Origin of the sequence: Kitasatospora sp. NPDC004745 (genome assembly GCF_042873275.1) — a bacterium.
Lineage (GTDB): Bacteria > Actinomycetota > Actinomycetes > Streptomycetales > Streptomycetaceae > Kitasatospora.
Map to the genome: position 1 here is coordinate 1 of NZ_JBIALK010000026.1, position 55,915 is coordinate 55,915.

Genomic DNA, 55,915 nt, shown 5'->3' on the forward strand with positions numbered 1-55,915 from the left:
CCGCCGGCGGGCCAACTGGGCGGGGCGGGCGCGGGGCCCCCGGGCCCCCCCCCGGCCCCCGCCGGCGGGGGGGGGGGCCCCCCCCCCCGACCCCCCCCCACCCACCAAGCCGTACGGTCGTGCCGTCCGCGCCGTCCGTACGTCCCACCCCGACGGGAGTCGTAAGCCATGCGCAGCCGTCACGTGTTCCACGCCGTCGACTCGCACACCGAGGGCATGCCGACCCGGGTCGTCACCGGGGGCTTCGGCGTCATCCCCGGCGCCACCATGGCCGAGCGCCGGGTGCACTTCCAGCAGCACCTGGACCACTTCCGCACCCTGCTGATGTACGAGCCCCGCGGCCACGCCGCGATGAGCGGCGCGATCCTGCAGCCGCCGACCCGGCCGGACGCCGACTTCGGGGTGCTCTACATCGAGGTCTCCGGGCTGCTGCCGATGTGCGGGCACGGCACCATCGGCGTCGCCACCGTGCTCGTCGAGACCGGCATGGTGCCCGTCGTCGAACCGGTCACCACCGTGCGGCTGGACACGCCCGCCGGACTGGTGATCGCCGAGGTGCACGTCGAGGACGGCGCCGCCAAGGCGGTGACGATCCGCAACGTGCCGTCCTACTCGGTCGCCCTGGACCGCAAGATCGACGTCCCCGGGTACGGCACCGTCGGCTACGACCTCGCGTACGGCGGCAACTTCTACGCCATCCTGCCGCTCGCCGAGTTCGGGTTGCCGTTCGAGCGCGAGCGCAAGCAGGACATCCTGGACGCCGGGCTGGCCCTGATGGACGCCATCAACGCGAGCCCCGACCGGCCGCAGCACCCGGAGGACCCCTCCATCCACAGCTGCCACCACGTCCAGCTGCTCGCCCCCGGCTCCACCGCCGAGCACTCCCGGCACGCGATGGCCATCCACCCCGGCTGGTTCGACCGCTCGCCCTGCGGCACCGGCACCTCGGCGCGGATGGCGCAGCTGCACGCGCGCGGGGAACTTCCGCTGGGGCGCGACTTCCGCAACGACTCCTTCATCGGGACGACCTTCGTCGGGCGCCTGGTCGAGGAGACCGAGGTGGCCGGGCGGCCCGCCGTGGTGCCCACCGTCACCGGGCGGGCCTGGGTCACCGGCACCGCCCAGTACTTCCTCGACCCGAGCGACCCGTTCCCCGCGGGCTTCCTGCTCTGACCCCGCCCGCCGCTGCCCGCCGCCGCCCTCGACGCGGCGGCCCCGGCGCCGGCCGAACCACCTCCGAAGGGCTGCCAGTCGTGACCATCACCTCGTACAACCCCGCCGATCCGGCGGACCTCGTCGTCGCCGTCGAGGAGCCCGGGGCCCAGGCCGTCCGGGACGCCGTCGGGCGGGCCGGGGCCGCGCAGCCCGGCTGGCTCGCGGCCGGCGCCGGCGCGCGATCGGCGGCGCTGGGCCGGATCGCCGACGCGGTCGAGGCGCACGCGGACGAGCTGGCCGCACTGATCGTGCGCGAGGTCGGCAAGCCGCTCGCCGAGGCGCGCGGCGAGGTCGCCCGCACCGCGGCGATCTGGCGCTACTACGCGCAGGCGCCGTTCACGCCGTCCGGGGCGGTCCACGAGACCGCCGCCGGGCCCGGGCTGCTGCTCACCCGGCGCCGCCCGTACGGCGTGGCCGGACTGATCGCGCCGTGGAACTTCCCGCTGGCGATCCCCACCTGGAAGGCCGCACCGGCACTCGCCGTCGGCAACACCGCGGTGCTCAAGCCGGCCCCCGAGGCGACCGCCTGCGCGCTGCGGCTGGCCGAGCTGGTCGCGGCGGCCGGGCTCCCCGCGGACGTGTTCACCGTGCTGCCGGGCGGCGCCGAGGAGGGCGCGGCCCTGGTCGACGCGGCGGACGTGGTCTCCTTCACCGGCTCGACCGGAGTCGGCCGGGCCGTGGTGCGGGCCGCCACCGAACGCGGCGTGCCGGTGCAGGCCGAACTCGGCGGGCTGAACGCCGCGCTGGTGCTGCCGGACGCCGACATCGCCCTGGCCGCGAACCACATCGCCGCGGCCGTCGCCGGCTACGCGGGGCAGAAGTGCACCGCCACCAGCCGGGTGATCGCCGTCGGCGCCGCCTACGAGCCGCTGCGCGACGCCCTGGTCAAGGCGCTGGAGCTGGTCGACGACAGCGTCTGCGGGCCGGTCATCAACGCCGCCGCCCGGGACCGCCTCACCGGCGCCGTCGCCACCGCGACCGCCGCCGGGGCCACCCTGCTCACCGGCGGCCGGGCGCCCGAGCGGGACGGCTGGTACGTCGAGCCCGCCCTGCTGACCGACGTGCCGGCCGAACACCCGCTGGCGCGCGAGGAGTTCTTCGGCCCGATCGCGCTGCTGCACGCCGCGGCCGACCTCGACGAGGCGATCGCGCTCGCCAACGACACCCCGCACAGCCTCTCCACCTCGGTGCACACCGGCAGCCTGGACGTCGCGCTGGCCGCGGCCGACCGGCTGGACGCGGGCATGATCCGGGTCAACGCGCCCTCCAGCGGGGTCGACTTCCACCTGCCGTTCGGCGGCGCCAAGGGCGCGAGCCACGGCGACCGCGAACAGGGCCAGGCCGCGCTCGACTTCTACACCGTCAGCCGCACCGTCAGCGTGCTTCCGGGCGGGGGCGCGTGATGTTCGTCCGCACCGTCGACTACCACGCGGCCGGCGAGCCGTTCCGGATCGTGCTGGACGGCGCCCCGGTGATCCCGGGGGACGGCGTCGCCGAGCGCCGCGCCATCGCGCTCGGCGCGGGCGGCAGCGCCACCGCCCCCCGGCCGAGCGCCCTCGACGACGTCCGGCAGCTGCTCAGCCGGGAGCCGCGCGGCCACCCCGGCATGTACGGCGGCTTCCTGGTGCCGCCGGACGACGACGAGGCGCACCTCGGGGTGCTGTTCTGGCACAAGGACGGTTACTCGACGGCCTGCGGGCACGGCACCATCGCCCTCGGCGCCTGGGCGGTCGACTCCGGGCTTGTCCCCGCCCCCGCCGACGGCGTGGCGCGGGTGCGCATCGACGTGCCGTCCGGGCGGGTCACCGCGCTGGTGCACCGGGCCGCCGGGCGGACCACCGGGGTGACCTTCCGCAACGTCCCCACCCGGGTCAGCGCGCTGAAGCTGCCGCTGGCCACCTCGCGGGGCACCGTCGAGGTCGCGGTGGCGCACTCGGGGGCCTGCTACGCCTCCGTCCCGGCCGCCGCCCTCGGGCTGTCGGTGGAGCCCGGGCAGCTGCCCGAACTCACCGCCGCCGGCCGGGAGATCAGGGACCTGCTGGCCGGTTCGGAGGCGGTGGCGCACCCGACCGACCCGCGCCTGTCCGGCGTCTACGGCGTCATCCTCCACGACGAACTCCCCTCCGCGGACGGGGTGCTGAGCCAGCGCAACGTCACGGTCTTCGCCGACGGGCAGATCGACCGCTCGCCCTGCGGCTCCGGCACCTCCGCCCGGCTCGCGGTGCTCGCCGCCGAGGGGCGGCTCGCGCCGGGGGAACAGCTGCGGCACGAGTCCGTCATCGGGACCGTCTTCACCGGCCGCCACCTGCCCGGCGGCGACCCGTTCGGCGACGGCGTCGTCACCGAGGTCACCGGCACCGCGCACCGCACCGGCGAGCACGGCTTCGTCCTGGAGCCCGGCGACGACCTGGGCACGGGGTTCCTGCTGTGACCGCGGACGACCGCGACACGCTGCCCGGCACGGCGGCCGAGCCGCTCCGGTACGCCGTGCCGGGCGTCGGCGGCCTCACCCCCGCCGGGGCCGTGGCGGCCCTCGAACGGGTGCTGCTCGACGGGTTCGACCCGGAGGCGGCCCCGGCCCGCTCGGCCGTCCCCGTCCCGGCGGGCGAGCTGCTGATGATGCCCGCCGCGGCCGGGCCGTACGCCGGGGTCAAGATCGCCGGGGTCGCGCCGGCCAACCCCGGCCGGGGGCTGCCCCGGATCACCGGCAGCTACCTGCTGCTCGACGGGCCCACCCTGCAGCCGCTCGCGCTGCTGGACGGCGCCGCGCTCACCGCGCTGCGCACCCCCGCCGTCACCGCCGTCGCCCTGCGCCGGCTGGCCGCACCGGACGCCTCCCACCTGGTGCTCTTCGGCTCCGGGCCGCAGGCGTACGGGCACCTGGACGCGCTGCTCGCCGTCCGTCCGCTGACCCGGCTCACCGTCGTGGCGCGCAACGCCGAACGGGCGGCCGCGCTGGCCGCGTACGGGCGGGACCTCGGGCTGTCGGCCGCGGTCGGTGGCCCGGAGGCCGTCGCCGGGGCGGACCTGGTGGTCTGCTGCACCACCGCGCGCACCCCGCTGTTCGACGGCGCCCTGGTGCCCGCGCACGCCGCCGTCGCGGCCGTCGGCTCGCACGAGCCGCAGGCGCGGGAGGTGGACGAGGTGCTGGTCCGGCGGGCCGGACTGTACGTGGAGGCGCGGGCGGTGGCGGCCCGGGAGGCCGGCGACCTGCTGCTGGCCGGCGTCGCGTTCGACGGGGTGCGGAACCTGGCCGAACTGGTGCGCGGTGAGGTGCCGTCGGCGGACCGGCCGCGCTTCTTCAAGAGCGTCGGGATGGCCTGGGAGGACCTGGCCGTCGCGGCGGAGGTGTACCGCTGTGGTGGCGGTCACCGGTAGCCGCCGGTGCGGTGGCGGCTCCCCGGCCTGCCGTGTCGGGCGGCGGCCGGGGCATGGAGCCGGGGGCCGGTGCGGCGGGAAGGGATCCCCTGCCGGGCCGGCCCCCGGCGCCCGTGGGCGGTGCGCCGCGGGTGGTGTGGCGCAGATCGCGGGTCGCCGGCCGTTGTCAGGGTCGGCGGCCGCTGCCACGATGGGCTTCGGTCCGCGGCCGCTGCCGCGCGGGGCTCCGGCCGGTGTTAGCGCAGGTTGACAGCCGCTGACAGATCGTCCGAATCACGGACTGTTGCACACTCAACGTAACGTGACATTGTACGCTGGTGTTCTGCACCCACCCGGAGGAACACCATGGCCGACCTCAAATCCCGCACTCTGATCTCCGTGCAGGAGCGGCTCCGCGACCAGGTCGCCCACGCGCTCCGGGCGGCCCTGATCTCCGGCGAACTGCGCCCCGGCGTCGTCTACTCCGCGCCCGCCCTCGCCGCCGACTTCGGCGTCTCCGCCACCCCCGTCCGCGAGGCCATGCTGGACCTCGCCCGCGAGGGCCTGGTCGAGGCCGTCCGCAACAAGGGCTTCCGGGTCACCGAGCTCACGGAGCGCGACCTCGACGACTACACCGAGATCCGCGCCCTGATCGAGGTCCCGACCGTCGGCCGGGTCACCCGCACGGCCACCAGGGAACAGCTGGAGCGGCTGCGCCCGCAGGCCGAGGCGATCGTCGCGGCGGCGCGCAAGCACGACCTGATCGGCTACCTGGAGGCCGACCGCCAGTTCCACCTGGACCTGCTCGGGCTGGCCGGCAACGCCCGCCTCGTCGACGTGGTCGGCGACCTGCGCAAGCGCTCCCGGCTCTACGGGCTCAACCGGCTCGACGAGCGCGGCGAGCTGACCTCCTCGGCCGAGGAGCACCTGGAGCTGCTGGACCTGATGATCGCCGGCGACGCCGAGGCCGCCGAGGCCTGCATGACGCGCCACCTCAGCCACGTCCGCTCCCTCTGGGCCGGGCAGGGCGAGCCGGCCGAGGAGGAGCGCCCGGCCCTGCGCCTGCGGGCCCGCTAGGGCGGAGACCCACCCGTTCGGGTGAAGGCGTCGGCTCGGCCGGCGATCGGCGCTCCGGCTCTACGACGATGTTTCCCGACATCGGCAGTCAGGAGGAAATCCATGCCCGCCGCAGCCGTGGAAGAACCCGTCGAGCGGCCGACGCTGCTCGAGGTCGCGGATCTGATCTCGGACCAGTTCGTCGGCTACCGGGTCGAGATCATCGGGAGCGAGATCACCGTGACGCCGCCGCCGAACGCCGCACACGGAAAGTCGCTGAGCCGGCTCATGCGGACGCTGTTCGGGGCCGGTCTCGACGGTGTGGAGGTCGACGTCCTGCAGAACGTCGGCATCTGGCTGCCGGAGGGGCCATCGGACTACGCCGTGCCCGATCTGTCGGTCGTCGACGCCGACATCGACGACCACCTGATCGAGTACGACTGCTACGACCCGGCGGTCTTCCGTCTCGTCCTCGAAGTCGCTTCCTCGAACTTCGGCGACGACCTCACGAAGAAGCCCTTCGCCTACGCCACCGCGGGAGTGCCCGTCTACGTCATCGTGGACCGGACGAACCGGCGCGTCACGGTGCTCACCGACCCGCAGGACGGTGAGTACCGGCTGCACGCCGTCCACCACCCGGGGCAGTCGTTCACCCTGCCGGAGTCGATCGGGGCGTCGGTGACGCTGGTGGTGGACGAGGTGCTGGCGGCGAAGGCGTAGCTCAGGCCGGGGCCGGGACGGTGAGACGGCCGTCGTGGACCTCGGCGACCTGGTCGACGGCCGTCAGGTGGGTGCGGTCGTGGGTGACCAGCACGGTGGCCGTCGCGCGGCGGTGGGTCAGGTCGGTGATCAGGTCCAGGACGGCGGCGCCGCGTTCGTGGTCGAGCGCGCTCGTCGGCTCGTCCACTAGGAGCACCGTGGGGTCGTTCATCAGCGCCCGGGCGATGTTGACGCGCTGGCGCTGGCCGCCGGACAACTGGTGCGGGCGGCGGGCGGCCTGGTCGCGCAGGCCGACGGCGGCCAGCAGCTCCAGCGCCCGCGGCAGCGCGGCGCGCGGGGAGCCGCCGTCCAGGTGGGCCATCACCTGGAGCTGCTCGACGGCGGTGAGCGAGGGCAGCAGATTGGCCTGCTGGAACACGATGCCGATCCGGGTGCGCCGCAGGGCCGTCAGTTCGGCCCGGCCGAGCCCGGCGGTGTCGGTGCCGTCCACCACCACCCGGCCGGAGTCCGGGGCGATCAGGGTGGCGGCGACCGCCAGCAGGCTGGACTTGCCGGAGCCGGACGGTCCGACCACCGCCGTGATCGACCCCTTCGGGACGGTCAGCGAGACGTCGTCCAGCGCGGTGAGCCGGCCGTCGCCGTCCGGGTAGGTCAGGGTGACGTGGTCGAGCAGGAGACTCATCGGGCGCTCCCCAGAGCGGTCAGCGGGTCGACGGAGGTGATCCGGCGGATGGACAGGGCCGCGCCGACCGCGCCGAGCGCGATCATGACCACGGCCGGGACGAGGACGGTCGGGGCGTCCAGGACGAAGGGCACCGCGGAGCCGACCGCCGCGCCCAGGCCCGCCGCGAGGGCGGTGCCGACCGCGGTGCCGAGCACCAGCAGCAGGACGGCCTGGCCGAGCGCGTCCCGCAGCAGGTAGCGGGTCGAGGCGCCGAGCGCCTTCAGCACCGCGACGTCGCCGCTGCGCTGGATCGTCCACACGGTGAAGAACGCGCCGATCACCAGCGCCGAGATGGCGAACAGGAAGCCGCGCATCAGTTGCAGCGAGCCGTTCTCGGAGGTGTAGGAGCCGATCGCGGCCAGGGCGTCGTCCCGGCTGCGGGTCTCGGTGCCGAGGCGGGCGTCGGCGCCGCCGAGGTCGGCCCCCTTCGCCGTGCCGAGCGCGACGACCGTGGCGTGGCCGGCACCGCCGGGGGCGAACTGCTGCCAGTCCGAGAGGCTGGTCCAGATCACCGGGGTGTGGCTGAACGCGGCGTCGCCGTCCACGGCCGCCACCCGCAGGTGGTGGCCGGCCACGGTGAGGTCGGCGCCCGGGGCGAGGCCGCCCAGGCCCTCGGCGGCCTCGCGGGAGAGCACCGCCCGGCCGGGGGCCACCGCGGCGCCCTGCGGGGCCAGTCCGGAGCCGTCCGGGACGCCGAAGGCGGACAGCGCGGCGGTGCGGGTGCCCGCGGCCGCCTTGGTCGTGGTGATGCCCAGCGGCTGGGCGGAGGTGACCCCGGGCTCACGTCCCCAGGCCTGCCACTGCTCGGGTGTCACCTGGGAGTCCGTGAAGGACAGCTGCTGCCCGTCGGCGGGCCTGGAGAAGACCAGGTGGTCCGCGGGCAGGCCGGTGATCGCGGAGATGTTCTGCCGGCCCAGCCCGGCCGTCAGCCCGGACAGCAGGCCGACCAGCACGGTGATCAGTACGATGACGGTCCCCATCAGGGCGAACCGCCCTTTGGCGAACCCCAGATCCCTCCAGGCGACGAACACGGCGGTCCTTCCTGTCCACGGCTGCTTCTGTGACGTTCCCACCGTCCCGGAGGACGGCGGCCGCCGGCATCGCACCCCGGATTGCATCCTCCGCATCGAAGGGCAGAAGCGGAGTTCAACCTTTTGATTGATGCCGGGCCCGGCCGCGGAACCTAGGCTGGACTGATGGCGACCGAACGTTCCCGCACCACCCCCGTCGCCCGCGTCCTCCAGGTCTGCCTGCACCTGCTCGTGGCGGGCCTGCTCGCCCTCGCCGTCGCCCGCGCCCTGACCGGCCGGGACGGCGACCCGGCGGCGGTCGCCGCCTCCGCCGCCGCGATGGGCGCCGTCTACGCCGTCGGCCCCAGGACCGCGGCCGTGCACCGCTCCCGACGGGCCGCCGCGCTCTGGCTCGCCCTGCTCGGCGTCACCTGGGCGGGCGTGCTCCTCGCCACCCAGGACGGGGTCTGGCTGGCCTTCCCGCTGTACTTCCTCGAACTGCACCTGCTCGGGCGCCGCGCCGGGCTCGCCGCCGTCGGTCTGACCGCCGCCACCGCCATCGCCGCGTGGTCCTGGCACCAGCACGCCTTCAACGTGGCCGCCGCCATCGGACCCGCGCTCGGTGCGGCCGTCGCCACCGCCACCGTGCTCGGCTACCAGGCGCTGTACCGGGAGAGCGAGGAACGCCGCCGGCTCATCGACGAACTCACCGCCGCCCGGGCCGACCTCGCCGCCGCCCACCACACCGCCGGCGTGCTCGCCGAACGCGAGCGCCTCGCCCGGGAGATCCACGACACCCTCGCCCAGAGCCTCAGCTCGATCCAGCTGCTGCTGCGGGCCGCCCAGCGCGCCCTGCCCGACCGCACCGACGCGGCCGCCGGGTACGTCGAACAGGCCCGGCAGGCCGCCCAGGACAACCTCGACGAGGCCCGGCGCTTCGTCCGCGCGCTCACCCCGCCCGCCCTCGACGGCGACCCGCTGCCGGTCGCCCTGGAACGGCTCTGCGCCACCACGTCGGCGCACAGCGGCCTCCCGGTGAAACTGCACGTGTCCGGCGACCCGGTCCGGCTGCCGGTGCCGCAGGAGGTCGCCCTGCTGCGGATCGCGCAGTCCGCACTCGGCAACACCGTCCGGCACGCCGGGGCCTCGCACGCCGAGGTGACGCTCAGCTACATGGAGGACGAGGTGGCGCTCGACGTGTTCGACGACGGGGCCGGGTTCGACCCGGCGGCGGTCGCCGGCCGCACCGGCGGCGACGGCGGGTTCGGCCTGCCGTCGATGCGGGCGAGGGCCAGGGCCCTCGGCGGCACCTTCACGGTGGAGTCGGCACCCGGCGAGGGCACCGCCCTGGCCGTCCAGCTGCCGGTGACGGAGGGCGGGGCATGAGCGGGGCCGCGATCAGACTGCTGCTGGCGGACGACCACCCGGTGGTGCGGGCCGGACTGCGGGCCGTGCTGGAGGGCGAACCGGACTTCGAGATCGTCGCCGAGGCCGCGACCGCCGAACGGGCCGTCGAACTGGCGGCGCAGGGGACGGTCGACGTGGTGCTGATGGACCTCCAGTTCGGGCCGGGCTCCGCCATGAACGGCGCCCAGGCCACCGCCGCGATCACCGCCCGGGCGGGTGCGCCCCGCGTCCTCGTCGTCACCACCTACGACAGCGACGCCGACACCCTGCCCGCGCTGGAGGCCGGCGCCACCGGCTACCTGCTCAAGGACGCGCCGCCGGAGGAGCTCGCCCAGGCCGTCCGGGCGGCCGCCGCCGGCCGTTCGGCGCTGGCGCCCAGCGTCGCCGACCGGCTGCTCGAACGGATGCGGACGCCGGCGGCGGCGCTCAGCGCGCGGGAGACCGAGGTGCTGGGGCTGGTCGCGGACGGGCTGACCAACCAGCAGGTCAGCCAGCGGCTGCACCTGAGCCAGGCCACCGTGAAGTCCCATCTGGTGCACATCTACACCAAGTTGGGGGTGGACTCGCGGACGGCGGCGGTGCGGGAGGCGCGCGGTCGCGGGCTGATCCGCTAGATCGGGTCCGTCGGGTCCGTGCGGTCCGTCGGGTCCGTCGGGTCCGGGGGAGCGGCATAGGCTGGGGCCGGTCCGTACCCGCAGGAGTGTGGAGGAGCCCCGGATGGCCGAACCCCCGACGACCGTGCGTCTCGACGAACTCGCCGTGCCGGTGATCGGCGCGCCGATGGCGGGCGGGGCGTCCACGCCGCAGCTGGTGGCCGCGGTGAACCGGGCCGGCGGTCTCGGCTTCCTCGCCGCCGGGTACCGCGACGCCGCCGGGATGGCCGAACAGATCGCGCAGGTGAGGGCGTTGAGCGGGCGGCCGTTCGGGATGAACCTGTTCGTCCCGGCCGCCCCCGGGGACCGGGTCGCCGTCGCCGCCTACCGGGAGCGGCTGCGGCCCGAGGCCCGGCGCCGGGGCGTGACGCTCCCCGAGGAGATCGGGCCCGACCGGGACGACTGGGACGCCAAACTGTCCGTGCTGCTGGCCGATCCGGTGCCGGTCGTCTCGTACACGTTCGGGCTGCCGACGGCGGCCGAGGCGGCGGCGGTCCGCGCGGCCGGGTCGCTCCAGGTCGGCACCGTCACCACGCCCGCGGAGGCGCGGGCGGCCGAGGCGGTCGGGATGGACGCGCTGTGCGTGCAGGGCCCGGAGGCCGGCGGGCACCGCGGCACCCACCGGGTGGCGGACGAACCGGACGGGGCGCCGCTGCTCGACCTGCTGCCCGCGGTGCGGGCGGTGACGGCGCTGCCGCTGATCGCGGCCGGCGGGCTCGGCGACGGCCCGGCGGTGGCGGCGGCGCTGCGGGCCGGCGCGGTCGCGGTGCAGCTGGGGACGGCCCTGCTCCGCGCCGACGAGTCCGGTGCCCCGGCCGCGCACCGGTCGGCGCTCACCGCGATGCCGGAGACGGTCGTCACCCGCGCCTTCACCGGCCGGCCGGCCCGTGGCCTGCGCAACGACTTCATCGACCGCTACGGCCGGTACGCCCCGCCCGCCTACCCCGAGGTGCACCACCTCACCCGCCCGCTGCGCGCGGCCGCCACCAGCGACGCCGACACCACCGCCATGCACCTCTGGGCCGGCACCGCCCACCGCCTCACCCGCCCGGGCCCGGCGGCGGACATCGTCGCCCGCCTCTGGCACTCCGCGCGGGGGTAGTGCGCCCGGCGCGTGCGAGGCCCGGGCGTGTCGTCCCCCGCGGGGGTGGATCGGGCGGGAAAGCGCGTCTGGCACCGGTTGAGGAATGGTACTTGCAGATCTGCGAGGACGATCCGAAAACCGTATGCAACATCCTTGAGGTGTTTGACCTGAAAGGGAGTGCGTGCATGAAGGGGCGCAGTTGGACCGAGGTACGGGCCGAGGTTCTGGAACGGTTCCCCGAACTGGCGACGCCGGAGGCGGAGGCGGATCGGGCGCGGGTCCGACAGGAGACGCTGGCCCAGATCCGTGGGTACGAGCTGGCTGAGCTGCGGCGGGGTAACGGCCTGACGCAGAAGGAGGTGGCCGGGCTGATGGGCGTGAGCCAGGCGCGCGTCTCGCAGATCGAGCACGGGCAGGTGGACAGCCTGGACAACCTGCGGGCCTACGCCGCCGCGATCGGCGGCGAGGTGGAGGTCACCGTCCGGCAGGGGGAGCGGACGGTCAAGGTGGCCTGAGCGTCGCTCCCCCGTCGGGGTGGTCAGCGCAGGAGGTCGGACATCCAGGACTCGATGGCCGGGGCGGTCCTGGGGAGGGCGTGGGACATCAGGCGGGCGCCGTCCGGGGTGATGACGAGGTCGTCCTCGATGCGGATGCCGAGGCCGCGGAGCTCGACGGGGAGGGTCTCGTCGTCGGGCTGGAGGTAGAGGCCGGGTTCGACGGTGAGGACCATGCCGGGTTCGAGGACGCCGTCGAGGTAGCGGTCGGCGCGGGCCCTGGCGCAGTCGTGGTAGTCGAGGCCGAGCATGTGGCCGCTGCCGCAGAGGGTGTAGCGGCGGTGGAGGCCGTTGTCGTCCTCGAGGGCCTGTTCGGCGGGGATGCGCAGGACGCCCCAGTCGGCGAGGCCTTCGGCGATGACGCGCATGGCGGCGCGGTGGAAGTCGCGGAAGCGGGCGCCGGGGCGCAGTGCGGCGATGCCGGCGCTCTGGGCGGCTAGGACGAGGTCGTAGGCCTGGCGCTGGACGGGGTTGAAGGTGCCGCTGAGCGGGAGGGTGCGGGTGATGTCGGCGGCGTAGAGGGTGTCGGTCTCGACGCCGGCGTCGAGCAGGAGCAGGGAGTCCGGGTCGAGGGCGCCGTCGTTGCGGATCCAGTGCAGGACGCAGGCGTGGGCGCCGGAGGCGGCGATGGTGGTGTAGCTGGTGCCGTTGCCCTCGGCGCGGGCGCGCAGGTCGAAGACGCCTTCGATCCAGCGTTCGCCGCGGGGGTGGTGCAGGGCGGTGGGCAGGGCGCGGACGACGTCCTGGAAGCCGGTGACGGTGTGGTCGACGGCGAGTTGCAGCTGGTCGACCTCCCAGGTGTCCTTGACCAGGCGCAGTTCGGAGAGGACGGCGGCGAGTTCGCCGTCGGCGCGGGCGTGCGGGCCGGGCCGTCCGGTGGCCTCGTCGACGAGCGGGTCGGTGCCGGCCAGGACGCGGGTGGGCGGCTGGGGGCCGGTGAGGAGTTTGCCGAGGTCGTCGAGGTGTTCGGTGCGCAGCCCGGTGAGGGCGGCGGCCTCGGCGAGGTCGGGGCGGCGGCCGACCCAGAACTCGCCGTAGCGGCGGTCGCGGTAGAACTCGGAGCCGGCGGCGTGGCCGCCGCTGCGGGGGGAGCGGGGGCGCAGGTAGAGGACGGGTTCGTGGCCCGCGGGGCCGGTCGGTTCGAGGACGAGCACGTGGTCGGCCTGGTCCTCGCCGGTGAGGCAGGTGAGCCAGGCGTAGGCGCTGTGCGGCCGGAAGCGGTGGTCGAGGTCGTTGCAGCGGACCTTGAGGCGGCCGGCGGGGACGACCAGGCGTTCGCCGGGGAAGGCGGCGGAGAGCCGGGCGTGACGGCCCGGCAGGCGGTCGTGGCCGGGGGCGCGCCGGTCGGCGGGGAGGGGGGTGGGGGCCCACCGGGTGGCCATGAAGGCGTCGAGGGCGGGGGAGACGGGGAGGTCGTGGCTTCCGGTGTGGAGGCCGGTCTGGGGCGTGGTCACCGGTGAACTCCTATGCGGGGCTGGGGAGGTGCGGCACGGACACAGCTCGGTAACGAGCGGCGTCACCTCTTGTGCAGTGCAATTTCACATTACTATGTTACGGGTCACACCGCGGAGCGGCCAGGCCTTGACGGCCGCCCTCCCGGTCGGGCCCCGGACCACTGCCGGGGTGGACCACGGGCTTCACGGCAGGCCCCCCACAGCGGAGTTGCACATGACCAGGCGCACCCACGCCGCCCTCGCGGCGGCACTCGCGGCCACCCTCACCCTCGGCCTCGGGGCCTGCAAGAACGACAAGAGCGACACCGGCGGCGACGCCGCGCCCTCCAGCAGCAAGGGCCCGGGCGCGGAGTCCGGCTCGGTCATCGGCGGCACGCCGGTCAAGGGCGGCACCCTCACCGTCCTCACCAACCAGGACTTCGCCCACCTCGACCCGGCCCGCAACTGGGTGGTGCCGCACATGGACTTCGGCACCCGGCTGCTCTACCGCACGCTGACCACCTTCAAGTCCGAGCCGGGCGCGGCCGGCAGCGAGATCGTCCCGGACCTCGCCACCGACCTGGGCAAGTCCTCCGAGGGCGGCAAGGTGTGGACGTTCACCCTGAAGGACGGCCTCAAGTACGAGGACGGCAGCCCGATCAAGTCCGCCGACATCAAGTACAACGTCGAGCGGTCCTTCTCCCCGGACCTCACCGGCGGCCCCGACTACGCGGCCCAGTACCTGGCCGGCGGCGAGAACTACAAGGGCCCGCTGAGCGGCGAGCACCTGGCGAGCATCGAGACGCCGGACGACCGGACCATCGTCTTCCACCTCAAGCGCCCGGTCGCCGAGTTCTCGGACACCGTCACCCTGCCGACCTTCTCCCCGGTGCCGCAGTCCCAGGAGAAGGGCACCCAGTACGACTCGCACGTGTTCTCCTCCGGGCCGTACAAGATCGAGACCTACGACCGCGGCAAGCAGCTGGTGCTGGTCCGCAACACCAACTGGGACCAGTCCACCGACACCGTCCGCAAGGCGTACCCGGACCGGATCGTGGTCACCCAGGGCATCAAGGGCGGCCAGGCCGACGACCGGATCATCGCCAGCGACGGCGCCGACGCCAACGCCATCAACATGCCCTGGATGCAGCACGAGTCGGTCGCCAAGGTGCTGCCCAAGGCGGACGTCAAGTCCCGCATGGCGGCGGAGCAGACCGGCTGCACCGACATGCTCTACATGAACACCGCCAAGGCGCCCTTCGACGACCCCAAGGTGCGCGAGGCGATGATGTGGGCGGTCGACCGCGAGGCCCAGGTGACGGCCTTCGGCGGCCCGGCGGTGACCGACGTGGCGACCTCCTTCCTGCCGCCCTCGCTGACCGGCGGGGTCAAGGCCGACCCGCTGAAGATCCCGGCGGCCGGTGACCCGCAGAAGGCCAAGGACCTGCTGAAGGCGGCGGGCAAGACCGACCTCAAGGTCGGGCTCACCGTCTCGCTCGGCGACAAGACCCGCGCCGAGGCGATCCAGCAGTCGCTGGCCAAGGTCGGCGTCCAGGTCACCGTCAACACCGTGGACCCGTCCGCCTTCGCCGACACCATCGGCGACATCAAGAACGCCCCCGAGCTGACCATCAACGGCTGGTGCCCCGACTACCCGTCCGGTGCGACCTTCCTGCCGTTCCTCTTCGACGGCCGCACCATCAAGGAGAAGGGCAACCAGGGCAACTACAGCCAGTTCAAGGACCAGGCCACGATGGACCGGATGGACCAGATCGCGGCCATGACGGACGTCAACGAGGCCAACAAGGCCTGGCAGCAGCTGGACGAGGACCTGATGAAGAAGGCCCCGGCCGTCCCGCTGATGTGGCAGCGCCGCCCGCTGCTGGTCGGCACCAACGTGGCCGGCGCGTTCGGCAACTCCGGCTACGCCGGCATGATCGACCTCGCCGTGGTCGGCCTCAAGGACCCCGCCAAGGGCAAGGGCTGAGGGGCCGCACCGATGAGTACCACCACTGAGCCCGCCGCCGTGGACAGCACGGCGGCGGGCCCCGCGAAGGCCGCCGGACGCGGCCCGTGGCGGCTGGTCTGGGACCAGCTGTGGGCGAAGGGGTCGGCCCGCTTCGGCCTGATCACGGTCGGCGTGCTGCTGCTCGCCGCCGCCCTGGCCGGACCGCTGAGCTCGCTCGGCGGCTGGTCCCCCGAGGAGTTCGACAAGCGCGCCGTCGACCCGTACCTGGGCGGCATGCCCCGGGGCGACTTCGGCGGCATCGGGGCCCGGCACTGGCTGGGCGTCGAGCCGATCACCGGGCGCGACCTGTTCGCCCGGGTGCTGCACGGTGGCCAGGTCTCGCTGCTGATCGCCTTCACGGCCACCGCCGTGGTCGTGGCCACCGGCACGCTGGCCGGCATCGCCGCCGGCTACTTCGGCGGTCGGACCGACACCCTGTTGTCCCGGCTGATGGACCTCACGATGTCCTTCCCCTCGCTGATCTTCATGATCGCGATGATGTCGGTGGCCAGGGACGTCAACCGGATCCTGCTGATCACCCTGGTCATCGGCCTGTTCACCTGGCCCGGCATCGCCCGCGTGGTGCGCGGACAGACCCTGTCGCTCAAGCACCGGGAGTACGTCGAGGCCGCCAAGGTCGGCGGGGCCCGCTCCTGGCGGATCCTCACCCGGGAGATCCTGCCGAACGTCTCCGGTCCGATCATCGCCTACACCACGCTGCTCATCCCCGGCATGATCGCCACCGAGGCCGCGCTCAGCTACCTCGGCGTGGGCGTCCGCCCGCCGACGCCCTCCTGGGGCCAGATGATCGCCGAGAGCATCGTCCACTACGAGACCGACCCGACGTACTTCCTGATCCCGACGGTCTTCCTGTTCCTCGCCGTGCTCGCCTTCACCCTGCTCGGGGACGCGCTGCGCGACATCCTCGACCCCCGGGGAGGCCGGTCGTGATCCTCTACCTCGGGCGCCGCCTGCTCGGCGTGGCGGGCATCCTGCTCGCCATCTGCGCCATCACCTTCACCATCTTCTACCTGCTGCCGAACGATCCGGCCGCGGCGGCCTGCGGGAAGACCTGCAGCCCCGAGCGGCTCGCCGACGTCAAGGCCGCGATGGGCCTGGACAAGCCGGTCTGGGAGCAGTTCCTCGCCTACCTGGGCGGCATCTTCGCCGGCCGCGACTACGGCAGCGGCCCCAGCGCCGTGCACTGCGGCTTCCCGTGCCTCGGCTACTCCTACGAGTACGGGCTGCCGGTCTGGGACCTGCTCACCGACCGCCTGCCGGTCTCGATCTCGCTGGCCCTCGGCGCGGCCGTGCTCTGGCTGCTCCTCGGACTGGGCGCCGGCGTCACCTCGGCGCTGCGCAAGGGCGGGGTCACCGACCGGACCCTGATGGTGCTCTCCGTCGGCACCGCCTCGCTGCCGGTCTACTTCACCTCGATCATGCTGATCTGGGGCGTCGTGCGCACGGCCGGGCTGCTGCCCTACCCGGCGTACCACGCGTTCGGCGAGAACCCCTTCGCGTGGGCCTCCAACCTGCTGCTGCCGTGGATCGCGCTGGCCCTGCTGTACGCGGCCATGTACGCCCGGCAGAGCCGCAACTCGATGATCGAGACGATGGCCGAACCGTACATCCGCACCGCCCGGGCCAAGGGCCTGCCGGCGCGGACCGTCACCGTCAAGCACGGACTGCGCGCCGGGATGACGCCGATCCTCACCATCTTCGGCATGGACCTCGGCGGGCTGCTGGCCGGTGCCGTCATCACCGAGTCCATCTTCGGCCTGCCGGGCGTCGGCCGGCTGTTCTACGACGGCCTGGGCCGCTCCGACCAGCCCGTCATCCTCGGCGTCACCCTGCTCGCGGCCTTCTTCATCGTCGCGGCGAACCTGCTGGTCGACCTGCTCTACGCGTTCGTCGACCCGAGAGTGAGGTACTGATGACCGCACTGTTGGAGGTCGAGGACCTCGGGGTCTCCTTCGACACGCCCCGCGGCGTCGTCCGGGCGGTGGACGGCATCTCCTTCACCGTCGGGGCCGGGCGCACGCTCGGCCTGGTCGGCGAGTCCGGCAGCGGCAAGTCGGTCACCTCGCTGGCCGTCATGGGACTGCACCGCGGCGCCGCCGTCACCGGCTCGATCCGGCTGAACGGGCAGGAGCTGAACGGGCTGGGCGAGCGCGAACTCGGCGCCGTCCGGGGCCGCCGGATCGCGATGATCTTCCAGGACCCGCTGTCCAGCCTGCACCCCTTCTACACCGTCGGGGAGCAGATCGCCGAGCACTACCGGGTGCACTTCAGGGCCTCCCGCAAGGCCGGCCGCGAACGCGCGGTCGAGATGCTGGCGGAGGTCGGCATCCCGGAGCCGGCCCGCCGGGTCGACGAGTACCCGCACCAGTTCTCCGGTGGCATGCGCCAGCGCGTCATGATCGCCATGGCGCTCGCCTGCGAGCCCGAGCTGCTGATCGCCGACGAGCCCACCACGGCCCTCGACGTCACCGTGCAGGCGCAGATCCTCGACCTGATCGCCCGCATCCAGCAGGAGCGCGGCCTCGGCGTCGTCATGATCACCCACGACCTCGGCGTGGTCGCCCGGGTCGCCCACGAGGTGCTGGTGATGTACGGCGGCCGGGCCGCCGAACAAGCGCCGGTGGACCGGCTGTTCGCCACCCCCGCGCACCCCTACACCCGAGGCCTGCTGGACTCGCTGCCCCGGCTGGACGACACCGACGACGCCCCGCTGCGGGCCATCCCCGGCAGTCCGCCGTCACTGATCGCCCCCGCCCCCGGCTGCTCCTTCGCCCCGCGCTGCGCCCGCACCACCGCCGCGTCCGCCGAGGAACACGCCCGCTGCCGGGCCGAGCGCCCGCTGCTCGGCCCGCTCGCCCCCGGCCACCAGGCCGCCTGCCACCTGCCCCTGGTGCCGGAAGGAGCACGGCCATGACCGACACCCTGCTGTCCGTACGGGACCTGGTGAAGACCTTCCCCGGTCGGCGCGGGCGCACCGGCCGGCCCGGCCCCCCGGTCCGGGCCGTGGACGGCGTCAGCTTCGACGTCGGACGCGGCGAGACACTCGGCCTGGTCGGCGAGTCCGGCTGCGGCAAGTCGACCACCGGGCGGATGATCGTCCGGCTGCTCGACCCGACCTCGGGCACCGTCACCTTCGACGGCACCGAGATCGGCGGGCTCCCGCAGGCCCGGCTGAGGCCGTACCGCAGGCACCTGCAGATGGTCTTCCAGGACCCGTACTCCTCGCTCAACCCCCGGCAGACGGTGGCCCGGATCATCTCCGAGCCGATGCTGATCCAGGGTTCGAGCGCGGCGGACGCGCGCCGGCGGGCCGGCGAGCTGATGGACCTGGTCGGGCTGATCCCCGAGCACATCGACCGCTACCCGCACGAGTTCTCCGGCGGCCAGGCGCAGCGCATCGGCATCGCCCGCTCGCTCGCCACCTCACCCAGGCTGGTCATCGCCGACGAGCCGGTCTCCGCGCTCGACGTGTCCATCCAGGCCCAGGTGGTCAACCTGATGGAACGGCTCCAGCGGGAGCTCGGCCTGGCGTACGTGTTCATCGCGCACGACCTCTCGGTGGTCAAGCGGGTCTGCGACCGGGTGGCGGTGATGTACCTCGGGCGGATCGTCGAGATCGGCGACAAGGCCGAGGTCTACGGCAACCCCGCGCACCCGTACACCAGGGCGCTGCTGTCCGCGGTGCCGCTGCCGGACCCTGCGGCGGAGCGGGCCCGGGAACGGATCGTGCTGCTCGGCGACCCGCCGAGCCCGGCCAACCCGCCGTCCGGGTGCACCTTCCACCCGCGCTGCCCGAAGGCGCAGGAGGTCTGCCGGACGGAGCGTCCGCTGCTGCAGATCGCCGGTGCGGGCGGCCGGCAGGCGGCCTGCCACTTCCCGGAGGCCTGACTCCGGGTACGGGCCGGCCGCGGGGGCGCACCCCGCGGCCGGCCGGCACAGACCGCCGTACCGTCCCGCTGTTCCCACGCGGGGCGGTGCGGCATCCAACGGGCGAGGGGCACCCCCTCGCCGTCACGCGCCCGGTCGGACGCGGCGGGGAACCTCACGAGGGCCGCGTCCGACCGGGTTCTCGCGCTGCCCGGCGGGGCCCCGGCGGGGCGCCCCGCCGGGCTTCGGTCTGCGGCCGGGTCGCGTCGGCCGAACGGCCCTTGCCCAGGTCGCCGGTGGCCGAACGGCCCTCTCCCCGGTCGCCGACGGCCGAACTCGGCCCTCGCCCGGGTCGCCGTCGGCCGAACGGCCCTCGCCCGGGCGGGACGTGCGCCCGCCCGGTGCGGTGGGCGGGGCACGGAACGGCCCCGGTCCCCTTCGTCGGAAGGGAACCGGGGCCTTCGCCGTCCGGGTGCGATCCGGCGGGCCGCACCCGGACGGTCGTGGATCAGTTGTGCTCGGCGGTGTCCGACCGTGGTCCGGTCGTGGTCCGGTCGTGCCTCAGGAGGCCGGCCCCACCCGCACGGTGGTGATCCGCCCGCCCTGGGACTCCCGGACGACCTCGATCCGGGTGTTGGTGTCCGGCACCTTCACCGAGAGCTGCGGGGTGGCCGGGTCGGCGTACACGCCGGTGTGGTCGTTGAACACCGGGACGGCCGGCTCGGACGGGATCCGCACCGCGACGCCGCCCTTGTGCAGGGTGAACGGCGTGGTCGGCTTGAGCGAGAACGTCGCGTCGTAGGTCTGCGCCCGCCCGTTGACCAGGGTGCCGTCGGCGAAGCGGATCGGCGCCGGGTGGGCGTCGATCGGCAGGATCAGCCCGCCGCCGGGGTGGTCCTTGGTGTTGTTGTCGCCGTAGGAGGTGTCCCACAGCCAGAGCAGGACGCCCTCCTGGTACGGGTAGGTGTCGACGACGTTGGCCTTGCCGGTGACGCCGGTGTACCCGAAGTTGTACGGGCCGGTCTTCAGGAACGCGCCGTATCCGGTGTAGCGGCGGTTCTCGGCGATGTACGCGCGCGGGTGCTGCTTGACGGCGGTGCGGCCGGTGATGACGGTGAAGCCGGTGGCGGTCCAGCCGCCGGTGCCGTTCTCGGCGCCGTCGGCGAACAGCACGGTGCCGCCGGCGGTCAGCTGCACGGCGTCGACCAGCACGCCGCGGCCGTGGGTGTTGCCGTCCGAGGTGGCGTGGACGCGCAGCCGGACCTGCTGGCCGAGGTAGCCGTCCAGCGGGATGTGCAGCTTCCGGTAGCCGCCCGAACTGCCGCTGAGGCCGGGGGTGTTGGCGGTGGTGTTGCCGATCGGCGAGCCGTCCACGGTGCCGCCCAGTGCCGTCCAGTGCTTGCCCTGGTCGGTGGTGGCCTCGACGGTGAGGAAGTCGTAGTCCTGTTCGGTGTCGTACCAGACCGCCGCGTCCAGGGCGGCCGGTCCGGCGGCGGTGCGCAGGTCGACGTCCCGGGTGAGGGAGTTGTCGAGGTTGTCGCCGGTGTCGCTCCACCACTGCTTGCCGCCCTCGTACGGGTCGGCGAGATCGGTGCTGGTGGTGCCGTCCGGCAGGTGGACCAGGACGGCCTGGGCCTGGTCGGTGTTGTAGCTGCTCACCCCGAGGGCGTGGCTGGACCGGGTGGCGGCCTGCGCCTCGTCGTAGTTGAGCCAGCCGAACTGGAGCTTGCTCCAGGCGTCGAGGTCGCCCGGGTAGCCGCCGGTGGTGTTCGGCCCCTTGCCGAGGTACGAGCCGGAGGACATCAGCGACCAGAAGTTGACGCTGTTGTCGCCGCCGGTGGTGCTGTACAGGTCCGGCAGGCCGAGGTTGTGGCCGTACTCGTGGGCGAACAGGCCGACACCGCTGTTCTCGCCGGCCTGGACGTAGTCGTAGACGTAGAGACCGGTGTCGCCGACCGGCGCGCCGCCGATCTTGTCGCCCTCCGGCCCGGTCTGGCCGGTGGCGTCCGGGAACGCCCAGCTGCGGTGCGCCCACAGGGCGTCGGCGCCCTGGGCGCCGCCGCCCCAGGTCTCGTCGACGCCCGCGTGCACCACGATGACGTTGTCGAGGTAGCCGTCGGGGCGGTCGAAGTCGCCGTCCTTGTCGTGGTCGTAGCGGTCGTGCACGTCGTACTGGGCGAGCTGGGCCCTGATGTCGGCCGCGCTGCGGCCCTTGGCGATCTCACCGTCGTACCAGGCCTTGACGGCGTCCCGGACGAACTCCTGGGCCTGGGTCCAGGCGCCGGAGCCCTGCGGGCCCTTGTTGCTGCCGTAGCGGGCCTCGTTGTACGGCACGGTGACCCAGTCGCTGACGGTGCCCTGGACGTCGTACCGGCCGGAGGACTGGGTGCGGTAGTAGTTGCGCATCGACACGGCGCCCGGCGTGTCGTCGAAGAACATCTTCTGGTAATGGTCCCGGTCGAAGTCGGCGGACCACAGGGTGTGGTTGTCGTCCCGGCCCGGCTCGGGGATCTGGTTGTGCCGCGGGCCCGGGGTGCCGCCGTAGCGGGGCTGGCCGTTGTACTCGGTGGTGTTGTCGACCTGGTCGCCGAACTGGGCGAGGATCACGAAGACCTTGTCGGTGCGCTGGTGGGCGAGCTCGACGTAGTCGTTGCCGACCTTCACCCTGGCGGGGGCCCGCTTGTCGGCGGTCTTGGCGACGGTGCCCTTGTTGAGCTGCTCCAGGGCCTTGCTGCGGAGGGCCTGGCGTTCGCGCTCCTGGGGGACGAGCGGTGCGGGCGGGGCTTCGGCGCCGCCGGCCCCGGCGCCCTGCTCGGCGGCGGCGATGGTGGCGGGTGCGGGGGGTGCGGCCTGGGCGGGGGTGCCCAAGAGGGTGGCCGCTATCGCGCTCGTGGTGAGCGCGGCCGCGAGTGCCGCGGACAGTCTGCGCAACTGACCGGTCCTTTCCGGGGGATGGGGGATCGTGCTTCGGCGAAGCGCAGGTAATATTTCACATGTCACGGGTCACGTGGAAGAGGGTCGGCGCAAGCGGAGGGGCGCCGCACCGTCGGTGCGACGCCCCTCCTGTCGGCGCGTCAGCGGGTGGTGTACTCCACCGTCACGCTCACCACCACGAGCACCCCGTACACCACCGCGAGGGTGTTGCGCCCGGCGCCGTGGAGCGCCAGCGCGGCCGAGCCGAGCACGGCCAGCTTGAGCACGATCTCCACGGCGAGCGGCTGCGGGAACCGCGGGCCGCCCGCGGCCAGGAACAGGCCCCACAGCCCGGCCGCGAGGGCGGGCGCGCCGATGCCCAGCAGCAGCCGGACGGCGAGCGTGGAGCCGGTCCTGAACCCCCAGTAGCAGAGCGCCGCCAGCATCGCGAGCTCCAGTCCGAACGCGAGCCCGCCGTTGACCACGGTCAGCGGCGTCCACTGCCGTCGGCCGATCGGTCCGGGTCTTTCGATCCTCATCCGTCCGCTCTCCCCGTCGTCGTCGCGCCGCCCGGGCCGGGCGGCGACCACGCGGAGTGTCGCAGCCCGGCCCGGCGAACTCAACGGTTCGGCCCGGGGAGCTCAACGGTTCGGCCCGGCGAGCTCAACGGTTCGGCCCGGGGAACGGCGCGGGAGGGCGGGTTCAGCCCAGGGAGGAGCGCAGGAAGGCCAGTTCGGCCAGCGCGACCTGTTCGTTCACCCCGCCCGGAGTCATGTGGGTGACGCCCGGCAGCGGCAGTACGGCGTGCGGGCGGCCCGCCCTGGTGAGGGCCTCCGACAGCAGCAGGGTGTGCGAGGGGTGGACGTTGTCGTCCGCCAGCCCGTGGATCAGCAGCAGCGGCCGGGTCAGCCCCGGGGCGTCGGTGACCAGGCAGTCGTCCGCGTAGCCCTCCGGGTTGTCCCGGGGCAGCGCCAGGTAGCGCTCGGTGTAGGCGGTGTCGTAGTGCCGGAAGTCGGTGGGCGGGGCGCCCGCGCAGGCCGCGTGGAACACGTCCGGGCGGCGCAGCACGGCGAGCGCCGCGAAGTAGCCGCCGTAGGACCAGCCGCGGACGCCGACCCGGTCGAGGTCCAGGTCGGGATGCCGCTCGGCGAGCGCGTGCAGGGCGTTCACCTGGTCGTCCAGGGCCACCCGGGAGAAGCGGCGGAAGATCGCCCGGGTGAACTCCGGCGAGACGAACGGGGTGCCGCGGTTGTCGGTGGTGACCACGGCGAAGCCCTGGTCGGCCCACCACTGGCGGAGCTGCCAGCGGCGCGGCTCGTTGGCCACGGCCTGGAAGCCGGGGCCGCCGTACACGTCCAGCAGGACCGGCAGCCGGCGGCCGGGGACGTGCCCGCGCGGGTACACCACGGCGGTGGGCAGGGCGAGTTCGGTGACCCGTGCGAGGCTCGGCCGGACCCGGAACGGCAGTGCGGCGGCGAGGTCGGTGAGCGGCAGCTCGGCGCCGTCCCCCTCCGTGCCGAAGCCCCGCAGCAGCCGGCGGCGGACGCCGTCCGCGTCTGCCGACGTGAGCAGCAGGGTGTCGGCCGCGGCCAGCGCCGAGTGCACGCCGCCGCCGGTGCTGACGGCCTCGGGCGCGCCGCCGTCCGGGTCGACCAGGTGGACGTGCTGGTCGGCCGGATCGCCGTGGCCGGTCTCGCAGAGCAGCCGGCCGCGCAGCCGGCCGACCACCCGGCGGACCTGCAGGCCGGTGGTGTCCAGCGGCTTGCCGTCCACGGCGAGTCCGCGGGCCTGCGGGGTGTCGTGGACGGTGAGCAGCCGGCCGTCGGCCAGCCGGGCGGGCGTGCCGGGCAGGTCGTCGACCCAGAACGCGTCGGTGGTGCGGGAGAGTTCGCGGACCGCGCCGGTGGTCGGGTCGGCGGTCAGCAGCAGGACGTTCTGCTGCAGCCGGTCGGCGACGGTGAGCAGGACCTCGTCGTCCGAGGCCCACTCGGCGGCGCAGAGGTACGGGTACGCCGCGGCGTCCCACTGCAGCCGGACCTTGCCGCGGTCGAGGCCGAGGACCCAGAGCTGGACGTCGGCGTTGGGGCCGCCGGCCAGCGGGTAGGCGAAGTCCTCGGCGGGCTCGCCGGGCCGGGACGGATCGGCGAAGTACCGCCGGGGGAGGGCGGATTCGTCGACCCGGGCGGCCAGCAGGGCGCCGCCGTCCGGGCGCCACCAGTGGCCGCGGGAGCGGCCGAGCTCCTCGGCGGCGGCGAACTCCGCGACGCCCCAGCGGGCACCGTCGGCGGGGGAGAGCGGCACGGGGTCCGGGGTGACGTACAGGGCGTCCTCGGCGACGTAGGCGACGCGCTCGCCGGTGGCGTCAGGCCGGGGGTCGAACGCGGGCCCGGCGACGGGGAGTTCGGTGCTGGTGCCGGTGGCGGTGTCGGTGCGGAACAGTCGGCCGTCCAGGACGAACACGGCGGTCGCGAGGTCGGCGGTGGCCGCGTACCCGCCGATGCCGGCGGCGACCAGCCGGGTGCGCTCGCGCAGCCTGCGTTCGACGGCGGGCAGGTCGTCGCGGTGGCCGGTGCGCCCGGGGGCGAGCGCGGCGGGGTCGGCGACCAGCCGTTCCGTGCCGGTGGCGGTGTCGAGCAGGTGGAGGCGGTCGACCGGGTCCTCGGGGCCGGTGGAGCGGAGCAGCAGCAGCCGGGTGCCGTCCTCGGCGAGGGTGAACGCGCGCGGGGCACCGAAGGTGAACCGGCCGGTTCGGGCGCTGCGGGACAGGAAAGGATCGGTGATGGTCACGGCCCGATGGTGGTCGCGGTGCCCGGGGCCGGACCAGTACTCTGTCATGTGAAATGTCACACATCACGACCTGGGAGGATGCCGTGATCGAGGACCTGTGGGCCGCCGAACCCCCGGCCCCGCTGCCCGCGGCCGACGGGCTGTTCAGCGTCTCGGCGGGCGCGGCGCACCTGAACCACGGCTCGTTCGGTGCGGTGCCCGTCCCGGTGCAGCGGGTGCAGGAGGAGCTGCGCACTGAGCACGAGCTCGACCCGGACGGCTTCTTCGCCGACCTGCCGGCCCGGATCGCGGCGGCCCGGATCCGGATCGCCGCCGACCTGGCGGCCGACCCGGACCGGCTCGCCCTGGTCTCCAACGTCACCGAGGCGGTCGCGATCGCCCTGGACACCGTCCCGCTCCGGCCCGGCGACCGGATCCTGGTCACCGACCACGGCTACGGCGCGGTGACCGGGGCGGCGGCCCGCCGGGCCGCCGAGACCGGCGCCGAACTGGTCGTGGCCGAGGTGCCGCTGGACGCCCCGGACGAGCGGGCCGTGCGGGAGGCCGTGCTCGCCGCCGTCGACGAGCGGGTCACCGTCGCCGTGCTCGACCAGCTCACCTCGCCGACCGCCCGGCTGGTGGCCGGTCCGGCCCTGCTCGCCGAGCTGCGCGCGCGCGGTGTCACCACCGTCGTGGACGGCGCCCACGCGCCCGGCATGCTGCCCGCCCCGGCCGACCCGCACGCCGACTTCTGGTTCGGCAACCTGCACAAGTGGGCCTTCGCCCCGCGCGCCACCGGGGTGCTCGCCGTGGCGCCGGACTGGACGGAGCGGGTGCGCCCGCTCGCCCTGTCCTGGGAGCACGACAAGGGCTTCCCCGGCAACGTCGAATGGCGCGGCACCTGCGACTACACACCGTGGCTGGCCGCCCCGGCCGGCTTCGACCTGCTGCGCTCGCTCGACGCCGCCGCGGTGGCCGCGCACAACACCGCGCTCGCCGCGTACGGCCAGCGGGTGCTCGCCGAGCGGGCCGGCCTGCCGCCGCTGCCCGGCACGCCCGGGGTGTGGATGCGGGCCGTCCGGCTGCCGGCCGGCCGCTGCGAGACGGAGCAGGAGGCGAAGGCGCTGATGGCCGAGGTGTGGCGGCGGCTGGCCACCCGGATCGCGGTGCGCCCGTGGGCCGGCGGCGGGGTGCTGCGGGTCAGTGCACAGCTGTACAACCGGCCGGGGGAGTACGAGCGGCTGGCCGAGGGGCTGGCCGGGCTGCTGAAGGGCTGAGCGGGCGGGGCGGGCCGGGCGGGCCGGGCCCCGTCGGGCCCGCGCCGCCGTCCGGCCTCCTACCCGGCGGCCTGCCCGGCACCCAACTGGGCTTCCCGGTCGGCACCCTGCTCGGTGCCCGGCCCGTCGGCCCGGTCGGCGCCGGCCCGCAGTTCGGCGAGCAGCAGGTTCTGGTCCGCGAGCAGCCCGGTGAGGATCCGCCGGGCCGCTCGCAGCAGGTCGGCCACGTCGCCGCCGGCCAGTGCGTACACCACGGTGCTGCCCTCCCGGGTGGCGGTGACGATGCCGGACCGGCGCAGCACCGCGAGCTGCTGGGAGAGGCTGGACGGTTCGACCGCCAGCTCGGCCAGCAGGTCGCGCACCGGTGTCGGGCCGGCCTGGAGCAGTTCCAGCACCCGGATCCGGACGGGATGGCCGAGCATCCGGAAGAACTCGGCCTTGGCCTGGTACAGCGCTACCGCCACGAGGCCCCCCTTCCCTGGTGTCGGCCCGCTCAGATCTCCAGCGCGACTTCGATCCGCTTGAGCTGGTGGCGGGCCATCGCCAGGTTGGAGCGGGTGCGGTTGAGGGCGAGGAACAGGAAGAGGCCGCGGCCGCTGGGCGTGGTGATCGGCCGGACCATGTGGTACTGGTTCGTGAGGCTGATCAGGATGTCCTCGATGTCGTTGTCGTGCAGGTTGAGCATCTCCATGGCCCGCATCTTGGCCCGGACCACGTCGGTGTTCCCGGCGGCGGCGACGTTGAGGTCGAGCTCCCCGCCGTCGCCGAGGCTGCCGAGCGCCATGCCGCTGCCGTAGTCGACCAGCGCGACGCCGATCGCGCCGTCGATCGCCATGGCCTCCTTGAGGGACGTCTCCAGGTTCGCCATCGTCGGTGTCCTCCCGTGAGTAGGTGGCGGTGAGCCCGCTGTGAGACCGAAGGTAAGCAGGACCGCTCGGGTTCCACCGCGAATGATCGGAGACGTTCGAAGCTGGTCGGACTCTGATCACTTGAAGACATTTGCAACTATGGATCTGAGAGAGATCTGATCTCGCAGCTCGGAAAAACGGTGCTATCGATGTCAGTGCCGCCGGGTAACCTCTCGCTGAGATGCGAGATCACACCAACCACACCCGGACGGCGATGAACACCCCTGAGCCCGAGCCCCACGACGACCGGGAGCTCAGCCCCGCCGAGGCGTACGCGGCCAGCCGCCGCCGGGCCAAGGAGCAGGCCTCCGCCCTCCACGGCTTCCGGCAGCTGTACGACTTCCCGCTGGACGACTTCCAGGTGGAGGCCTGCGAGGCGCTGGAGGCCGGCTCCGGCGTGCTGGTCGCCGCCCCCACCGGCTCGGGGAAGACCATCGTCGGCGAGTTCGCCGTCCACCTGGCCCTCCAGGCCGGCCGCAAGTGCTTCTACACCACGCCGATCAAGGCGCTGTCGAACCAGAAGTACGGTGACCTCGTCAAGCGCTACGGCGCCGCCAAGGTCGGCCTGCTCACCGGCGACAACACCGTCAACGGCGACGCCCCCGTGGTGGTCATGACCACCGAGGTGCTCCGCAACATGCTCTACGCGGGCTCCAGCACCCTCGACGGCCTCGGCTACGTCGTCATGGACGAGGTCCACTACCTCGCCGACCGCTTCCGCGGCGCCGTCTGGGAGGAGGTCATCATCCACCTCCCCGAGTCGGTCACCCTCGTCTCGCTCTCCGCGACCGTCTCCAACGCCGAGGAGTTCGGCGACTGGCTGGACACCGTCCGCGGCGGCACCAGGGTCATCGTCTCCGAGACCCGCCCGGTGCCGCTGTGGCAGCACGTGATGGCCGGGAACCGGATGTACGACCTGTTCGCCGACCCGGACCGCGACGGCCGCCCCAAGGCCGGCCCGCGCAACCCCGGCAAGCTGGTCAACCCCGAGCTCGTCCGGCTCGTCCGCTCCGAGCTCGACCGCAACCCGCGCGACCGCTTCGGCCGCGGCCGGGGCCGCAGCATGCCCAACGGGCGCCCCGGCCGGGTCTGGACCCCGGGCCGGGTGGACGTCATCGACCGGCTCGACGCCGAGGGCCTGCTCCCCGCGATCACCTTCATCTTCAGCCGGGCCGGCTGCGAGGCCGCCGTCCAGCAGTGCCTCAGCTCCGGCCTGCGGCTCAACAAGGACGGCGACCGCGCCAGGGTCCGGGCCATCGTCGAGGAGCGCTGCGCCGACATCCCCGACGAGGACCTGCACGTCCTCGGCTACTTCGAGTGGCTGGACGGCCTGGAGCGCGGCATCGCCGCCCACCACGCCGGGATGCTGCCGCGGTTCAAGGAGGTCGTCGAGGAGCTGTTCGTGAAGGGCCTGGTCAAGGCCGTCTTCGCGACCGAGACGCTGGCCCTCGGCATCAACATGCCCGCCCGCTCGGTGGTCATGGAGAAGCTCGTCAAGTGGAACGGCGAGACCCACGCCGACGTCACCCCCGGCGAGTACACCCAGCTCACCGGCCGGGCCGGGCGGCGCGGCATCGACATCGAGGGCCACGCCGTGGTGCTCTGGCAGCGCGGCCTCGACCCGGAGGCGCTGGCCGGGCTCGCCGGCACCCGCACCTACCCGCTCAAGTCCAGCTTCCGGCCCTCCTACAACATGGCCGTCAACCTGGTCTCCCAGTTCGGCCGGCACCGCTCGCGCGAACTGCTCGAGACCTCCTTCGCCCAGTTCCAGGCGGACCGCTCGGTGGTCGGCATCGCCCGCCAGGTCCAGCGCAACGAGGAGGGCCTGGACGGCTACCGGGCGTCGATGACCTGCCACCTCGGCGACTTCGACGCGTACATGGACCTGCGCCGCCGGCTCAAGGACCGCGAGAACGAGCTCGCCCGCGAGGGCAGCAGCCAGCGCCGCGCCGCCGCCGTCGAGTCCATCGAGCGGCTCAAGCCGGGCGACGTCATCCACGTCCCCACCGGCAAGTTCGCCGGTCTGGCGCTGGTCCTCGACCCGGGCCTGCCGCCGGTCGACCGCTCCGGCCGGGGCGGTTCGCGCCACCCCGACTTCCAGGACGGACCGCGCCCGGTGGTGCTCACTGCCGAGCGGCAGGTCAAGCGCCTCGCCATGATCGACTTCCCGCACCCCGTCGTCGCCGTCGAGCGGGTGCGCATCCCGAAGTCCTTCAACCCGCGCAGCCCGCAGTCCCGCCGGGACCTCGCCTCCGCGCTGCGCACCAAGGCCGGCCACCTGGAGCCCGAGCGGTTCCGCCGCGGCCGGGCCGCCGCCGCCGACGACCCGGAGATCACCCGGCTGCGCACCGAGCTGCGCCAGCACCCCTGCCACGGCTGCGACGAGCGCGAGGACCACGCCCGCTGGGCCGAGCGCTACCACCGGCTGCACCGGGACACCGAGCTGCTGGAGCGCCGGATGCGCTCCCGCACCCACACCATCGCCCGTACCTTCGACCGGGTCTGCGGACTGCTCGCCGACCTCGGCTACCTGCAGGGCGACGCCGTCACCGAGGACGGCAAGCGGCTCGGCCGGCTCTACGGCGAGCTCGACCTGCTCGCCTCCGAGTGCATCCGCGAGGGCGTCTGGAGCGGCCTGGCCGCCGCCGAGCTCGCCGCCTGCGCCTCCGCGCTCGTCTACGAGGCCCGGCAGGCCGACGACGCCGGCGCCCCCCGGGTGCCGGAGGGCGCCGCCAAGGAGGCGCTCGGCCAGATGGTCCGGATCTGGGGCCACCTCGACGCCCTGGAGGAGCAGCACCGGATCAACACCGCCGAGGGCGTCGGCCAGCGCGAGCCCGACCTCGGCTTCGCCTGGGCCGCCTACCGCTGGGCCCTCGGCCACAGCCTGGACCAGGTCCTGCGGGACGCCGACATGCCGGCCGGCGACTTCGTGCGCTGGACGAAGCAGCTGATCGACGTCCTCGGCCAGATCCAGGACGCGGCGGGCGAGGACGTCGAGCTCCGCAGGACGGCCCGCAAGGCCGTCGACGGCCTCCGCCGCGGCATCATCGCCTACTCCTCGGTGGGCTGAGCCGCACCGGGGAGCGCGAGGGGCCCGCACGGATCGCTCCGTGCGGGCCCCTCGCGTCCGCGTCGCGCGGTCAGCGGGCGGCCAGGGCCTCCAGGACGCGGTCCAGGGAGGTGCCGAGGCCCCAGCGGGTGGAGAGCTCCTCCAGGGTCATCGGGTCCAGCGGCTCGTGCGGGAGGGCCGGGTCGAAGGCGGGGAGCGGGGCGTCCTCGGCGACCCGGACCACCGTGGGGGCGACGTCGAGGTAGCCGGCGCCCTCGACGATGTTGCGGCGGCGGGCCGGGGTGAGCTTCGAGCCGACGTCGAGGGCGGCGGCCCGGATGGCGGCGAGGTCGCCGTACTCGTTGATCAGCTGGGCGGCGGTCTTCTCGCCGATGCCCTTGACGCCGGGCAGGCCGTCGGACGGATCCCCGCGCAGGGCCGCCATGTCGGCGTACTGCGCGCCCCGCACGCCGTACTTCCCCACCAGCAGGGCGTCGTCGGTGACCTGCAGGTTGCCCATCCCCTTGACGGGATAGAGCACGGTGATCCGCCGGGCGTCGTCGACCAGTTGGAAGAGGTCGCGGTCCCCGGTGACGATCTGCACCGGGCCCGTCGCGCGGGCGGTGAGGGTGCCGATCACGTCGTCGGCCTCGTAACCGGGGGAGCCGACCCGGGCGATGCCGAGCGCGTCCAGCACCTGCTCGATCACCGGGACCTGCGGGGCGAGGGTGTCCGGCACCTCCTCCTCGCCGTCCTGGGCCGCCTCGGCGACCCGGTGGGTCTTGTACGAGGGGACGAGGTCGACCCGCCACTGCGGGCGCCAGTCGGCGTCCATGCAGGCGACCAGCTGGTCGGGGCGGTGGTCGTGGACCAGCCGGGCGATGAAGTCCAGCAGGCCGCGGACGGCGTTGACCGGCTCACCCTGCGGGGAGCGCAGGGTGTCCGGTACGCCGAAGTAGGCCCGGAAGTACAGGCTGGCGGAGTCGAGCAGCATCAGTCGGGGTGCGGTCACGCGTCAGATCATGCCGTACGGGGGCGACGGCGGGCGGTCTTCAGTGCTCGTGCGGGCCGGCGCGGTGGACCGGGCCGTGCGCGTCCGCGCAGTGCTCGGCCGACAGCTCGCCCGGGGCGGCGATCTGCAGCAGCGCGCCCGCCTCGTCCTCGCCGACGTGGTCGACCTGGAGCGTGCTGTGGGTGATGCCGTACTCGTCGGCCAGCCGCCGCTGCAGGGCGCGTCGCACGGCGTGGCAGTCGCCGCCCGGGGTGACCAGGATGTGCGCCGACAGGGCCGGCTGGTTGGAGGTGATCTCCCAGATGTGCAGGTCGTGGATCTCCTCGACCAGCGGCTGGGCGACCATCCGGTCGGCGACGGTGTCCGGGTCGATCCCGGCCGGGGCGGCTTCCAGGAAGATCCGCCCGGAGTCCCGGACCAGGCCCACGCCGGCCTTGAGCATCAGCGCGACCACGATCAGCGAGGCGATCGCGTCGGCCCGGACGAAACCGGTGGTCAGCATGACCACACCGGCGATGGCGGTGGCGACGAACGCGTAGAGGTCGGTGAGCACGTGCTGGAAGGCGCCCTCGACGTTCAGCGAGCTGCGGTTTGCCTTGGACATGCACCAGGTGGCGGCCAGGTTGACCACGATCCCGACCAGCGCGGTGATCAGGACCAGGGAGCCGGTGACCTCCGGCGGTTCGAGCAGGCGGGTGATCGCCTCGTAGCCCAGCCAGGCCGAGAGCACCAGCAGGGTCACGCCGTTGGCCTGCGCGGAGAGGATCTCGGCCCGCTTGAGCCCGTAGGTGTAGCCGCCGCGGGCCGGACGGGCGGACAGCCGCATCGCGACCAGGGCGAGGACGATCGAGGCGGCGTCGGTGAGCATGTGCGCGGCGTCGGAGATCAGGGCCAGCGACTGCGCGGCGAAGCCCACCACGACCTCGCCGGCCATGAAGACGACGATCAGGGCGAGTGCGCTGATCAACCAGCGGCGGTCGGCGTCGGCGGCGACGGCGTGCGAGTGGCCGCCGTGGCCGTGGCCGTGACCGCCGTGGCCGTGGGAGTGCTTGTGGTCATGCGCATGATCGTCGAGGGAGTGCTCGTGCCCGGCCATCGAAGTCCTCTCTGGACGCACGGGTGGGAGGAGACGGGCCGCGATCGCCCCGCACCCGAAGTGAACCCCAGATCGGACAAAGATCCAAAGGTTGTACTGGTGACCGTTGTCGTTGCCGTTCAGGGTGCTCCACCGGGCGGGGGAACCGGCCGCTAGAGCAGCACCGCCGCGTCCAGGTGGGCCGCGGTCGCGGCCTGGACGAGGGCCTGCATCACCCGCAGGTCCTCGCCCTGTTCCGGGTGCCACTGGACACCCAGGGTGAACCCGGGGCCCTCCACCGCCTCCACCGTGCCGTCCGGTGCGTGCGCGCCGACCCGCAGGCCGTCGCCGAGCCGGTCGACGGCCTGGTGGTGGAAGGTCGGCACCTCCAACTCGCTCTCCGGCAGCAGCCCGCCGAGCAGCGTGCCGGGCACCGGCCGCACCAGGTGGGTGCCGTACCGGCCGGGCGTCCCCGCGTGGACGTCCACCGCCACGACGTCGGGCAGGTGCTGCACGAGCGTCCCGCCGCAGACCACGTTGAGCACCTGCATGCCGCGGCAGATCCCGAGCAGCGGCATCCCCGCGGCCAGGGCGGCCCGCAGCAGCGCGACCTCCCAGCGGTCGCGCTCGGGCGAGTCCACCTCGGTCCGCGGGTGGGCGGGTTGCCCGTAGTAGGCGGGGTCGACGTCGGGCCCGCCGGCGATGACCAGTGCGTCGAGCCGGGCCAGCACCTCGGGGGCGCGCTCGGGGGCGTCGGGCGGCAGGAGGACGGCGATCCCGCCGGAGTCCTGGACGAACGCGGTGTACCGCTCGGGCACGAGGGCCACCCGGCGGTCGCGCCAGTCGCTCCAACTCGCGCCGACCACGTAGGTGCTGACGCCGATGAAAGGCCTGCGATCCATGGCGGGCATTCTCCTCCCGCACCGTTCGTTCCCCCGTCAACCACGCGTATCGGCGCGCCACACCCGCCCGCCCTCTTCCGCGCCGTCCGCCGTAGGCCGTACGGTTCGCTGTGACCGTGTGATCTCGAAGCGTGATCGAGGAGGAGGGTTCCGTCATGTCCGAGAACGCCGCCGCGGGCGCTCCGGCCCGTCCGCCGCTGACCCTGGACGAACTGCGCACGCTGGTGGACACGGGCGAGGTGCACACCGTCGCGCTCGCCTTCACCGACATGCAGGGCCGGCTGCAGGGCAAACGGTTCGCCGCCCGCTTCTTCCTGGACGAGGTCGTGGAGCACGGCGCCGAGGCCTGCGACTACCTGCTGGCCGTGGACGTGGACCTGAACACCGTGGACGGCTACGCCTTCTCCTCCTGGGCCACCGGCTACGGCGACTTCGCGATGCGCCCCGACCTCGCCACCCTGCGGCTGACCCCCTGGCAGCCGGGCACCGCGCAGGTCACCGCCGACCTGGCCCGGCACGGCGGCCACGCGGTGGACGCGGCCCCGCGCCAGATGCTGCGCCGCCAGATCGCGCGGCTGGCCGAGTACGGGCTGGCGGCCGACATCGGCACCGAGTTGGAGTTCCTGGTGTTCCGGGACACCTACGAGCAGGCCTGGCTCGGCGGCTACCGCGGCCTGACGCCCGCGAACCTCTACAACGTGGACTACTCGATGCTGGGGACGGCCCGGGTCGAGCCGCTGCTGTCCCGGATCCGCACCGAGATGGCCGGCGCGGGCCTGGTGGTGGAGTCGGCGAAGGGCGAGTGCAACCTCGGCCAGCACGAGATCGCCTTCCGCTACGCGGACGCGCTGACCACCTGCGACCAGCACAGCGTCTACAAGACCGGCGCCAAGGAGATCGCGGCGCAGCAGGGCTGCGCGCTCACCTTCATGGCCAAGTACGACGAGCGCGAGGGCAACAGCTGCCACATCCACCTGTCGCTGCGCGACGCGGTCGGCGCGCCGGCCTTCGCGGACCGGGACGGCCGGATGACCGACACCATGCGGCACTTCCTGGCCGGCCAGTTGACGGCGCTGCGCGAGTTCAGCCTGCTGTACGCGCCGAACATCAACTCCTACAAGCGGTACCGGCCGGGCTCGTTCGCGCCGACGGCGGTGGCCTGGGGCCGGGACAACCGGACCTGCGCGTACCGGGTGGTGGGCCACGGCCCGGGCCTGCGGATGGAGAACCGGGTGCCGGGCGGCGACGTCAACCCGTACCTGGCGGTGGCGGGGATGATCGCGGCGGGCCTGGACGGGCTGCAGCGGAAGCTGGAGCTGCCGGCGCCGTGCCTGGGCAACGCCTACGCGGTGGAGGAGTACGCCCGGGTGCCCGGTTCGCTGCGCGAGGCGGCCCGGTTGTGGGCGCAGAGCGAACTGGCCCGGACGGCCTTCGGGGACGACGTGGTCGACCACTACCTGAACATGGCCAGGGTCGAGCAGAGCGCGTACGACGGCTCCGTCACCGACTGGGAGCGCTACCGGTCCTTCGAGCGCCTGTGAGGCGGGCCGGCGCGCGCCCGGCCGGGGACGTCGTCATCCAGAATGAGGAGTGGGAAGCCCGATGACCGAGAAGGACGCCGCGGTGTGCCGCCGGCTGGTCGGCCGGACCGCCGTGATCACCGGGGCGGGCAGCGGGATCGGCCTGGCGGCCGCCCGCCGGCTCGCCTCCGAGGGCGCGAAGGTGGTCTGCGCCGACCTGGACGAGGAGTCCGGCCGGGCGGCGGCCGAGGAGGTCGGCGGCCTGTTCGTGCACACCGACGTCACCGACCCGTCCATGGTGGAGGCGCTGTTCGACGAGGCGTACGAGACGTACGGGAGCGTCGACGTCGCCTTCAACAACGCGGGCGTCTCGCCGCCCGAGGACGACTCGATCCTGACCACCGGCCTGGACGCCTGGCGGAGGGTGCAGGAGGTCAACCTGACCTCGGTGTACCTGTGCTGCCGGGCGGTGCTGCCGTACATGCGCCGGCACGGGCGGGGCTCGATCATCAACACGGCCAGCTTCGTGGCGCGGATGGGGGCGGCGACCTCGCAGATCTCGTACACCGCCTCCAAGGGCGGGGTGCTGGCGATGTCCCGGGAGCTGGGCGTGCAGTTCGCGCGGGAGGGGATCCGGGTGAACGCGCTGTCGCCGGGGCCGGTGGACACCCCGCTGCTCCGGGAGCTGTTCGCGAAGGACCCGGAACGGGCCGCCCGCCGGCTGGTGCACATCCCGCTCGGCCGGTTCGCCCGGGCGGAGGAGATCGCCGCCGCGGTGGCCTTCCTCGCGAGTGACGACTCGTCGTTCATGACGGCGGGCGAGTTCCTGGTCGACGGCGGGATCTCGGGGGCGTACGTCACGCCGGTGTAGTCGCGGCGCGGAGGCCGGGCCGCTTCTCACCGTAATCTCATCGAAAACCGCCGGAATTCCCTGCATCGCTGATTTCGCGTTTATCCGCGTGCCTTTAGATTCGATGTCGTGAGCGAGCAGATTCCCGCCGGGTGGTACCCGGACCCGAAGGACACCGGCGGCGACCCGAGACCGCAGCGCTGGTGGGACGGCAGGGGCTGGACGGCCAGCACCCGGCCCGCACCCTCGGACGCCCCGGAGCCGGACGCCCCGGCCGCCGGGGCTCCGGGGCCGGAGGCCGCCGAGGAGCCCACGGTGCTGGAGGGCGAGGTGCTGGACAGCGGGCCGACCGTCCGTTACCCGGAACCGCCGCCCTTCGGCGCCGCGTACGGCACCGCCGTGCCGCTGCCCCCCAAGGCCCGCCGCCGCCCCTCCCGGCTGGTGATCGCGACGGCCGTCGCGGCGCTGCTGGGCCTGGGCGCCGGCTCGGGGATCACCTACCTGGCGATGGACGGCCACACCGGTGACCGCCCGCACCGCAGCGCCCGCCCGGCCGCGCCGTACGGCGAGAACGGCCCCTGGGGCGGCCTGCCCGGCCTCGGCGGCAACGGGCGCGGTGACAACGGCGGCGGCAGCAACGACGGCAGTGGCGGCAACGGCGGCGGGAACAACGGCAACAACGGCGGCGGCGGCAACGGCGGCCAGGGGAACGGCGGCCAGGGGAACGGCAACGGCCGGACCCGGCCCGGCGCGGGGAACGCGGTCGACCCCGTGAACCGGCTCAGCCTGCCGGTGCCCGCCGGCTGGCAGGCCGGTTACACCGACGACGGCTACGCCTCGATCATCATCGGCGCGTACAAGTGCGACGGCGGTACCGGCTCCTGCTCCCTCGGCGGGGTCACCACCGGCCGGATCGCCGGCGGCGGCACGGACGCCCAGGCGGCGGCCAAGGCCGACATCGAGAAGGCCGCCAAGGACGCGTACGGCGACATCACCGGCCACCAGGAGCTGAGGTCCGAGGCCGTGAAGGTCAGCGGCCGGGACGGCTACCTGGTCCGCTGGAAGGTGGACGCGCCCAAGGGCAACAACGGCTACGTGCAGACCGTCGTGTTCCCGTCCGCCGACGGCAAGGCGCTCATCTCCGTGCACTTCGGCTTCGACATCGCCGACAAGGCGCCGGACCCGGGCGTGATGGACACCATCGTCAGCGGCATCGCGGACTACCAGGGCAAGCTGCCCTCCCTGCCCGGCGGCGGCATCCCCGGGATGCCCGGTTCCGGCGGGGCCGGGGGCCCGGGCGGCACCGGGGGCACCACCACCTGAGCCACCCGCTCCTCACCCGGCGGGGGGGGGGGGGCGGCGCGGGGCCCCCCCCCCGGCCCGGGGGGGGGGGGGCGGGGGCGGCCGGGGGCGGGGGGGGCGGGGGGCCGGGGGGCCCCGGGGGCCCCCCCCCCCGCCCCCCCCCGCCCCCCCCCGGGGGGCGCCCCCCCGGGTGGGGGCGCGGGGGGGGCCGCCGTGGTCGTTCCGCGGGCCGGGCGGGCGGCGCTCCGCAGGGCGGTGCCGCATGACGGAACCGGACCGGACGGGGGATTGGCCGGTCCGGCTCCGTGTCCGGCGTCAGGAGTCGCGTCGAACAGCCTCGACGCGACGGCGCCGGAGCACCATGCCGGCCCAGCCGACGCCGATCGCGGCGGCGCCGGCCAGCAGCAGCGGACCGGTGGCCGAGGTGCCGACGGCCGCCGAGGCGGTCGGGATCACCGCGCCCGCGGGGGAGTTCGGGTCCCCGCCGTGGCCGTGGTGGGCGACCGTGGACCGGGGCGCGTCGGCCGCGATCTGGGCGTCGCTGGGCGCGGCCGGGGCCTGCGCGGCGAGCGCCGACACGGCCTGGGTGCCGGCCGCGGCGGTGGCGCCGAAGTCGACGTCGGAGCAGCTGTAGAACGCCTCCGGACTGTCGCTGCGCTGCCACACCGTGTAGAGCAGCTGGCGGCCGGTGCGCTGCGGCAGGGTGCCGGCGTAGCTGTAGTAGCCGTCGGTGGCGGTGCGGGTGACCTGCACCTGGGCGACCGGGGTCGGGTCGAGGTCCGACCACTTCAGCGGCTTGGTGGCGTCGTAGCCCGGCTTGGTGATGTAGACGGTCTGGGTGCCGAGGTGCGGCGCGGTGGTGCGGAACTGGAAGGTGAAGGCGCCGGCCTTGACCGGGGTGGCCGGCCAGTCGGTGCGCGGCCAGTCGAGGGCCTTGTACTTGTCGCGGTTGGCCGAGCAGAGCTTGCCGTCCGGGATCAGTGCCTGGTGGTTGCCGGCGGCGTTGGCGATGTTGACCTCGTTCCAGTCGTACAGCGGCTGGGTGCCGCTGGCGGCGACGAGGTCCTTGCAGACCTGGGAGACGGGGTGCTCGGGGCCTTCCGCGTAGCAGGCCGCGATCCGGCTGACCGGGTTGGTCATGGTGCCGTGGGCGCTGGCGGTGCCGGCGGTGGACACGGCCACCGAGAGGACCGCGGCGCCGACCACGCCCACGGACAGGGCGCTTCGCTTGATGGACATGGGGTGGGGACTCCTTGACCGTCGTTCCGGGCGGGTGTGGGGGAGCGGACACGCCTGCCCGTTCGGGGGCGCCGGCCCGGACGGCGGCCCCCGGCCAGAGCGTATGATTGGTCTGGACCAGCTGGCAATAGCCCTGCGTGTCACGCTTTCTGACGGACAGTACGGCCTGGAGCAGTGCAAAGGCCCGACGGATCACCCGGGTTAGGCGATCCATCGGGCCCGCTTAAGACTGCGGAAAGGTCAGCGCTCCAGCTTGTGGATGATGCCGGCCTGGATGACGCTCTCGTTGAAGGTCGAGCCCCCGCTGATCGTGTTGGTGATGTACGTCGCGCCGGGCTCCGGCGCCGGCGCCGGGCTGAACTCGTCAAGGATCGCGCGGAGTTCGGCGACCATGGCCGGATCGTCGGCCAGCAGCCGGCGCAGCTTCGGCTCCCACTCGCCCTGCGCGCTCCGGGCGGCGGCCTCGCCGTCCCCCTCCTGCGCCGCGACCAGGTCGGCCCGGGTCTCCTCCAGCGCCTCGGAGACCGACTCGGCCCGGCGGCCGAACATCGCGGCGACCCGCGGCCTGACCCGGTCCCAGGCCGAGGTGACCATGAGGCCCGCCAGCGCGGTCGCACCCCTCGTCGCAATCTCCGTGATCTCGGCGTCCATGCCGCTCCCCTCGTCGCTGCCCGCGGTGTCGCCACCACGGTAGAGCACGGAACTGACGCGCGGTCAGAGAAAGGCCTTCCCCTCGCCCCGGTAGGTGGGGACGGTCCGCACGACCCGGTCCCCCTCGATCAGGTGCAGCTCCGCGAAGCGCTCGCACAGCTCGCCCGCCTTGGCGTGCCGGAACCACACCCGGTCGCCGATCAGCAGGTCGTCGGCGGCCGCGCCGAGCAGCGGGGTCTGCACCTCGCCGGCGCCCTCCATCGGGTCGTAGCGCAGCCCGTGCGGCAGGTACGGCTCCGGGGAGCGGTCCTGGCCGGCCGCGCCGGAGGCCGGGTAGCCGCCGCCGAGCACCGTCACCACGCCGACCCCGGGCCGGCGCACCACGGGCTGGCCGAACAGCGCGGCCGGACGGCCCCGGAAGGAGCGGTAGTTGTCGAACAGCCGGGGCTGGTAGAGCCCGGAGCCGGCGGCCACCTCGGTGACGGCGCGCTCGGCCACCGTGGACTCCACGCTGCCGGTGCCGCCGCCGTTGACGAACTCCAGCTCGGCCACCCGCCGCAGCCGCCGCACCACCGCCGCGCGCCGTTCGGCGAGTTCGGCGCGGGAGCGGTCCTGCATCAGCCGGATCAGCCGGGAGCGCACCGGGCGCCCCGGCAGGCGGTCGCCCACCCCGGCGACGTGCCCCTCGTACGCCATCAGGCCGACCACCCGGAAACCCCGGCGCTGCTGGACGAGTTCGGCGAAGGCGCCGAGGTCCTCGGGGGTGCGCAGCGGGGAGCGCCGGGCGCCGACCCGCACGCGGCCGCCGAGCAGGTGGAGCGCGGTGTCCAGCTCCAGGCAGACCCGCACCTCGGCGTCGCCGCCGCGGGCCTTGTCGATCAGGTCCAGCTGGGCGGGGTCGTCGAGGACGACGGTGACCTCGCGGGCGAGCTCCGGGTCGGCGGTGAGTTCGGCGTAGCCGGACCGGTCGGCGGAGGGGTAGGCGAGCAGGACGTCGCGCACGCCGGTGCGGGCCAGCCAGAGCGACTCGTCGAGGGTGAAGCTCATCACCCCGGCGAAGCCGTCGAGGGCCAGTACCCGGTCCAGCAGGGCCCGGCAGCGCACCGACTTGCTGGCCACCCGGACCGGCTTGCCGGCGGCCCGGCGCACCAGGTCGGCGGCGTTGGCGTCGAAGGCCGCGAGGTCGACGACGGCCACCGGCCCGTCCAGGTGTGCGGTGGCCCGGTCGTACCGGAGGCGGTCGGAGACCGGGGCGGGGGCATCGAGGATGACCATGGGCGCAGGGTGCCACACCGCGCTACCGGTGGGTAGGCCCCGCGTGCAGGGAAATGGGGCCGCCCGGGTGCGGTGGCATAGGCTCGGACGGGTGGACCGCAAAGACTTCTCCAACCCGGCGTTCGTCGGCAAGAGCATCCCGAACCCCGGCTTCGGCGAGGACGACGGCACCGCCGACCCGGCCCTCGCCGACGCGCTGGCCCGCTGGTCGCAGGACCGCGCGGCGGAGCCCGCGGTGCTGGCGGCGCTGACCCCCACCCGGCTGATGGTCCCGATCGTCGCCCTGCTCGGCGAGGTCGAGGTCGACGAGCACGGGCACAAGCACGACAAGAGCAGCGACATGGCCGTCCCGGTGCTGGAGGCGCCCGACGGCCGCCGCGCGCTGCCGGCCTTCACCTCGCTGGAGACGATGGCCCGCTGGCGGGCCGACGCCCGGCCGGCGCCGGTGGCGGCCCCGCAGGCGGCGATGGTGGCCTTCTCCGAGCGCGCCGACACCCTGCTGGTCGACCCGGCCGGCCCGGTCCCCTACCGGCTGGAGGGGGCCCGGCTCCGGGCGCTGGCGGAGAACCGCCCCTACCTGCCGCCGGTGCGCGACCCCGAGGTGCGCGAGGCGGTGCGGGCGCTGCTGGCGGCCGAGCCGCAGGTGGTCACCGGGCTGCTGGCGGCCTCCGAGGGCTCGGACGGGGTGCTCGCGGTGGTCCTCGACGCGGCGCTGGACCAGGCGGGCGTGCAGGCGGCCGCGCAGCGCGTCGGCCGGGCGGTGGCCGGGGACCCGCTGCTGCGGGTGCGGCTCGACCGGGGCCTCGACCTGGCGGTGCTGCCGGCGACGGCGCAGCTGCCCGGCGAGCCGCTGTACCGGCGGTAGCGCACCCCGCGCCCCCGTGGACGGAACGGCGAGGACCCGCCCGCTCGGGTGAGCGGGCGGGTCCTCGGCCGGCGGCGTCAGGAGTAGACGGGCCCGGTGAACTTCTCGCCCGGGCCGGCGCCCGGCGCGTCCGGGACGAGCGAGGCCTCGCGGAAGGCCAGCTGCAGCGAGCGCAGGCCGTCCCGCAGCGGGGCCGCGTGGAAGTTGCTGATCTCCGGGGCGCCGGCGGTGACCAGCCCGGCCAGGGCGGTGATCAGCTTGCGCGCCTCGTCGAGGTCCTTGTCCTTCTCGCCGCCCTCGGCCAGGCCGCACTTGACCGCCGCGGCGCTCATCAGGTGCACGGCGACGGTGGTGATCACCTCGACGGCCGGGACCTCGGCGATGTCCCGGGTGAGGTCGTCGAAGCCGATCGCGTCGTCGTCCGCGCCGGGGGTCTGGGTGGGCTCGGTGCTCAAGGGGGGCTCGTTCCGTCGTGGCGTTTGTCCGTACCCCTGGAGCGTACAAGGGCCCGGATCGCGCCCCGGCGGGCAGTGCGGCGGGCGGTGCGGCGGGGCGGAATAGCGTTCGACTCCGCAGCGCTGTATGCTTCGAGACTGACCGGCCGGGATCCCTCAGGGGTGCCTGGCCAGCAAGTGGAGGCTCCACTCAGGAGGCCCGAGAGGGCAACCGCGAAAGTCTCCCACCTGATCGGCCTCGCGGTCGACGGGTCCCGGTCCGCGACGGGCGCCACGGCGCCGAGTCGCCGCAGCGCTCCTCACCAGGGCGCCGCCCCCGGTTGTGTGGAGCCCCGCTTGTACCGAGCGGGGCTTTTTTCGTGTCGCGGTGCACACGGTGCCGAAGGTACCGGGCAGCGCAGCACGAATGAAGCCCCGCCCAGTGGTCGAGTCCACTACGTGCGACCGCCGTCCGACGGCCGCATCGCAGAAGGTGCAACCGAGGAGGCCCCATCAGCACCGAGCCCCGCATCAACGACCGGATTCGCGTTCCGGAGGTGCGACTCGTCGGTCCCAGCGGCGAGCAGGTCGGCATCGTGCCGCTTGCGAAGGCGCTGGAGCTCGCGCAGGAGTACGACCTCGACCTGGTCGAGGTCGCGGCGACCGCCCGGCCGCCGGTGTGCAAGCTCATGGACTACGGCAAGTTCAAGTACGAGTCGGCCATGAAGGCCCGTGAGGCGCGCAAGAACCAGGCGCACACGGTCATCAAGGAGATGAAGCTCCGGCCGAAGATCGACCCGCACGACTATGACACCAAGAAGGGTCACGTCGTCCGGTTCCTCAAGCAGGGCGACAAGGTCAAGATCACGATCATGTTCCGTGGTCGTGAGCAGTCCCGCCCCGAGCTGGGCTTCCGTCTGCTGCAGCGGCTCGCCGACGACGTCCAGGAGCTGGGCTTCGTGGAGTCGTCGCCGAAGCAGGACGGCCGAAACATGATCATGGTTCTCGGCCCGCACAAGAAGAAGACCGAGGCCATGGCCGAGGCCCGCGCCCTCGCCGACGCCCGCAAGGCCGAGCGTCAGGGCCGCACCGTCGGCTCCGACGCCGCCCCCGCGGACGAGGACGACGTGGCGGCGGCCGACGAGGCCGTGACCGAGGCGCAGGACGCCCCGGCCGAGGCGCCGGCCGCCGAGGCCGACGCTCCGGTCGAGCAGCCGGCCGCCCCCCAGGGCGCCTGAGCCCCAGGGCCCAGGCAGTCCGGGGGTCGGCCCCCAGGGTGACGGGGCGTCCCGCCCGGTCACGCAGATCCATCCAGTTCACGCCCGCGTGGTGCAGGCCGCGCGGGCGTGAACGGGACCGACGAGGAGATACGGCGAAATGCCGAAGCAGAAGACGCACAGTGGCGCCAGCAAGCGCTTCAAGATCAGTGGCTCTGGCAAGGTGCTGCGCGAGCGCGCCGGCCGCCGCCACCTCCTGGAGCGCAAGCCCTCGACGCTGACCCGCAAGCTGGCCGGGACGATCGAGATGGCCCCCGCTGACGCCAAGAAGATCAAGAAGCTTCTCGGCAAGTGATCGCCCTCCCGCCCGGCGCGAGCCGTGAGCGGGGCAGCTGATCCTTCCCGACCCATTCGAATGACGGACCACGTGAAGTAGTCCGTGGTCCTACCCAAGGAGTAATCAAGTGGCACGCGTCAAGCGGGCAGTGAACGCCCACAAGAAGCGCCGGGTCATCCTGGAGCGCGCCAGCGGCTACCGGGGCCAGCGCTCGCGCCTGTACCGCAAGGCCAAGGAGCAGGTCACCCACTCGCTGGTCTACAACTTCAACGACCGCAAGAAGCGCAAGGGCGACTTCCGTCAGCTGTGGATCCAGCGCATCAACGCTGCGGCCCGTGCCAACGGCATCACCTACAACCGCTTCGTGCAGGGCCTGAAGGCCGCCAGCGTCGAGATCGACCGCAAGATGCTGGCCGACCTGGCCGTCAACGACCCGGGTGCGTTCGCCTCCCTGGTCGAGGTGGCCCAGAAGGCGCTGCCGGCCGACGTGAACGCCCCCAAGGCCGCCGCCGACGCCGCCTGATCTCCCCGGATCAGTTGAGCTCCGACCGGACCCGCAGGCACTCCTGCGGGTCCGGTTCTGCATTCCCCGCCGCGTTCGCCCGGCGCGGACCCTCAGCGTCACCCGTCACAGAGAACGAGACCATGCCGAGCACCGAGACCCCCCTGCTCACCTCCCTGCGCTCGCCGCGCGTCGTCGCCGCCCGCCGGCTCGCCAAGCGGAACCAGCGCACCAAGGAGCGCCGGTTCCTGGCCGAGGGCCCGCAGGCCGTCCGGGAGGCCGTGGCCTTCGGCCGGCTGCCGGACTCGGCCGACCACGCCGTGGTCGAGGTGTACGTGACCCCGGAGGCCGCCGAGCGGCACGCCGGCATCGTCGAGGAGGCCCTGGCCGAGGGGCTGCCGGTGCTGACCGCCACCGACGAGGTGATCGCCGACATCTGCGACACGGTGACCCCGCAGGGCATCGTGGCGCTCTGCCGCTTCATCGACACGCCGTTCGCCGAGGTGCTCAGGGCCCGCCCGAAGCTGGTCGCCGTGCTCGCCCACGTCCGCGACCCCGGCAACGCGGGCACCGTGCTGCGCACCGCCGACGCGGCCGGCGCGGACGCCGTGGTGCTCACCGACGCCTCCGTGGACCTCTACAACCCCAAGGCCGTCCGGGCCTCCGTCGGCAGCCTGTTCCACCTGCCGGTGGCCGTCGGCGTGCCGATCGAGGAGGCCGTCGCGCAGCTGCGGGCGGCCGGCGTCCGGGTGCTCGCCGCGGACGGTGCGGGGGAGCGCGACCTCGACCAGGAGCTCGACGAGGGCACCCTGGGCGCGCCCGGCGCGTGGGTCTTCGGCAACGAGGCGTGGGGGCTCCCGGAGGAGACCCGCGCGCTCGCCGACGAGGTGGTCCGGGTGCCGATCCACGGGCACGCCGAGAGCCTCAACCTGGCCACCGCCGCGGCCGTCTGCCTGTACGCCTCGGCCCGGGCGCAGCGATCGCCCGGGGGCTGCCGCGCGAACGCCTGACCCGCGCGCCGGGGCGCCGTCCGCCGGACACGCCCCGCGACGCGCCCGGATCACCCCGTTGCAGGCCCTACTGCCGGGGGCTGCGAGGCGCTAGGGTCTGCCTCTGTGGGGGGAACGGCACGGTGGGTAATCGGGGAGGACACCCATGGTCGGCAGCGGGCCAGAGCTCGACCCGGACGACCTGCCGGACGGCCTGGTGGTCGCCGACGCGACGGGCCTGGTGGTCCGCTTCAACCGGGCCGCGGCCCGGCTGACCGGCGTGCTCCCGCGGGCCGCGCTCGGCCGGCCGCTCGATGACGTCCTCCCGCTGGAGGACCTCGACGGCCGCCGCTGGTGGCAGCTGACCGACCCGTACGGCGGCCTGGCCATCCGCACCGGCCAGCCCGAGCGCAACCTGCTGCTGCCCGGCGGCCGGGAGGTGCTGGTCTCCGCCCGCTACGTCCGGCCCGTGCCGCTGGCGCCGCCGGAGCGCCTGGTGATCGCGCTGCGCGGCACCGAGGCCCGGCGCCGCACCGAGCGCAGCCACGCCGAGCTGATCGCCACCGTCGCCCACGAGCTGCGCTCGCCGCTGACCAGCGTCAAGGGCTTCACGGCGACCCTGCTGGCCAAGTGGGAGCGGTTCACCGACGGGCAGAAGCGGCTGATGCTGGAGACCGTCGACGCCGACGCCGACCGGGTCACCCGGCTGATCGCCGAGCTGCTGGACATCTCCCGGATCGACGCCGGGCGGCTGGAGCTGCGCAAGCAGGTCGTCGACCTGGCCGCCGCGGTGCGCCGGCACGTCGAGCGCAAGGTCGCCACCGGCATCCCCGAGGAGCGCTTCGACGTCCGGATCGGCGAGCCGCTGACCGTCCTGTGGGCCGACCCGGACAAGGTCGACCAGGTGCTGGCCAACCTGCTGGAGAACGCGGTCCGGCACGGCGAGGGGACCGTCACGATCGAGGTCGCCCCCGCCAAGGAGGTCGTCGAGGCGCCGGCCTGGGAGCGCTCCGGCACCCCTCCGCGCGTCGTCGAGGGCACCGCGGTGACCGTCAGCGACGAGGGCGGCGGCATCCCCGAGGAGGCCGTGCCGCGGGTCTTCACCCGCTTCTGGCGCGGCTCCAAGCGCGGCGGCACCGGCCTCGGCCTCTACATCGTCAAGGGCATCGTGGAGGCCCACGGCGGCTCCATCCGGGTCGACCGCGCCCCCGGCGGCGGCGCCCGGTTCCGTTTCATCCTGCCCGCAGGGATCCCCGACTTCATGCTGTAGGCCCGCTCCGGACGGGCAGCGCGGCGGTCGCGCTACGCGCTGCGACTACACTCGACCTTTGGCGTTTGCGCCACGCCCTGCGCGGCTGAGCCGCGGACACCCTCCCGTGAGCCCCTCCGGTGAACGGAGACGGCCTGCCCGTGCCCCGGCCCCGCCGGGCGTGCCGCCACGGCGCGCACCCTTACCTGAGCACGGACGAGCAGGAGCACGGGAAAGATAGAGATGTCGGCACCCAACAAGTCGTACGACCCGGTCGAGGTCGAGGCCCTCAAGCCCGAGGTGGTGGAGCAGGCGCGGGACGAGGCCGTCGCCGCCTTCGCCGCCGCCAGCACGCTCGACGAGCTGAAGCAGGCCAAGGTCGCCCACACCGGCGACCGCTCCGCGCTCTCCCTCGCCAACCGCGAGATCGGCGCCCTGCCCCCGCACGCCAAGGCCGCCGCCGGCAAGCTGATCGGCCAGGCCCGCGGCGCCGTCAACCAGGCCCTCGCCCGGCGGCAGGCCGAGCTGGAGGCGGAGCGCGACGCCCGCGTGCTGGTCGAGGAGGCGGTGGACGTCACCCTGCCGTACGACCGCGCCCCGCGCGGCGCCCGGCACCCGCTGACCACGCTGGCCGAGCGCATCGAGGACACCTTCGTCGCGATGGGCTACCAGGTCGCCGAGGGCCCCGAGGTCGAAGCCGAGTGGCTCAACTTCGACGCCCTCAACCTGGGCCCGGACCACCCGGCCCGCTCGATGCAGGACACCTTCTTCGTCCGGGCCCCGGACGGCTCCGCCGACTCCGGCGTGGTGCTGCGCACCCAGACCTCCCCGGTCCAGGCCCGCACCCTGCTGGACCGCGAGCCCCCGGTCTACGTGGTCTGCCCCGGCCGGGTGTACCGCACCGACGAGCTGGACGCCACCCACACCCCGGTGTTCCGCCAGGTCGAGGGCCTCGCCGTGGACGAGGGCATCACCTTCGCCGACCTCAAGGGCACCATCGAGGTGCTCGTCGAGAAGCTCATCGGCAGCGGCCTGGAGCTGCGCTGGCGCCCCTCGTACTTCCCGTTCACCGAGCCGAGCGCCGAGATCGACCTGCAGTGCTTCGTGTGCCGCGGCGAGAGCGTCGGCAACCCGGACCGCCCGTGCCGCACCTGCTCCTCCGAGGGCTGGATCGAGCTCGGCGGCTGCGGCGTCGTCAACCCGCGGGTGCTGGTCGCCTGCGGCGTCGACCCCGACCGCTACAGCGGGTTCGCCTTCGGCCTGGGCCTGGAGCGGATCCTGATGAATCGTCACAACGTCGCCGACATGCGCGACATGGTCGAGGGTGACGTGCGCTTCACCCTTCCGTTCGGGATGGAGATCTGATGCGCGTCCCGCTTTCCTGGCTGCGCGAGTACGTCGACCTGCCGGCCGGCGAGACCGGCCGTGACGTGGCCGAGCGCCTGGTCCGGGCCGGCCTGGAGGTCGAGACCGTCGAGCAGCTCGGCGGCGACCTCAAGGGCCCGCTGGTGGTCGGCGAGGTGCTCTCCATCGAGGAGCTGACCGGCTTCAAGAAGCCGATCCGGCACTGCTTCGTCAACGTCGGCGACGCCAACGGCACCGGCGCGCCGCAGGAGATCGTCTGCGGCGCCAGCAACTTCGCCGTCGGCGACAAGGTCGTCGTGGTCCTCCCGGGCGCCGTGCTGCCCGGCCCCTTCCCGATCGCGGCCCGCCAGACCTACGGCCGGACCTCGGCCGGCATGATCTGCTCCGCGCGCGAGCTCGGCATGGGCGACGACCACAACGGCATCATCGTGCTGCCGCCGGAGTTCGAGCCCGGCACCGACGCGATCGAGCTGCTCCAGCTCGTCGACGAGGTGCTGGACATCGCCGTCACCCCGGACCGCGGCTACTGCCTGTCCATGCGCGGCGTCGCCCGCGAGGCCGCCGCCGCGTACGGGCTGCCGCTGGCCGACCCGGCGCTGCTCGACGTGCCGCCGGCCAACTCCTTCGGCTACCTGGTCAAGGTCAACGACCCGGCTGGCTGCGACCGCTTCGTGGCCCGCACCGTCGTCGGCGTCGACCCGGACGCGGCGTCCCCGATCTGGCTGCAGCGCCGCCTGCAGAAGGCGGGCATCCGGCCGATCTCGCTGACCGTCGACATCACCAACTACGTGATGCTGGAGGTCGGCCAGCCGCTGCACGCCTACGACCGGCAGCGCGTCGACGGCCCGATCACGGTCCGCCGGGCGGAGCAGGGCGAGACCCTCACCACCCTGGACGGGGTCACCCGCAAGCTCGACGCCGAAGACCTGCTGATCTGCGACAACAGCGGCCCGATCGGCCTGGCCGGTGTCATGGGCGGCGCCTCCACCGAGATCCTCGACCCGGCCGCCGGGCCGGGCACCACCGAGGTGATCATCGAGGCCGCGCACTTCGACCCGGTCTCCATCGCCCGCTCGGCCAAGCGGCACAAGCTGCCCTCCGAGGCGTCCAAGCGCTTCGAGCGCGGCGTCGACCCGGAGGCCGCCCGCGCGGCCGCGCAGCGCGCCGTCGACCTGCTGGTCCTGATCGCCGGCGGCACCGCCGAGGCCGGGGTCACCGACATCGCCGCCCCGCACCCGGTGCGCACCATCACCATCGCCGCCGACCTGCCCGACCGGGTCGCCGGCACCGAGTACGGCCGCGAGACCGTCACCCGGCGCCTGCAGGAGATCGGCTGCTCGGTCGCGGGCGCCGACGTCCTCGAGGTCACGCCGCCGACCTGGCGCCCCGACCTCACCGACCCGTACGACCTCGCCGAGGAGGTCATCCGGCTCGAGGGCTACGACAACGTCCCGGCCCGGATGCCCGACGTGCCGCCGGGCAAGGGCCTGACCGAGGCCCAGCGCACCCACCGCCGGATCGGCGTCGCGCTGGCCGGGTCCGGCTACGTCGAGGTCAACAACTACCCGTTCCTCGGCACGGCCGCCTTCGATGCGCTCGGCCTGGAGCCGGACGACCGTCGCCGGCGCACCGTCCAGCTGGTCAACCCGCTGAACGACGAGGAGCCGGCGCTGCGCACCACGCTGCTGCCGGGCCTGCTCGGCGCGCTGCGCCGCAACGTCGGCCGGGGCAACACCGACCTGGCGATCTACGAGACCGGTACCGTCTTCCTGCCGAAGGACGAGCTGACCGTGGCCCCGCGGCCGTCGGTCGAGCGCCGGCCCAGCGACGAGGAGCTGGCCGCGCTCGACGCCGCGCTGCCGGACCAGCCGCGCCGGGTCGCCGCCGCCCTCGCGGGCGAGCGGCTGCCGTCCGGCTGGTGGGGCCAGGGCGCCGGCGCCTCCTGGGCGGACGCCGTCGAGGCGGCCCGCACGGTGGCCCGCGCGGCCGGCGTCGAGCTGACCGTCCGCCAGGGGCAGCAGGCGCCCTGGCACCCGGGCCGCTGCGCCGAGCTGGTCGTCTCGGGCACCGACCGGGTGGTCGGCCACGCCGGCGAGCTGCACCCGCGGGTCGTGAAGGCGCTGGGCCTGCCGGCCCGCACCAGCGCGATGGAGGTCGACATCGACCTGCTCACCGCCGACGGTGCCGTGAAGGTCGACGGGCCGGCCGTCTCCGGGTTCCCGGTGGCCACCCAGGACGTCGCCCTGATCGTCGACACGGCCGTCCCGGCCGCCGAGGTCGAGGCCGCGCTGCGTTCGGGCGCGGGTGAACTGCTGGAGGCCATCCGGCTGTTCGACGTCTTCACCGGCGAGCAGGTCGGCGAGGGCAAGAAGTCGCTGGCGTACGCGCTGCGCTTCCGCGCGGCGGACCGCACGCTGACCGCCGACGAGGCGACCGCCGCCCGCGAGGCGGCCGTCGCCGAGGCCGTCGCCCGCACCGGCGCGGTGCTGCGCGGCGCCTGATCCCGCAGGCCCCGAAGGGCCCCGCCCGGACCGACCGGTCCGCGCGGGGCCCTTCGGCGTTCGCGGCGCGGCCGGCGCGCGTCCGGGGGCTCGGGCCGGGGTTTCGGTCGGGGCTCCGGGCCGGCGTCCGGCGGGTTGACGAACCGTCACCGGCTCAGCTTAACTCTTTCCCTATGGAAGTAGATAAAGCGGGTGACCAGCCCTCTCCCATCGAGTTCCGTCTGGACCCGGCCTCCGGCGTCCCGACCTACCTGCAGCTGGTCCAGCAGGTCGAACAGGCGCTGCGGATGGGCTGGTTGACGGAGGGGGACCAGCTGCCCCGGGTGCGCGAGGTGGTGGCGGGGCTGGCGATCAACCCCAACACCGTGCTCAAGGCGTACCGCGAGCTGGAGCACCGCGGGCTGGCGGCCGGCCGCCGCGGTCAGGGCACCTTCGTGCGCGGGCTGCCCGCCGGGGTGGTGCCGCTGCGCGAACGGGCCGCGCTGCGCGCGGGGTTGATCGACTGGATGCGCTCGGCACACGCGGCCGGGCTGGACGAGGGGGGGATGGTCGCCGTGTTCGAGGACGCGCTGCGCGACCTGCGCGAGGGACGCGACGGGGTGGTCGCGTGATGGCCGGGGACACCGTGATCGACTGCGGCGGGATCGGCAAGCGCTACCGCCGCTCCTGGGCGCTGCGGGACTGCCACCTCGCCGTCCCCGCCGGGCACGTGGTGGCCCTGGTCGGCCCGAACGGCGCGGGCAAGACCACCCTGCTGAGCCTCGCCGCCGGCCTGAGCCTGCCCAGTGAGGGCGCGCTGACCGTCCTGGGCGGCCGGACCCCGGGCTCCCCGGAGGCGCTGGACCGGATCGGCTACGTCGCCCAGAACGCCGCCCTCTACCCGGGCCTGCGGGTGCGCGACCTGCTGGCGATGGGCGGCCACCTCAACCGCCGCTGGGACGCCGCCCGGGCCCGGACCCACCTGGCGGACCTCGGCATCCCGCCGGACCGGAAGTACGGCCGGCTCTCCGGCGGCCAGCAGGCGCAGGTCTCGCTCGCACTGGCCCTCGCCAAGCGCCCCGAACTCCTGCTTCTCGACGAGCCGTTGGCAGCGCTCGACCCGCTGGCCCGGCACGACTTCATGGCCGCGCTGCTGAGCGCCGTGGCCGAGGACGGCCTGTCCGTGGTGTTCTCCTCGCACGCCGTCAACGAGCTGGAGCAGAGCTGCGACTACCTGGTGGTGCTCGGCGGCGGCCGGGTCCAGGTGGCGGGCGAGGTGGACGACCTGCTGGCCGGCCACCGGATGCTGACCGGCCCGACCGGGGAGGCGGACGGCGTCGCCGCCCGGCTGCCGGTGGTCCGCGACCGCCGGGCCGGAGCCCAGTCGCACCTGCTGGTGCGCACCGGCGGCGTGGACGCCCCGGTGTCCGGCGGGTGGCGTCAACAGCGCGTCGGCCTGGAGGAGCTGGTCCTCGCCTACCTGCGCGAGCCGACCGCCTCCGCCCTCCCCGGCCCGCGCGGGGCCGTCCGCCCCAACGAGAAGGTGCTGCTGCCGTGAGTTCGACCACCATCGCGCCGTCCCGGTCCGCCGTGCTGCGGGCGGCCGGGCTGCGCCACCGGCCTTCCCTGCGGACGCTGCTGCTCGTGCTGGCCGCCCTGGCCGTCCTGCTGGCCGTCACGGGGTACCGGCTGCACGCGGGGCTCGACCGCTCCGGCGCGGGCGGGTGCGACATGGCGCTGCGCGCCTGCAACGAGCACTGGAAGGAGTTCCTGCGCGGGTACGGCGCCGAGCTGGCGTTCGGCGGGAACGTCACCTACTTCCTCGGCGGCGCGCTCGGGGCCTTCGTCGGGGCGCCGCTGCTGGCCCGGGAGTTCGAGCACGGCACGGTGCGCTTCGCCTGGACCCAGGGGGCCGGGCGCACCCGGTGGACGGTCGGCGGGCTGCTCGTCGCCGGCGGTGTCCTGGCCGTCGCGACGGCCCTGCTGGCCACGGTGCTCCGCTGGTGGATCGCGCCGCTGGCGGCGGAGTCGGGCCGGTTCTCGCCACTGGTGTTCGCGAGCGCCCCGCCCGCCCTGGTGGGCCGGGTGCTGCTGGTGTTCGCGTTGTCCGCGCTGGCGGGCGCGGTGCTGCGGCGGACGGTGGTGGCGGTGGGGGTCGGCGTCGTGGCCTCGGTGGTGACCACGCTGGTCGCCGAGTCCCTGCGGTTCCACTACCTCCCGCCGCTGCAGGACACCGTGCACACGCTGGCGCAGAGCTCGGTCGACCACCGCTGGGAGGGCGCCGTCTGGGCGACCGACCCGGGCGGTGCCCGGCTGGACCTCGGCCGGCTCTACGACCTGGCGGGCGACTACTACGGCGCGCAGAAGCTGGTGACCGACGGGGGCTACGCCGTGCACGAGACCTACCAGCCGGACGGCCGCTACTGGCCCTTCCAGCTCATCGAGTTCGGCTGGACGGCGCTGCTGGCGGTGGTGCTGTGCGCGGTGACGGTCCGGTGGGTGCGCCGCCGCGCGGCCTGAGGCCGATTTTGAGGAGATTCCGTCAAAGGCCTTGCGGGGCTGGGGGTCGAGGGCGCTACCGTCACGTTAGGAAAGTTTCCTAACCCCCCGAGGAAACGGAGCGTTCACATGCGCCCTCAGCCCCGCCGCGCCCTCCGCATAGCCCTCGCCGCCGCCCTGGTGGCCGTGCCCGCCACGGTCGCGGCCGCCTCCGCCCAGGCCGCGCCGGCACCCGCGACGTCCGTCCGGCTCGCGGGAGTCGGCCTGGACGACCCGCACAAGAAGGACATCGCGATGCAGCTGGTGTCCAGCGCCGAGAACTCCTCGCTGGACTGGAAGGCCCAGTACAAGTACATCGAGGACATCGGCGACGGACGCGGCTACACCGCCGGCATCATCGGGTTCTGTTCCGGCACCGGCGACATGCTCGAGCTCGTCCAGCACTACACCGACCTCAAGCCCGGCAACGTCCTCGCCAAGTACCTGCCGGCCCTCAAGAAGGTCAACGGCAGCGACTCCCACGCCGGCCTGGGCGCGGCCTTCGAGAAGGACTGGGCCGCCGCCGCCAAGGACACCGTCTTCCAGCAGGCCCAGAACGACGAGCGCGACCGGGTGTACTTCAACCCCGCCGTCAAGCAGGCCAAGGCGGACGGCCTGCGCGCGCTCGGCCAGTTCGCCTACTACGACGCCATCGTCATGCACGGCCCCGGCAACAGCTCGGACAGCTTCGGCGGCATCCGCGCGGCCGCCATGAAGAAGGCCAAGACCCCCGCCCAGGGCGGCGACGAGGCCACCTACCTCAAGGCCTTCCTCGACGCCCGCAAGGTGGTCATGAAGAAGGAGGAGGCCCACTCCGACACCAGCCGGGTCGACACCGAGCAGACGGTGTTCCTGAACGCCAGGAACTTCGACCTCAACCCGCCGCTGAAGTGGAAGGTCTACGGCGACAGCTACAGCATCAACAGCTGACCCGGAGCCCGAAGGGGCCCGGGGGCGGTCGTCCGCCCCCGGGCCCCTCCGCGTGCGGGGCGCCCGTGCTCAGGCGCTCGCGGTGTAGTCGTAGAAGCCGCGGCCCGACTTGCGGCCCAGCAGGCCCGCGTCGACCATCCGGGACAGCAGCGGGGGAGCGGCGTACAGCGGCTCCTTGTACTCGTCGTACATCGACTCGGCGATCGACACGATGGTGTCCAGGCCGATCAGGTCGCACAGCCGAAGCGGGCCCATCGGGTGGGCGCAGCCGGCCTCCATGCCCTTGTCGATGTCCGAGGCGGTGGCCACGCCCGACTCGAACATCCGCACCGCGGACAGCAGGTAGGGCACCAGCAGCGCGTTGACCACGAAGCCGGCCCGGTCGCGGGCGCGGATCGGGTCCTTGCCGAGCACCTGGGAGGCGAAGGCCTCGACCCGCTCGGTGGTGGCCGCCGAGGTGGTGAGCGTCGGGATGACCTCGACCAGCTTCTGCACCGGCGCCGGGTTGAAGAAGTGCAGGCCGATGACCTGCTCCGGGCGGGAGGTGGCGGCGGCCAGCTTCACGATCGGGATCGAGGAGGTGTTGGAGGCGAGGATCGCGTCGCGGCGCTCCACCACCTGGTCCAGGGTCTGGAAGATCTTGACCTTGACGTCCTCGCGCTCGGCGACCGCCTCGACCACCAGGTCGCGGTCGGCGAAGTCGGCCAGGTCGACGGTGAAGCCCAGCCGGGAGAGCGCCTCGTCCCGCTGCTCGGGGGTCAGCTTGCCCCGCTTGACCGCCGTCTCCAGGGAGTTGGTCAGCCGGGTGCGGCCGAACTCCAGTGCCTCGCCGCTGGCCTCCGCCACCAGGACGTCCAGCCCGGCCCGGGCGAACACCTCGGCGATGCCCGACCCCATCAGACCGCAGCCGATCACTCCGACGCGCGCGATGTCACTCACTCAGTTGCCCTTCGGTGCTGCTGGGGGTCGCCCAGCGTCTGGTCGCCCAGCGAGGTGCTGGGTAGCGGGCCGGGGAACCGGAATGGGTGCACCGGTCACCGCCCCGACGACGTTACTACTCCGTACCGGCCAGTAGGTCACCCCCTCCCCGGGCGGGTGCCACCGGTGAGCGGTCCCCCGGGGGCCCTCCGGGACCTCGTCGGGGGTCCTCCGAACGGGTGAGGCCACGCCCGTCGCCCGTGCGCCCGGGGCCCCGTCCGCCGAACGGCCGACAGAATGCCGCAGACGGGGGCCGGGGACGGGAAGGGAGCACGCGGTGCCGACGGGATCGCTCACAGGACAGGTCGCCCTGGTCACCGGCGCCGGCCGGGGCATCGGCCGCGAGATCGCCATCGGCCTGGCCGCCGAGGGCATGGCCGTCGGACTGGTCGGCCGCACCCACGGGACGCTGACCGACACCCTCAAGGAGTGCGTCCAGCACGGCTCCCGGGGCGTCGCCGTCAGCGCCGACGTCACCCGCCCCGGCTCCGTCCGCGAGGCCGTCCGGATCGTCGAGCGCGACCTCGGCCCGGTCGACCTGCTGGTCAACAACGCCGGCCTGGTCGACCGCGCCGAGGTGCCGCTCTGGGAGACCGACGCCAACCAGTGGTGGCAGGTGGTCGAGACCAACCTGCGCGGCCCCTACAACCTGCTGCGCTGCGTCCTGCCCGGCATGGTGTCCCGCGGCGCCGGCCGGGTCGTCAACCTCAACTCGGGCTTCGCGCTGCGCCCGGACGGCCACTACACCGCCTACGCCACCTCCAAGGGCGCGCTGCTGCAGCTCTCCGACAACATGGCGGACTCGCTCGCCCGGCACGGCGTGGTCGTCCTCGACATCAGCCCGGGCGCGGTCGCCACCGACATGACCGCCGCGATGCCGATGTTCCGGGACATGAAGGCCTGGGGCTCCATCCCGTACGTCGTCGCCGTCACCGTGGACGCCGCCCGCGGCCGCTTCGACGCCCTGCACGGCCGGTTCGTCCACGCCGGACGGGACGACCTGGAGGAGCTGGTCGCCCGGGCCGAGGAGATCCGGGCGGCGGACGCCCGGACCCTGCGGCTGCGGCCCTACAAGGACGACGACCCGATGGGCTGAGCCGGTCCCGGTCCCGGCCCCGGGCCGCTACGCGCAGAGCTGACTGGCGGTCACCGGCTTCAGGCCCGCCTTGGCCAGGCCGTCCAGGATGCCCGGCAGCGCGTCCACCGTGCACTGGTGGCCCATGTGCAGGGCCACCACCGAGCCGCCGCGCACCGAGGCCAGCACCCGGCGCTGCAGCTCGGCGGCGGTCGGGTCGTTGTAGTCGCGCGGGTCGACGTCGAACGAGAGCACGTGCTCGTAGCCGACCGCCCTGGCCTGGTCCCGCACCATCTGGGTGGCGTACTGCGCGGCGGACGGCCGGAACCAGCGGCCGATAGAGCCGGTGAGCCGCTGCAGCCGGTCCGCGCACTGGGCGATCTCGGCGCGGGCCTGGTCCGGGTTCATCGCCGAGATGTTCAGGTGGTTCTGGGTGTGGTTGCCGAGCTCGTGGCCGCCGTCCAGGATCCGCCGGGCCATCTGCGGCTGCTGGTCGAGCCAGCTGCCGACCACCATCACGGTCACCTTGGCGCCGCGCTGCTCGGCGGCCTCCAGCAGGGCGGTGGCGAGCTTCGGATCACCGGCGCCGTGGAAGGTGAGCGCCACGTTCTTGCCGGTGCGCGGGCCGTTCACCACCTCGACCGGGGTGCCGGCCGCGAGCGGCGGCAGCACCGGCGGGGCGGGCGGCTGGGTCGTGGCCGCGGCGGCCGCGGTGGGCTGCGGCTCCGCCGGGGCGGTCGGCTCGGCGGAGGCCGGGCCCTCGCCGCCGTTCCAGGCCGGATCGGTGGTGTGCTGCGGGTCGACGGTGCCCGGGTGGACGGCGAGCGTCCCGGGGTCGGCCCGGCGCGGGGAGCCGCTGCCGCACGCGGTGAGGAGACCGCCGGCGGCGGTCAGGGCGGCCAGGCGGGCGGCGGTGCGCAGTACGGTGCGGCGGTCGGCAGTCATCGGCAGCCAGCATAGAGAGGGCGGCGAGCTGGAGCGATCCGGGGCGGGCGTCCGGAACACCCTGCTTGACGTGCACACACACCGTGCCCCGGGTGGTGCGTAAACCTGAACTCCCGCTGTTTCCACGGCGTGTCGTCGGATACGATCACGGCGCACCGCGGGT

50 protein-coding genes are annotated in these 55,915 nt (G+C 74.1%); 33 read left to right on the forward strand and 17 right to left on the reverse strand.

Annotation, left to right across the window (positions count from 1 at the left end; translation table 11 throughout):
* Positions 1-168 precede the first annotated feature (168 nt).
* From ACFYUY_RS31765 to ACFYUY_RS31790, 6 genes are all read left to right on the forward strand, one after another.
* On the forward strand, positions 169-1,173 hold the full coding sequence (locus ACFYUY_RS31765; RefSeq protein ID WP_360208642.1) for a proline racemase family protein: 1,005 nt from the start codon (positions 169-171) through the stop codon (positions 1,171-1,173).
* 80 nt (positions 1,174-1,253) lie between these two features.
* Positions 1,254-2,618 (forward strand): aldehyde dehydrogenase family protein, encoded by a 1,365-nt coding sequence (locus ACFYUY_RS31770; RefSeq protein ID WP_387905802.1) that lies wholly within the window; start codon positions 1,254-1,256, stop codon positions 2,616-2,618.
* Positions 2,618-3,646, forward strand: coding sequence for a proline racemase family protein (locus ACFYUY_RS31775; protein WP_360208645.1), 1,029 nt, complete (start codon positions 2,618-2,620; stop codon positions 3,644-3,646). The genes ACFYUY_RS31770 and ACFYUY_RS31775 overlap by 1 nt, the downstream gene beginning before the upstream one ends.
* On the forward strand, positions 3,643-4,593 hold the full coding sequence (locus ACFYUY_RS31780; RefSeq protein ID WP_387905805.1) for an ornithine cyclodeaminase family protein: 951 nt from the start codon (positions 3,643-3,645) through the stop codon (positions 4,591-4,593). Before ACFYUY_RS31775 ends, ACFYUY_RS31780 begins: the two co-directional genes overlap by 4 nt.
* Before the next feature lie 345 nt (positions 4,594-4,938).
* Positions 4,939-5,649 (forward strand): GntR family transcriptional regulator, encoded by a 711-nt coding sequence (locus tag ACFYUY_RS31785; protein ID WP_360208648.1) that lies wholly within the window; start codon positions 4,939-4,941, stop codon positions 5,647-5,649.
* A 102-nt stretch (positions 5,650-5,751) separates the two neighbouring features.
* Positions 5,752-6,348 carry a Uma2 family endonuclease gene (locus ACFYUY_RS31790; protein WP_387905807.1) on the forward strand — a complete coding sequence of 199 codons (597 nt, stop codon included), beginning with the start codon at positions 5,752-5,754 and terminating at the stop codon, positions 6,346-6,348.
* A gap of 1 nt (position 6,349) precedes the next feature.
* On the opposite strand, the gene ACFYUY_RS31795 is transcribed toward ACFYUY_RS31790, so the two are convergent.
* Together ACFYUY_RS31795 and ACFYUY_RS31800 are read right to left on the reverse strand one after the other, a co-directional pair.
* The gene (locus tag ACFYUY_RS31795; RefSeq protein ID WP_360208653.1) at positions 6,350-7,030 is read right to left on the reverse strand and encodes an ABC transporter ATP-binding protein; all 681 of its coding nucleotides are present in this window, start codon (positions 7,028-7,030) and stop codon (positions 6,350-6,352) included.
* Positions 7,027-8,103: an ABC transporter permease gene (locus ACFYUY_RS31800; RefSeq protein ID WP_387905810.1), complete on the reverse strand. Its 1,077-nt coding sequence runs from the start codon at positions 8,101-8,103 to the stop codon at positions 7,027-7,029. The genes ACFYUY_RS31795 and ACFYUY_RS31800 overlap by 4 nt, the downstream gene beginning before the upstream one ends.
* 165 nt (positions 8,104-8,268) lie before the next feature.
* Here ACFYUY_RS31800 and ACFYUY_RS31805 point away from each other — a divergent pair, with 165 nt between their 5' ends.
* From ACFYUY_RS31805 to ACFYUY_RS31820, 4 genes are all read left to right on the forward strand, one after another.
* Positions 8,269-9,468 (forward strand): sensor histidine kinase, encoded by a 1,200-nt coding sequence (locus tag ACFYUY_RS31805; RefSeq protein ID WP_387905813.1) that lies wholly within the window; start codon positions 8,269-8,271, stop codon positions 9,466-9,468.
* Positions 9,465-10,103 carry a response regulator transcription factor gene (locus tag ACFYUY_RS31810; protein WP_360208662.1) on the forward strand — a complete coding sequence of 213 codons (639 nt, stop codon included), beginning with the start codon at positions 9,465-9,467 and terminating at the stop codon, positions 10,101-10,103. The genes ACFYUY_RS31805 and ACFYUY_RS31810 overlap by 4 nt, the downstream gene beginning before the upstream one ends.
* Before the next feature lie 103 nt (positions 10,104-10,206).
* Positions 10,207-11,244 (forward strand): nitronate monooxygenase, encoded by a 1,038-nt coding sequence (locus ACFYUY_RS31815; protein ID WP_360208665.1) that lies wholly within the window; start codon positions 10,207-10,209, stop codon positions 11,242-11,244.
* A gap of 92 nt (positions 11,245-11,336) precedes the next feature.
* On the forward strand, positions 11,337-11,741 hold the full coding sequence (locus tag ACFYUY_RS31820) for an XRE family transcriptional regulator (RefSeq protein ID WP_387905817.1): 405 nt from the start codon (positions 11,337-11,339) through the stop codon (positions 11,739-11,741).
* Positions 11,742-11,764: 23 nt separating this feature from the next.
* On the opposite strand, the gene ACFYUY_RS31825 is transcribed toward ACFYUY_RS31820, so the two are convergent.
* A complete protein-coding gene (locus ACFYUY_RS31825; protein ID WP_387905819.1) occupies positions 11,765-13,234 on the reverse strand; it encodes an aminopeptidase P family protein in 1,470 nt (489 codons plus the stop codon).
* 214 nt (positions 13,235-13,448) lie between these two features.
* On the opposite strand from ACFYUY_RS31825, the gene ACFYUY_RS31830 reads away from it, so the two are divergent.
* From ACFYUY_RS31830 to ACFYUY_RS31850, 5 genes are read left to right on the forward strand one after another with little or no spacing between them, the layout of a single operon-like run.
* On the forward strand, positions 13,449-15,200 hold the full coding sequence (locus ACFYUY_RS31830) for an ABC transporter substrate-binding protein (protein ID WP_360208676.1): 1,752 nt from the start codon (positions 13,449-13,451) through the stop codon (positions 15,198-15,200).
* Positions 15,201-15,212: 12 nt separating this feature from the next.
* A complete protein-coding gene (locus ACFYUY_RS31835; protein ID WP_360208679.1) occupies positions 15,213-16,172 on the forward strand; it encodes an ABC transporter permease in 960 nt (319 codons plus the stop codon).
* Entirely contained in the window at positions 16,169-17,155 is a 987-nt protein-coding gene (locus tag ACFYUY_RS31840) for an ABC transporter permease (RefSeq protein ID WP_360208681.1), read from the forward strand. The genes ACFYUY_RS31835 and ACFYUY_RS31840 overlap by 4 nt, the downstream gene beginning before the upstream one ends.
* A complete protein-coding gene (locus ACFYUY_RS31845; protein WP_360208684.1) occupies positions 17,155-18,156 on the forward strand; it encodes an ABC transporter ATP-binding protein in 1,002 nt (333 codons plus the stop codon). The genes ACFYUY_RS31840 and ACFYUY_RS31845 overlap by 1 nt, the downstream gene beginning before the upstream one ends.
* Positions 18,153-19,130, forward strand: a complete 978-nt coding sequence (locus ACFYUY_RS31850) for an oligopeptide/dipeptide ABC transporter ATP-binding protein (RefSeq protein WP_360208687.1) — start codon at positions 18,153-18,155, stop codon at positions 19,128-19,130. The genes ACFYUY_RS31845 and ACFYUY_RS31850 overlap by 4 nt, the downstream gene beginning before the upstream one ends.
* A 540-nt stretch (positions 19,131-19,670) precedes the next feature.
* On the opposite strand, the gene ACFYUY_RS31855 is transcribed toward ACFYUY_RS31850, so the two are convergent.
* The 3 genes from ACFYUY_RS31855 to ACFYUY_RS31865 form a co-directional block, all read right to left on the reverse strand.
* The gene (locus ACFYUY_RS31855; RefSeq protein WP_387905824.1) at positions 19,671-22,040 is read right to left on the reverse strand and encodes an immune inhibitor A domain-containing protein; all 2,370 of its coding nucleotides are present in this window, start codon (positions 22,038-22,040) and stop codon (positions 19,671-19,673) included.
* Between the two features lie 143 nt (positions 22,041-22,183).
* Positions 22,184-22,561 (reverse strand): YrdB family protein, encoded by a 378-nt coding sequence (locus ACFYUY_RS31860; RefSeq protein ID WP_360208692.1) that lies wholly within the window; start codon positions 22,559-22,561, stop codon positions 22,184-22,186.
* Positions 22,562-22,724: 163 nt separating this feature from the next.
* Complete coding sequence (locus ACFYUY_RS31865; RefSeq protein ID WP_387905827.1) at positions 22,725-24,809, reverse strand: prolyl oligopeptidase family serine peptidase; 2,085 nt, start codon at positions 24,807-24,809, stop codon at positions 22,725-22,727.
* Positions 24,810-24,862: 53 nt separating this feature from the next.
* Between ACFYUY_RS31865 and ACFYUY_RS31870 the strand changes: the two genes are divergently transcribed.
* The gene (locus ACFYUY_RS31870; RefSeq protein ID WP_387905829.1) at positions 24,863-26,065 is read left to right on the forward strand and encodes an aminotransferase class V-fold PLP-dependent enzyme; all 1,203 of its coding nucleotides are present in this window, start codon (positions 24,863-24,865) and stop codon (positions 26,063-26,065) included.
* Between the two features lie 59 nt (positions 26,066-26,124).
* Here the strand turns inward: ACFYUY_RS31870 and ACFYUY_RS31875 are convergent, their stop codons facing one another.
* A complete protein-coding gene (locus ACFYUY_RS31875; protein ID WP_360208701.1) occupies positions 26,125-26,529 on the reverse strand; it encodes a metalloregulator ArsR/SmtB family transcription factor in 405 nt (134 codons plus the stop codon).
* Between the two features lie 29 nt (positions 26,530-26,558).
* Positions 26,559-26,933 carry a hypothetical protein gene (locus ACFYUY_RS31880; protein WP_360208703.1) on the reverse strand — a complete coding sequence of 125 codons (375 nt, stop codon included), beginning with the start codon at positions 26,931-26,933 and terminating at the stop codon, positions 26,559-26,561.
* A gap of 254 nt (positions 26,934-27,187) precedes the next feature.
* On the opposite strand from ACFYUY_RS31880, the gene ACFYUY_RS31885 reads away from it, so the two are divergent.
* Entirely contained in the window at positions 27,188-30,043 is a 2,856-nt protein-coding gene (locus ACFYUY_RS31885; RefSeq protein ID WP_387905931.1) for a DEAD/DEAH box helicase, read from the forward strand.
* A gap of 70 nt (positions 30,044-30,113) precedes the next feature.
* Here the strand turns inward: ACFYUY_RS31885 and ACFYUY_RS31890 are convergent, their stop codons facing one another.
* The 3 genes from ACFYUY_RS31890 to ACFYUY_RS31900 all read right to left on the reverse strand — a co-directional run bounded on the left by ACFYUY_RS31890 (position 30,114) and on the right by ACFYUY_RS31900 (position 33,011).
* Entirely contained in the window at positions 30,114-31,016 is a 903-nt protein-coding gene (locus ACFYUY_RS31890) for a 5'-3' exonuclease (protein ID WP_360208936.1), read from the reverse strand.
* Between the two features lie 58 nt (positions 31,017-31,074).
* On the reverse strand, positions 31,075-32,130 hold the full coding sequence (locus tag ACFYUY_RS31895; protein WP_387905832.1) for a cation diffusion facilitator family transporter: 1,056 nt from the start codon (positions 32,128-32,130) through the stop codon (positions 31,075-31,077).
* Between the two features lie 152 nt (positions 32,131-32,282).
* Positions 32,283-33,011: a gamma-glutamyl-gamma-aminobutyrate hydrolase family protein gene (locus ACFYUY_RS31900; RefSeq protein ID WP_360208707.1), complete on the reverse strand. Its 729-nt coding sequence runs from the start codon at positions 33,009-33,011 to the stop codon at positions 32,283-32,285.
* A gap of 155 nt (positions 33,012-33,166) precedes the next feature.
* Between ACFYUY_RS31900 and ACFYUY_RS31905 the strand changes: the two genes are divergently transcribed.
* The 3 genes from ACFYUY_RS31905 to ACFYUY_RS31915 all read left to right on the forward strand — a co-directional run bounded on the left by ACFYUY_RS31905 (position 33,167) and on the right by ACFYUY_RS31915 (position 36,704).
* A complete protein-coding gene (locus ACFYUY_RS31905) occupies positions 33,167-34,552 on the forward strand; it encodes a glutamine synthetase family protein (RefSeq protein WP_387905835.1) in 1,386 nt (461 codons plus the stop codon).
* A 61-nt stretch (positions 34,553-34,613) separates the two neighbouring features.
* Positions 34,614-35,402 carry a 3-oxoacyl-ACP reductase gene (locus ACFYUY_RS31910; protein WP_387905837.1) on the forward strand — a complete coding sequence of 263 codons (789 nt, stop codon included), beginning with the start codon at positions 34,614-34,616 and terminating at the stop codon, positions 35,400-35,402.
* A gap of 108 nt (positions 35,403-35,510) precedes the next feature.
* Positions 35,511-36,704 carry a DUF2510 domain-containing protein gene (locus ACFYUY_RS31915; RefSeq protein WP_387905839.1) on the forward strand — a complete coding sequence of 398 codons (1,194 nt, stop codon included), beginning with the start codon at positions 35,511-35,513 and terminating at the stop codon, positions 36,702-36,704.
* A gap of 294 nt (positions 36,705-36,998) precedes the next feature.
* On the opposite strand, the gene ACFYUY_RS31920 is transcribed toward ACFYUY_RS31915, so the two are convergent.
* The 3 genes from ACFYUY_RS31920 to ACFYUY_RS31930 all read right to left on the reverse strand — a co-directional run bounded on the left by ACFYUY_RS31920 (position 36,999) and on the right by ACFYUY_RS31930 (position 39,848).
* A complete protein-coding gene (locus ACFYUY_RS31920) occupies positions 36,999-37,922 on the reverse strand; it encodes a lytic polysaccharide monooxygenase (RefSeq protein WP_387905841.1) in 924 nt (307 codons plus the stop codon).
* A gap of 240 nt (positions 37,923-38,162) precedes the next feature.
* The gene (locus ACFYUY_RS31925) at positions 38,163-38,573 is read right to left on the reverse strand and encodes a hypothetical protein (RefSeq protein ID WP_387905844.1); all 411 of its coding nucleotides are present in this window, start codon (positions 38,571-38,573) and stop codon (positions 38,163-38,165) included.
* Positions 38,574-38,636: 63 nt separating this feature from the next.
* Positions 38,637-39,848, reverse strand: a complete 1,212-nt coding sequence (locus ACFYUY_RS31930; protein WP_360208721.1) for an alanine racemase — start codon at positions 39,846-39,848, stop codon at positions 38,637-38,639.
* A 91-nt stretch (positions 39,849-39,939) separates the two neighbouring features.
* On the opposite strand from ACFYUY_RS31930, the gene ACFYUY_RS31935 reads away from it, so the two are divergent.
* Positions 39,940-40,713, forward strand: coding sequence for an SseB family protein (locus ACFYUY_RS31935; RefSeq protein ID WP_360208724.1), 774 nt, complete (start codon positions 39,940-39,942; stop codon positions 40,711-40,713).
* Positions 40,714-40,790: 77 nt separating this feature from the next.
* Here the strand turns inward: ACFYUY_RS31935 and ACFYUY_RS31940 are convergent, their stop codons facing one another.
* Positions 40,791-41,168, reverse strand: coding sequence for a DUF1844 domain-containing protein (locus ACFYUY_RS31940; RefSeq protein WP_360208727.1), 378 nt, complete (start codon positions 41,166-41,168; stop codon positions 40,791-40,793).
* A 491-nt stretch (positions 41,169-41,659) separates the two neighbouring features.
* On the opposite strand from ACFYUY_RS31940, the gene infC reads away from it, so the two are divergent.
* The 11 genes from infC (at position 41,660) to ACFYUY_RS31995 (ending at position 52,754) form a co-directional block, all read left to right on the forward strand.
* Positions 41,660-42,385 (forward strand): translation initiation factor IF-3, encoded by a 726-nt coding sequence (infC, locus tag ACFYUY_RS31945; RefSeq protein WP_360208938.1) that lies wholly within the window; start codon positions 41,660-41,662, stop codon positions 42,383-42,385.
* A 139-nt stretch (positions 42,386-42,524) separates the two neighbouring features.
* Complete coding sequence (rpmI, locus tag ACFYUY_RS31950; RefSeq protein WP_360208729.1) at positions 42,525-42,719, forward strand: 50S ribosomal protein L35; 195 nt, start codon at positions 42,525-42,527, stop codon at positions 42,717-42,719.
* Positions 42,720-42,828: 109 nt separating this feature from the next.
* Complete coding sequence (gene rplT / locus ACFYUY_RS31955) at positions 42,829-43,224, forward strand: 50S ribosomal protein L20 (RefSeq protein ID WP_030055649.1); 396 nt, start codon at positions 42,829-42,831, stop codon at positions 43,222-43,224.
* Between the two features lie 122 nt (positions 43,225-43,346).
* Positions 43,347-44,213 carry a TrmH family RNA methyltransferase gene (locus ACFYUY_RS31960; protein ID WP_387905849.1) on the forward strand — a complete coding sequence of 289 codons (867 nt, stop codon included), beginning with the start codon at positions 43,347-43,349 and terminating at the stop codon, positions 44,211-44,213.
* Between the two features lie 145 nt (positions 44,214-44,358).
* Complete coding sequence (locus ACFYUY_RS31965) at positions 44,359-45,462, forward strand: ATP-binding protein (protein WP_360208735.1); 1,104 nt, start codon at positions 44,359-44,361, stop codon at positions 45,460-45,462.
* A gap of 222 nt (positions 45,463-45,684) precedes the next feature.
* Complete coding sequence (gene pheS / locus ACFYUY_RS31970) at positions 45,685-46,806, forward strand: phenylalanine--tRNA ligase subunit alpha (protein ID WP_387905852.1); 1,122 nt, start codon at positions 45,685-45,687, stop codon at positions 46,804-46,806.
* A complete protein-coding gene (gene pheT, locus ACFYUY_RS31975; protein WP_360208739.1) occupies positions 46,806-49,307 on the forward strand; it encodes a phenylalanine--tRNA ligase subunit beta in 2,502 nt (833 codons plus the stop codon). The genes pheS and pheT overlap by 1 nt, the downstream gene beginning before the upstream one ends.
* Before the next feature lie 173 nt (positions 49,308-49,480).
* Positions 49,481-49,918: a GntR family transcriptional regulator gene (locus ACFYUY_RS31980; protein WP_360208742.1), complete on the forward strand. Its 438-nt coding sequence runs from the start codon at positions 49,481-49,483 to the stop codon at positions 49,916-49,918.
* Positions 49,918-50,844 (forward strand): ATP-binding cassette domain-containing protein, encoded by a 927-nt coding sequence (locus ACFYUY_RS31985; RefSeq protein WP_360208745.1) that lies wholly within the window; start codon positions 49,918-49,920, stop codon positions 50,842-50,844. The genes ACFYUY_RS31980 and ACFYUY_RS31985 overlap by 1 nt, the downstream gene beginning before the upstream one ends.
* On the forward strand, positions 50,841-51,806 hold the full coding sequence (locus ACFYUY_RS31990) for an ABC transporter permease subunit (protein ID WP_387905855.1): 966 nt from the start codon (positions 50,841-50,843) through the stop codon (positions 51,804-51,806). The genes ACFYUY_RS31985 and ACFYUY_RS31990 overlap by 4 nt, the downstream gene beginning before the upstream one ends.
* A gap of 108 nt (positions 51,807-51,914) precedes the next feature.
* A complete protein-coding gene (locus ACFYUY_RS31995) occupies positions 51,915-52,754 on the forward strand; it encodes a chitosanase (protein ID WP_360208751.1) in 840 nt (279 codons plus the stop codon).
* 69 nt (positions 52,755-52,823) lie between these two features.
* Here the strand turns inward: ACFYUY_RS31995 and ACFYUY_RS32000 are convergent, their stop codons facing one another.
* On the reverse strand, positions 52,824-53,693 hold the full coding sequence (locus ACFYUY_RS32000) for a 3-hydroxybutyryl-CoA dehydrogenase (protein WP_360208754.1): 870 nt from the start codon (positions 53,691-53,693) through the stop codon (positions 52,824-52,826).
* A 316-nt stretch (positions 53,694-54,009) separates the two neighbouring features.
* Between ACFYUY_RS32000 and ACFYUY_RS32005 the strand changes: the two genes are divergently transcribed.
* Positions 54,010-54,828: an SDR family oxidoreductase gene (locus tag ACFYUY_RS32005; protein ID WP_360208757.1), complete on the forward strand. Its 819-nt coding sequence runs from the start codon at positions 54,010-54,012 to the stop codon at positions 54,826-54,828.
* Between the two features lie 27 nt (positions 54,829-54,855).
* Here ACFYUY_RS32005 and ACFYUY_RS32010 read toward each other — a convergent pair whose 3' ends face one another.
* Entirely contained in the window at positions 54,856-55,752 is an 897-nt protein-coding gene (locus tag ACFYUY_RS32010) for a polysaccharide deacetylase family protein (RefSeq protein WP_360208759.1), read from the reverse strand.
* Between the last annotated feature and the right edge of the window lie 163 nt (positions 55,753-55,915).

Excerpts from the sequence above, each read along its gene's own strand:
- ACFYUY_RS31765 (WP_360208642.1), top strand. The coding sequence starts at position 169 with ATGCGCAGCCGTCACGTGTTCCACGCCGTCGACTCGCACACCGAGGGC.
- ACFYUY_RS31775 (WP_360208645.1), top strand. The coding sequence starts at position 2,618 with ATGTTCGTCCGCACCGTCGACTACCACGCGGCCGGCGAGCCGTTCCGG.
- ACFYUY_RS31785 (WP_360208648.1), top strand. The coding sequence starts at position 4,939 with ATGGCCGACCTCAAATCCCGCACTCTGATCTCCGTGCAGGAGCGGCTC.
- ACFYUY_RS31790 (WP_387905807.1), top strand. The coding sequence starts at position 5,752 with ATGCCCGCCGCAGCCGTGGAAGAACCCGTCGAGCGGCCGACGCTGCTC.
- ACFYUY_RS31795 (WP_360208653.1), bottom strand. The coding sequence starts at position 7,030 with ATGAGTCTCCTGCTCGACCACGTCACCCTGACCTACCCGGACGGCGAC.
- ACFYUY_RS31805 (WP_387905813.1), top strand. The coding sequence starts at position 8,269 with ATGGCGACCGAACGTTCCCGCACCACCCCCGTCGCCCGCGTCCTCCAG.
- ACFYUY_RS31810 (WP_360208662.1), top strand. The coding sequence starts at position 9,465 with ATGAGCGGGGCCGCGATCAGACTGCTGCTGGCGGACGACCACCCGGTG.
- ACFYUY_RS31815 (WP_360208665.1), top strand. The coding sequence starts at position 10,207 with ATGGCCGAACCCCCGACGACCGTGCGTCTCGACGAACTCGCCGTGCCG.
- ACFYUY_RS31830 (WP_360208676.1), top strand. The coding sequence starts at position 13,449 with ATGACCAGGCGCACCCACGCCGCCCTCGCGGCGGCACTCGCGGCCACC.
- ACFYUY_RS31835 (WP_360208679.1), top strand. The coding sequence starts at position 15,213 with ATGAGTACCACCACTGAGCCCGCCGCCGTGGACAGCACGGCGGCGGGC.
- ACFYUY_RS31845 (WP_360208684.1), top strand. The coding sequence starts at position 17,155 with ATGACCGCACTGTTGGAGGTCGAGGACCTCGGGGTCTCCTTCGACACG.
- ACFYUY_RS31850 (WP_360208687.1), top strand. The coding sequence starts at position 18,153 with ATGACCGACACCCTGCTGTCCGTACGGGACCTGGTGAAGACCTTCCCC.
- ACFYUY_RS31860 (WP_360208692.1), bottom strand. The coding sequence starts at position 22,561 with ATGAGGATCGAAAGACCCGGACCGATCGGCCGACGGCAGTGGACGCCG.
- ACFYUY_RS31870 (WP_387905829.1), top strand. The coding sequence starts at position 24,863 with ATGTCACACATCACGACCTGGGAGGATGCCGTGATCGAGGACCTGTGG.
- ACFYUY_RS31880 (WP_360208703.1), bottom strand. The coding sequence starts at position 26,933 with ATGGCGAACCTGGAGACGTCCCTCAAGGAGGCCATGGCGATCGACGGC.
- ACFYUY_RS31885 (WP_387905931.1), top strand. The coding sequence starts at position 27,188 with ATGAACACCCCTGAGCCCGAGCCCCACGACGACCGGGAGCTCAGCCCC.
- ACFYUY_RS31890 (WP_360208936.1), bottom strand. The coding sequence starts at position 31,016 with ATGCTGCTCGACTCCGCCAGCCTGTACTTCCGGGCCTACTTCGGCGTA.
- ACFYUY_RS31895 (WP_387905832.1), bottom strand. The coding sequence starts at position 32,130 with ATGGCCGGGCACGAGCACTCCCTCGACGATCATGCGCATGACCACAAG.
- ACFYUY_RS31900 (WP_360208707.1), bottom strand. The coding sequence starts at position 33,011 with ATGGATCGCAGGCCTTTCATCGGCGTCAGCACCTACGTGGTCGGCGCG.
- ACFYUY_RS31905 (WP_387905835.1), top strand. The coding sequence starts at position 33,167 with ATGTCCGAGAACGCCGCCGCGGGCGCTCCGGCCCGTCCGCCGCTGACC.
- ACFYUY_RS31910 (WP_387905837.1), top strand. The coding sequence starts at position 34,614 with ATGACCGAGAAGGACGCCGCGGTGTGCCGCCGGCTGGTCGGCCGGACC.
- ACFYUY_RS31920 (WP_387905841.1), bottom strand. The coding sequence starts at position 37,922 with ATGTCCATCAAGCGAAGCGCCCTGTCCGTGGGCGTGGTCGGCGCCGCG.
- ACFYUY_RS31925 (WP_387905844.1), bottom strand. The coding sequence starts at position 38,573 with ATGGACGCCGAGATCACGGAGATTGCGACGAGGGGTGCGACCGCGCTG.
- ACFYUY_RS31930 (WP_360208721.1), bottom strand. The coding sequence starts at position 39,848 with ATGGTCATCCTCGATGCCCCCGCCCCGGTCTCCGACCGCCTCCGGTAC.
- rpmI (WP_360208729.1), top strand. The coding sequence starts at position 42,525 with ATGCCGAAGCAGAAGACGCACAGTGGCGCCAGCAAGCGCTTCAAGATC.
- ACFYUY_RS31960 (WP_387905849.1), top strand. The coding sequence starts at position 43,347 with ATGCCGAGCACCGAGACCCCCCTGCTCACCTCCCTGCGCTCGCCGCGC.
- ACFYUY_RS31965 (WP_360208735.1), top strand. The coding sequence starts at position 44,359 with ATGGTCGGCAGCGGGCCAGAGCTCGACCCGGACGACCTGCCGGACGGC.
- pheS (WP_387905852.1), top strand. The coding sequence starts at position 45,685 with ATGTCGGCACCCAACAAGTCGTACGACCCGGTCGAGGTCGAGGCCCTC.
- pheT (WP_360208739.1), top strand. The coding sequence starts at position 46,806 with ATGCGCGTCCCGCTTTCCTGGCTGCGCGAGTACGTCGACCTGCCGGCC.
- ACFYUY_RS31980 (WP_360208742.1), top strand. The coding sequence starts at position 49,481 with ATGGAAGTAGATAAAGCGGGTGACCAGCCCTCTCCCATCGAGTTCCGT.
- ACFYUY_RS31985 (WP_360208745.1), top strand. The coding sequence starts at position 49,918 with ATGGCCGGGGACACCGTGATCGACTGCGGCGGGATCGGCAAGCGCTAC.
- ACFYUY_RS31995 (WP_360208751.1), top strand. The coding sequence starts at position 51,915 with ATGCGCCCTCAGCCCCGCCGCGCCCTCCGCATAGCCCTCGCCGCCGCC.
- ACFYUY_RS32010 (WP_360208759.1), bottom strand. The coding sequence starts at position 55,752 with ATGACTGCCGACCGCCGCACCGTACTGCGCACCGCCGCCCGCCTGGCC.